Source organism: Aminobacter sp. NyZ550, assembly GCF_025628925.2.
GTDB lineage: Bacteria > Pseudomonadota > Alphaproteobacteria > Rhizobiales > Rhizobiaceae > Aminobacter > Aminobacter ciceronei.
Genome location: NZ_CP114190.1, coordinates 2,838,721 through 2,893,582 on the forward strand (window position 1 = coordinate 2,838,721; position 54,862 = coordinate 2,893,582).

The window sequence follows — 54,862 nt, forward strand, 5'->3', positions numbered from 1 at the left end:
TGGCTGTCGGGTACCGTGCTGTTCAACCCCGAGCTCTATTTCCTCAGCCAGCTGCCGGCCAAGATGGATGTCGGCGAGACCATCTCTGTTGTGCTGATGGCACTGGTGCTGTCGTTCCTGGCGACGTTGGTTCCGGCATGGCGGGCGGCCGCGCTCGATCCGGTCGAAGCCCTGAGGTATGAATGATGGGCATCGAGCATGTCATCGAGCTCAAGGGAGTCGAGCGCCACTGACGCTTGCCGAAGACGCCCGGCGCTTGAGCCGGACGAATCTGTTCTCAACCGCTGTCCCTATCGCCTGATGATGCCGTCGCCTGTTCGTTAACGGGCGAAGGTCTCGGTTCGCCTGGATAAACCCTTCATTTACTGTCGAATCGGTTGCGGCGAGTGGCTGCTGCCGGATGCAATGGCTCGCGTTGACATTTGAACAAAAATAGAACAAATTACGAACATATTAAAAACAGGAGCAACAGATGACCGAGCTGGTACAGGATGTCATTTCGATGGTCTGCATGAGCACCTTCCTTGTCACCATGGCTGTGTGGATCGGCGCACTCTGATTGGAGTGCCTGTTGGGCAGCACTCGCTGGATCCCAACCTGAAACAGGGCACCGGGTTAACTCGATGCCGACACCGTGCGGGCTGAAATCGCCAAGACGGAAAAGACTGAGCCAGCGCCGCCTGGCGCAAAATGAGTTGAATCAAGCGCGGATCTCAGCTGCCGCGCGGGAAGGCGGCCTCAGGCCGTCTTCCGGACAGCGGTCGCGGTGGTTTCGGCCGGCCCGAATATCTCTTCGAAGGCAGTTTTAAGCGCGACATCCAGGTCATCAATGGTCACCGGTAGGCCAAGGTCGACGAGGCTGGTAACGCCGTGGTCGGTGACGCCGCACGGCACGATGCCGGAAAAATGGGCGAGCTCCGGTTCGACGTTGATGGCGATGCCGTGGAAACTGACCCAGCGGCGAAGACGGATGCCGATGGCTGCGATCTTGTCTTCCGCCGGCGAGCCGTCAGGCAGGGCCGGGCGGTCGGGCCGCACCACCCAGACGCCGACGCGGTCCTCGCGCCGTTCGCCCTTCACGTTGAAGGCGGCAAGCGCCGAAATGATCCAGGCTTCGAGTGCCGCAACGAAGGCGCGGACGTCCTCGCGCCTCCGCTTGAGGTCGAGCATGACATAGGCCACGCGTTGGCCGGGCCCATGATAGGTGTATTCGCCACCTCGCCCGGTCTTGAAGACGGGAAACCGGTCGGGCTCGACAAGGTCCTGTTCCTGGGCGCTGGTGCCGGCGGTGTAAACAGGCGGGTGCTCGACAAGCCAGACCATCTCGCCTGATGTGCCCTGGCGAATCGCATCTGCGCGCTGTTCCATGAAGGCGAGCGCCTGATCGTAGGGCGTCAGGCCTGGTTCGATTCGCCATTCGACCGGTGCTGAACCGGGAAGGGCAAGAAACGACGTGGCGATCAGGCTGCGTTCGGTCATTCTGGGGGTCCGTTCGTCGACCTGATATGGCGGCTTGGGGATAAAACGTCCAGTGGTCAGGCTTAGAAAGCCGGCTATCGCAGCCTCCGTCATGCGGCTTCCCTTGGGGTATGCAAGAATGATGGACGAATATCGCACAGGGCGCTTGTTTCCCTGGAAACGATTTGCTACATGCCGCGAGCCGGTTCGGACCGGCCCTTCGTGACAGTGCGGTCGTGGCGGAATTGGTAGACGCGCAGCGTTGAGGTCGCTGTGGGGCAACCCGTGGAAGTTCGAGTCTTCTCGACCGCACCAGTCACTCCTAAGCGGAAATATCCGCTTCACCGGCCAGACGTGCCGGCAGGCTGAAAAGCCGGAGACTCCTCAATCATCAAACACGTGCAGGATGTTGACGGCCGTTTTTAAGGTTCCGTCTGAACTGCTGCAGCCAGCTCGGCCATCCACAAGCCTCCGTCATCATGATGTGGCGGCGCGTAGGCGCGCCCCTGCGGAATCGTTTCGAAGCGGGCGCCTGTTTCGTCGGCAAGATAGTCGTAGCCGATCGGCTGGTCGCGAAGCTGCGGATCGAGGTGATTGTAAAGATCGCGGCGCGCCGTACGCCTGACCGGCGCAATCATCTTGAGATGATAGAGGTTCAGGTCGCAGTGCCGCTCGAGATAGCGGCCGTCGCGCGGATACCAGCATGCATGCATGCCACGGTCGGGCAGTTCGGCTGCATCAAAGGCGGGGAAGAGGCGGTAGCGGACCTTCTGGCCCCAGATGCCGTCGATGCGATAGGCGTCTGGCTCGTAGAGTTCGCGCAGGTTGAAGCCCCAGGCCGTCGGCTTGCGCGGATACAGCAGCCTGCGAATGGCGGTCGCAGCGCCGATCTCGAATCGCTCGTCCGGATCCATGGCAAGAATCCAGTCGGCGCCGGCGGCCCGCGCAGCGCCGATGAGGGTGCGCTGGCGCTCGAACTCGCTGCTGACAATCCCGGTGGAGGCGCGGTCGTCCAGCGCGACCCAGCCGTCGACGATCGGATCGATGTTGGTCAGCAGGTCGGGCACCAGATGGGCGTCGTAGCGGTAGCTGAAAACGGCAAGTACCGTCTGCCGGCGGCGGAAAAAATCGCGCCAACGGCGTCGGCGCTGTGGCTTGGCCGTAACGGTGATCATGGCCGCAGCCCGTGCCGGCTCAGGGGAGCGATGACAGATTTGTCCCTGCTGTCGGCCGCCATCAAAGCGCCGGCGGCCTTGGCGAGCAGGCTGAGCCGCAGGATGGGCATGGCCCGCAGCGTCTGGATCAGTTCGTCGCCGGAGAGCCCCGCCATGGCCAGTTGGCGGGCGGGGCGGTGCTGGCGCAGCACATCGCGGGCGATCTTGCGCAAGGATTTACCGGACAGCCGGTGCATTTCACGGCCGTAGTTGGTACCGCGCTGATACTGGTCGATCAGCAAGCGCAAGATCCTCGTTTCGTTGAGGTGGACCGTTCTTATGTCGCCATCCCAGGCCGGCTTGAGTTCGGCGGGCAGGCGCAACAGGAATTCGCTGTCCTCGCCGGTCGCCATCGTCTCGTCATAGAGGCCATGACGCGCAAACAGGCCGCGCTCGAAGGAGGCGCCATAGCGAATCGCCTGTTCCTCCGGCAATCCGGGCAGGCGGCGCATGAACAGGCTGAGATGGGCGGCGCAGGCGACCAGATTTTGCGGCTTGCTGTTGATCACAGCACTGGCGACGACAGGCGCGCCGGCCTTATGTCGTGCAAGGCGGCGCTCGACCCAGCCGGGTGCGGCGCGGCAATCATCGGCGAGGAAGGCGACGTAGGGCGCCCTGGTTCGTTCGATGCCGCGGTTTCTGGCGGCACCAACATAAAGGCGCTCCTTGAATTCGACGAAAGCGACGTCGAGGCCGTGGCGGCGGAGCAGGGCGCCGATGTCACCGCCGCCGGAATTGACGACGAGAATGTCGGTCGCCACCGACTGTTCGCGCAACGAGCGGACGGCGCCGACGATTTCCGCCGGGGCCCGGTAGCCAATGACGATGGTGGCAAGTTCAGGGGCAGGTGCTGGTTGTGACGACATTCAGTGCGCGCATGTTATCCACGGTACACTGCGATCGTCCCTTCGCAATACAGGGACGATAACACACATTCCGTCGCGCTCAAGTAGTGGTCTCTGTCTTAAGGGCCGACGCCATGCGAACAGGGCGTGGCGTCGGCGGTTACGTGCGCCGCATCGCCGCCGGCCAGGCAGCGATGCCCAGGGATGGTGGAGCCGGGCAAGCTCGCGAGCTGAAGCAGCGTGCCGGGGCGGCTCTGCGCGCTTGAGACCTGGCAGAGCCGGCTTTCGTCAGCGCCCGCGCCAGGCGAGCAGGCGCATTGCGTTTGCGGTGACCAGCACGGTCGCGCCTGTGTCGGCCAGGATCGCCGGCCACAGGCCGGTGATGCCCATGATCGTCGTCACCAGGAAGACCGCCTTGAGGCCGAGCGCGATGGTGATGTTCTGGGCGATGTTGCCCATCACCGTCCTGGACAGTGCGATCATGTCGGGGATGTCGCTGACGCGGCCATGCAGGATCGCGGCGTCGGCCGTTTCGAGCGCGACATCTGTGCCGCCGCCCATGGCGACGCCGAAGTCGGCCGCGGCCAAAGCAGGGGCGTCGTTGATGCCGTCACCGACCTTGGCGACAACCTGGCCCTGCTTCTGCAGTTCGCGCACGATGCGCTGCTTGTCGTCTGGCATCAACTCGGCGCGGACGTTGATGCCGATTCCCTTGCCGATGGCTTTGGCAGTGGCCTCGTTGTCGCCGGTCAGCATAACTGTGGCGATGCCATCGTCCTTGAGCCGGGCGAGAGCGGCGATGGCATCGGCGCGCGGCTCGTCGCGCATGGCGAGAATGCCCGCGACCCTGCCGTCGACGAGCAGCACCGAGACTGTCTTGCCGTCGGCATTGAAGGCGGCGATCCGCGCCTTTTGTTCGGCTGACAGCCCGGCCATTTCTTCGGCAGCACCAGGTGAGGCGAGGAAAACCTCCTCGCCGCCGACCTTGGCTGTCACGCCCTTGCCGGCGATGGCCTTGGCGGCATTGGCCGGTGGTATTGGCACGCCATCGGCGTTGGCGCGCCCGAGGATGGCCAGCGCCAGCGGATGGCTGGAGCCTGTTTCCAATGCGGCGGCGCGCGACAGGACATTGGCCTCGGAGAGGCCGATGCCGATGATGTCGGTGACTTTCGGCTTGCCTTCGGTCAGCGTGCCGGTCTTGTCGAGCGCGACCGTGGTGACGCGGCGCATGCCCTCGAGCACGGCGCCGCCCTTGAGCAGCAGGCCGCGGCGGGCGCCGGCGGACAGGCCGGCGGCGATCGCGGCAGGCGTCGAGATGACCAGCGCGCAGGGACAGCCGATCAGCAGGATGGCGAGGCCCTTGTAGACCCACTCCGACCAGTCGCCGCCGGCAACCAAAGGCGGCAGGATGGCGACCAGCGCGCCGACGACGAGGACCGCAGGGGTGTAATAGCGCGAGAAGCTGTCGATGAAGCGCTCGGTCGGCGCCTTGCTCTCCTGCGCTTCCTCGACCAGCTTGATGACGCGGGCAATGGTGTTGTCGGCGGCAGCTGCGGTAACGCGGACCCGGAGCACTGCATCGGTGTTGATCGTGCCGGCAAAGACGTCGTCGCCTGCACTCTTCGACTTGGGCACGCTCTCGCCGGTGACAGGGGCTTCGTCGAGTGTGCTCGATCCTTCGACGATTGTGCCGTCGGCGGCAACGCGGTCGCCCGGCCGGACCAGCATGATCGCGCCGACCTGAAGCGTGTCGGCGGCAACTTCGTGCGTTGTGCCACCTTCCTCGACCAGGGCGGTCTTGGGGACGAGGTCGGCAAGGCCGCGAATGCTGGCGCGTGCGCGGCGGGCGGCGACGCCTTCGAGCAATTCGCCGATGAGGAACAGCAGGACGACCATCGTTGCTTCTTCGGTCGCGCCGATGAACACCGCGCCGACGGCGGCGATGGTCATCAAGGTCTCGATGGAGAACGGCGTGCCCGATATGGCACCGGCATAAGCGCGGCGGGCGACCGGCACCAGGCCGACCGCAAGTGCTGACAGAAAAGCCCAATGCCCGATCTGCGGCAAGAGCTGGCCGATGGCGTAGGCGGCGACAAGTGCTGCACCGCAGGTGATGGTGAGCTTGGCCTTGCGCGATGTCCACCACGGGCCGTCGTCGAGGTCGAAATGATCGTGGCCGGCCCCGGCAACATTTGCCGCCGCCGCGCCATGGTCGTGTCCGGAATGGTCGCCATGATCGTGGCCGGAATGGTCGTGACCTGCATGGTCATGGCCGGCGTGGTCGTCATGGCTGCGGTTGCGGCCGACGTGGTCGTGGCTGCAGTTCGGGCCGTGCTCATGGACATGAGCCGTCGGTGCCGCGGTCCTGGCTGCGCCCACTTCGGCAACCGAGTAGCCAAGCGCCTTCGCCTGTTTCGAGATGGCGGCGGAGGGGACGGGGCCCTGATGGGTGACGATCATGGTGCCGGCCGACACCGAAATGCCGACCTCGGTGATGCCGGGCAGGCGGCTGACCGCGTTTTCGATCTTGGTTGCGCAAGAGGCGCAATCCATGCCGCCGACGCGGAAGCGTGTCTTGCCCTGGCTGGCGTCGTTCATTTCAGGTCCTTTCAATCCTATATGAAGCGATGCTAGAATCTCTAGCCACTAGAGGATCAAGAGGATTTTTCGATGAATCTGCCGATTGGCGAATTGGCGCGGCGAACTGGCGTGAAAGTGCCGACGATCCGCTTCTACGAACAGATCGGCCTGATCGCCGCACCGCCGCGCACCGAGGGCAATCAGCGCCGCTATGGCAAGACCGAGATCGACCGGCTGAACTTCATCCGCCATGCGCGCGAATTGGGCTTCGAGGTCGACCACATCCGCGAATTGCTTGTAATGTCGCAGGAACCGCAGGCTTCCTGCCACCAGGCCGACAGCATCGCCCAATCGCATCTGCTGGAGGTCGACCGGCGCATCGAGAAGCTCAAGCGGCTGCGCGAGGAGCTTGCCCGCATGATCGACGAGTGCGGCCATGGCCGCATCTGCGACTGCCGCATCATCGAGGTTCTGGCCGATCACGGCCACTGCGCGGCCGATCATGTGGCCTGATTGAGACAGGCGCGAGACGGCTGTTGGAAGTGCTGCGTTCGGGCCGTATTTCATTTGATATTCCGGCCCTCTGCGGGCTAGGGATAGCCCACCTCGAATCCCGAAATCCGCAAGCGGGAAGCGCCGATGGAAGCCCGACACGACCATAGCCACGGCGCCGACGCCGCTGACGCTGTCCGCGCCGAAATCTATGGCGATGACGGGGTGATACTCGCGCCGTTCCTGGCTCATATCGGGGCGGCGATCGCCGACCGCGATACGCTGACGCTGAAGCGCGACGTCGCAGGGCTGCACCAATCCGAACTCGGTGACCTGCTGGAAGCACTGCTGCCGGAACAACGGCTGGCGCTGGTCGAGCTGATGGGCTCGGACTTCGACTTTTCGGCGCTGACCGAGGTCGACGAGGCGATTCGCCTCGACATCGTCGACAATTTGCCCAACGAACAGATCGCCCAGGCCGTCCAGGAGCTCGATTCCGACGATGCGGTCTATATTCTCGAGGATCTCGACACCGAGGATCAGGACGAGATCCTGGCGCAGCTGCCGTTCACCGAACGCATCCGGCTGCGCCGTTCGCTCGACTATCCCGAGGAATCGGCCGGCCGGCGCATGCAGACCGAGTTCGTCGCCGTGCCGCCTTTCTGGAGCATAGGCCAGACGATCGACTATCTGCGCGACGACAAGGACCTGCCTGACCGCTTCAGCCAGGTCTTCGTCATCGACCCGACCTTCAAGCTGCTCGGCGCTGTCGACCTCGACCAGATCCTGCGCACCAAGCGCGCAGTCAAGATCGAAGAGGTGATGCACGAGACGCGCCATGCAATTCCTGCAACGATGGACCAGGAAGAGGCGGCGCGCGAATTCGAGCAATACGATCTGCTTTCCGCTGCCGTCGTCGATGAGAACGAGCGTCTTGTCGGCGTGCTGACCATCGACGATGTCGTCGACGTCATCCAGCAGGAGGCCGAGGAAGATCTGCTGCGCATGGGCGGTGTCGGCGACGAAGAGCTGTCCGACACGGTGGCGGCGACGTCGCGTTCGCGCGTGCCCTGGCTGCTGGTCAATCTCGGCACCGCTTTCATCTCGGCATCCGTCATCAGCCAGTTCGGCGCGACGATCGAGGAAATGGTTGCACTGGCGGCGCTAATGCCAATCGTCGCCTCGCTCGGCGGCAATGCCGGAACGCAGACGATGACGGTGACGGTGCGCGCACTCGCGACCCGCGACCTCGACATCTACAATGCCGGCCGCGTCATTCGCCGCGAGGTGATGGTCGGTCTGCTCAACGGCGCGGTCATCGCGACCATCCTCGGCCTCGTTGCCGGCCTGTGGTTCCACAATCCGGACCTCGGCTTTGTCATTGCTGCGGCGATGATCCTCAACATGCTGGCGGCGGCACTCGGCGGAATCCTCATTCCGCTGCTGCTCGACAAATTCGGCGCCGATCCGGCGATCTCGTCATCGATCTTCACGACGATGATCACTGACGTCATCGGCTTCCTGGCCTTCCTCAGTCTCGCCACCTGGTGGCTGCATCTCGGAGCCGCTCCGGGATAGTTGTGCTCGATTGACTTTTACGTAAATCGCGTGCCAGACTCTGCGAGGGATCGGTGACGGTTCCTCGGCTTGCGCAGATCAGTCGCGCGGCATGATCGCCTCGGCTAGTGCCCGGCATGAATTTGAGGCGGGGCGATAGCGTCCGCCGGGTGGAGAGACGATGCGGGAATATTACTCGATTACCGAACTGACCCGGGAATTCGACATTTCGACGCGCACGCTGCGCTTCTACGAGGACGAGGGCCTGGTCCAGCCCGTCCGCCGTGGCCGCACCCGCCTGTTCAGACCATCCGACCGGCATCTCATTCGCCAGATCATGCGCGGCAAAAGGCTCGGCTTCTCGATCAACGAGATCCGCGAGATCATCCAGATGTACCGCGAGCCGCCCGGCGAAGTCGGTCAACTCAAGCTGATGATCAAGCGCATCGAGGAGAAGCGCGAGGACCTGCGCCAGAAGCGCCGCGACCTCGAGGAGACGCTGGCCGAGCTCGACCAGGCCGAGGAATCCTGCGTCGAGCGGCTGGTCGAACTCGGCGTCAACACCTGACGCCCGATCCGGTCACGCTCTGCGGGCGGCAGCCCGGACTCGCCTACGGCATTGTGGTATGGTCAACTACCCCTCGGGAGTAGCTCCAATGTCCATGCTCGTCAGGACGGTTCGCGACTGGCCGGTCGTGAGCTTCGTAATGCTGGCATTCGCGATCACCTGGATAGGTTTTATTCCGTTCTATCGGGCAGGCGGCGAAGACATCGCCTGGTTCACTTTCGGCCCGTTTGTCGCTGCCATCGTCATTTCGGCTGTCCTGGGCGGCTGGCCAAGGGTACGTGCCCTGCTTGCCTCGGTTGTTAAGTGGCGTGTGCCTCCGGTGTGGTACCTGGTGGCGATCGGCATGCCGCTGGCGGTGCAACTGCTTGCGATCTGGCTCAATCCGATGTTCGGCTCGGCCCCGCCAGACTGGGCGAATGTGCCGGCCGTCACGGAAATCGCCGTCATGGTCGCGTTGCTCATGGTTTTCAGCGGTCCGCTTGGCGAGGAGCCGGGATGGCGGGGCTTTGCACTGCCCTTGCTTCTCGGCGAGCGCGGAGCGCTGAATGCCAGTCTGGTGCTCGGGCTGATCTGGGCGGCCTGGCACCTGCCGCTGGTGCTGCTGAACGACTACAGCATTTCCAGCGCGCTCAATGTCATGGCGGCAGCGGTGGTGTTCACATGGCTGTACCAGAACTCGGCCGGAAGCGTGCTGCCGGCGATCCTGATGCATGCATCTCACCAGAACAGCGTCCGCTATCTCGGCCGCGTGTTTGAAGGCGGCGATGCGGCCCAGCATCAATGGATCGGCTTGATCTTATGGCTGGTGTTCGCGCTGGCGATCGTCGCCGTCTATGGGACGAGCAGTTTTCTCCGAAGGCAAGCGACCGCCGTCGCCGGTTAGATCCAGCGCCGGACCTTCTTCGCGTAATCGATGTATTTCTTGCCGAAACGTGCCTGCAGGTGCTTTTCCTCCGGTACGATGGCGAGCTTTTGCGTGGCAAAGGCGGCAATGAGGGCCAGCGCCAGGAACCAGACATTTGCGGTGATCAGCCCGATGGCGATCATCAGCAGCGTATTGGCGAAATAGATCGGGTTGCGGGTGAAAGAGAAGGCGCCCGACGTGACCAGATGCTCGGACGGCCTGTCGGGGCGGATGGTGGTCTTGGCCCGCTTCAGCGTCTGCATGGCCGAATAATAGATCGCAACAACGCCGGCAACCGCCAGCCAGCCGGCGGCAAAAAGCAAGTCCGACAGCGGTTCGGTGATCCACGGCAAGGGATAGAGCAGTCCGAGCACCGCCGCCACCACGATTGCTGCGAGGTAGAGGATCGGCGGCCATGGCACCTTGCTGGGGGCGGCGTTGGGATTGGTCACTGCGCTCCTCCTGGTATCGTCTGATTTTCGGTGCTGGTCGTGCACATGGCGGCGGTCTGCCCGACATGGGCATTCAACTTCGGGCTCTGGTCGGAGGCATAGAGCCGATCGAACGAATCATCCTTCTGCAACTCGTCGAGCATGCAGACACAGTAGCGAGAGCAGAAATCGGTGTCGCGGCTCTGCTCGCAGGAAAGCTGGCAGGATTTCAGGAAAGTGACCTCGCGGGTTTCGACCGAGGCCGGGAAGAGCTGGGCGAAGAGCCAGACCAGCGAGATCATCACCGGCTGGTGAATGAGGTAGAAGGCAAGGCTGTGGCGACCAAAGAAGGAGAGGGGGCGCGACCAGGCGCCGGGCTGAAGCCGCGCCATCCTTTCGATCAGGCCTGCCCTGAGCGCCAGTCCGGCGACGCCGATGCCAGCCAGCACTGCGCCGAAGAAGGGGAACAGCGGGACGAAATCGTTGGAGCGCGGGTTGGCGGTGGAAAGGCCGATCCAGACCAGGGCCGGGTGATTGAACGCCTCCGAGCGCAGATAGTGGGGTGCTACGATCACCAGAGCAGCGGCGATCAGCGTCAGCACCGGCGGGACGCGCAGGAAGGCGAGGCCAAGCACGCTGGCGAGCGCGATATGATGCAGGATGCCGAAGAAGATGAAGGTGTCGGGCGTGGCGAACCAGGTGGCGACGGTGATCGCTAGTGCCGCCGCTGTCACCATGGCGAGCCGCCTGAAATAGCCGGGCCAGCGGATGCCCTTGGCATGTGCCAGCACCAGGCTGACGCCGACGAGGAACAGGAAGCTCGAGGCGATGCAGCGCGCGAACAGCTTCCAGTTGCCATAGGCGGTCATGCCCGGATCGGCATAACCGAAGAATTCGAGGTCCCAGGCGAAGTGGTAGATCGCCATGGCGATCAGGGCTACGCCGCGGGCGATGTCGATGACCGATACGCGCCGAGAAGGTGCTTTGATCTGGTCGGGGTCCGGTTGCATCGTCATATTGTTCGCTTCTGCGTTTTCGGGTGTTGCAGCGCCCATGCAGCACTATCATGGTTGAAGCGGGGCGGAAGAGAGCAGAACTGTCTGTCGTGCACAGGGTTAAGCAATTGATGGGGCGGGCATGAGCGGACGAAAGATGGCGCTGACCGAGGAGCTGGTGGCGCGTTGCCATCGCGAGGTCGCTGACACGGGCCCCGACCCCGATGCGATGCATCTCGACGATGCCGACTATGAGGTGATGATCGACGAGACGCTTGCCGCGCGTCCCGGCAATGGACCGTTGTGGCTGTTTGCCTATGGATCGCTGATCTGGAAACCCGAGGTGGAGCACACCGACGAAAGGGTGGCGCTGGCGCGCGGCTGGCACCGTTCGTTCTGCATCAACATGACCCGCTGGCGCGCCACAAAGGCTGAGCCTGGACTGATGATGGGCATGGATCGCGGCGGCCAGTGCAAGGGCGTGGCGCTCAGGCTGACGGACGGCGACCGCCGCGAGCAGCTGGACAGGCTGTTTCGCCGCGAGATGACGCTGAAACCCTCCACCTACAAGCCGCGCTGGCTGAAGCTCGCCACCGATGAAGGTCCGTTGACCGCGCTCGCCTTCGTCATCAACCGCAAAGGCCACGCCTATGCCGGCGCGCTGGGCGAGGACGCGGTGGCGGAGCGACTGGCGACGACCTGCGGCCATTGGGGTTCGGCTGCGGACTATCTCTATAATGTGGTCAGCAACCTCGAGCAGCGGGCGATCCACGACCGGCATCTGTGGCGGCTCCAGCATCTGGTGGCCGAGCGAATCGTGGCCCGCGGATGATCGCCGGAACGCCGCTTTCGAGCGCGGCGGCGTCGGAATTTGGTTTGCCGCCCAAGCCATTTGTTTCTATAGTTGCGGCGTCGTCGGTTCCGTTACGGAATCAAGAGGGAATGCGGTAAGGGCCATTTGAAGGTCCAAAGCCGTGGCTGCCCCCGCAACTGTATGCGGTTAGCTCTCCCCAAATGCCACTGAAGCTTGCTTCGGGAAGGCGGGGAAGGGTGCCGATCCGCAAGCCAGGAGACCTGCCGGCGACAGGCACTTATCTCTGTGCCCTCGGGTGGAGGGCGAAAGGACTTGTGATGAACACTGTTTCTGCTCTCGGCACCGACGTCTCTTCGCAGTCGCGTAGCATGCAGCTGGCGCTTGCCGCGCTGCTCGGCCTTTTCGTTGTTGGCTTCCTCGGGTTCTCGCATATGGACGTGGTGCACAACGCTGCCCACGACTATCGCCACTCGATGGCTTTCCCCTGCCACTAACCAAGGCGATCCAACAATGTCCATCTTCAGAAACGTCGTGTTCATCGCGGCGATCAGCGGGCTATTGGCCGGCGTGGTCCTTGCCGCACTCCAGACCTATGCAACCGTCCCGCTGATCCTCAAGGCGGAGACCTATGAGAACGCCGGCGGTGGCCATGAGCACGCCGCGGCACCAGTTGCCGGCACTGAGGCGACCGCCCCTGCGGCCGGCGCCGAAACCACGGCGGCACAGACTGCGGCGCCAGCCGAAGAAGAAGCCTGGGCTCCGGCCGACGGCGCTGAACGTTTTGCCTATTCGGCGCTCGCCAATATCGTCAGCGGCATCGCTTTCGGCCTGATCCTGGTCGCCGTTTCCGAGTTTGCGGGTGGCATCGCCAACTGGCGCCAAGGGGTGTTCTGGGGCTTTGCCGGCTTTGCCGTGTTTACCCTGGCTCCCGGTCTTGGCCTGCCGCCGGAGCTGCCGGCGATGCCGGCCGCCGATCTTGGCGCACGCCAGATCTGGTGGACGCTGACCGTCGTCGCCACCGCGGGGGGTCTCGCGCTGATCGCCTTCAAGCAGTCGCTGCCGCTGGCGATACTCGGCGTCGCGCTGATCGTTGCGCCGCACATCGTCGGTGCACCGCAACCGGAAAGCCACGAGTCGCCGATTCCGGCAGACCTGCACCACAGCTTCGTCGTCGCCGTCACCATCACCAATCTGGTGTTCTGGGTCGTGCTGGGTGCGGTGGCGGGCTACGTGCGCAACCGCTTCATGAGCGAGCCGGCGCCGTCGCTGAACAGCCGCCTTGCCTGAGAAGCTGACCCTCCTGCTCGGCGGCGCGCGCTCCGGCAAGAGCGCGCATGCCGAGCAGCTCATCACCCATTTTTCTGCGCCGTGGACCTATGTTGCCACGGCGCAGGCTTATGACGACGAGATGCGTGAGCGCATTTCGATCCATCTGGGACGCCGTGGCGAGGGCTGGCGGACGCTCGACGCGCCGCTGGATCTGGTCGGCGCGCTCGCCAGCCTGCCCGATGGCGCGCCTGTTCTGGTCGACTGCCTGACGCTTTGGCTTACCAATCATCTGCTGGCCGATCATGACGTCGAGGCCGAATGTGCGGCGCTCGTCGAGGCACTGTCGCGTCCGCGCGGGCCGTGGTTCGTGGTCTCCAACGAGGTCGGGCTCGGCATCGTGCCCGACAATGCACTGGCCCGCCGTTTTCGTGACGATGCCGGCAGGCTCAATCAGAAGGTGGCGACCGTGGCCGAAGAGGTGCTGTTTCTTGTCGCCGGCCTGCCGATGAAGGTGAAATGATGAAGACGATCGACGAGCAGGAAGCCGAACGCCACCGCGCCAAGATGGCCAAGCGCAAGGCGGTTCAGGATGCCGAGGTCGCCGGCAAGACCATCGTCGAGAAGGGGCTGCTGATCGTCAACACGGGTCCCGGCAAGGGCAAGTCGACCGCGGCATTCGGTCTGGCGCTGCGCATGCTGGGTTATGGCCAGCGGGTTGGCGTCGTGCAGTTCATCAAGGGCGCCTGGCATTCGGGCGAGCAGGACGCATTCGCCGCCTTCGGTGACCGCGCCGTCTGGCACACGATGGGCGAGGGCTTTACCTGGGAGACGCAGGACATCAAGCGCGACATCGCCGCCGCCGAAGCAGCCTGGGCAAAGGCGCAGGAACTGCTGGCCGACCCGACAATTTCGCTTGTCGTGCTCGACGAGCTCAATATCGCACTGCGCTATGACTATCTCGATCTGGAGGCGGTGGTCGCGACGCTGCAGAACCGTCGCGAGGGCCTGCATGTCGTGGTCACCGGCCGCAACGCCAAGCCGGCGCTGGTCGAGGCTGCCGACCTTGTCACCGAGATGGGCGCGACCAAGCATCACTTCTCGGCCGGCGTGAAGGCTCAGAAGGGAATCGAGTTCTAGCGCTGCTGTGTCAGAGCCAGATGGCGAAGCCGATCAGGCCGATGGCGCCGACCAGGATGGCGTCGGCGGTCCAGTAGAGGCGGAGCGCTGCGCGGATATCCCGGGCATTGGCGTCCCGGCGGCCGCCCGCGCCCATGAAGGCGTCCTCGACCAAAACGCCGCCATAGGCGCGAGGGCCGGCAAGGGCGAGGCCGAGCGCGCCGGCCATGGCGGCCTCGGGCCAGCCGGCATTGGGTGAACGATGTTTTTGGGCGTCGCGCCAGACGGCCTCCCAGGCCGCCTTCGGGTCGGCGCCGGGCACGAGGGAGGCGGCGAGCACGATGGCAAGCGCGGTCAGGCGCGAGGCCGGCAGGTTGATGAGGTCGTCGAAACGGGCGGCGGCCCAGCCGAAGGCTTCGTGGCGGTTGGTGCGGTGGCCGATCATCGAATCGGCGGTGTTGGCCGCCTTGTAGGCGGCACCTCCAGCGAAACCTGAGATGGCGAGCCAGAAGGCAGGTGCGGTGATGCCGTCGGAGAAGTTTTCGGCCAGGCTCTCGATTGCGGCACGGCTGACGCCTGCTTCGTCGAGACGCTCGGGGTCGCGGCCGACGATTTGCGACACGGCCTTGCGACCGGCAATGATACCGCCGCTGTCGAGCGCGTCGGCGACCGCCTTCACATGGCTGCCGAGGCTGCGCTGGGCGACGAGGCTGGAAGCGGCGATGGCGGTCAAGAGCATGCCGAGGGGCAGCAAACCGAACAGCCGCTCCAGGGCGAAGGCGATTGTGGCGGGCAGTGTGACGATGACGACGAGGGCGGCGACACCCCAGATGCGGCGCTGAGCGTCGGTATCGGTGGCTCGGTTGAGGCTGATGTCGAGAAAGGATATCAGCTTGCCGATCCAGATGACCGGATGACCGATCTTGCGCACAAGCCGGTCCGGATAGCCGAGACCGAGTTCAACCAGAAGCGACAGGAAGGCGAGCGGAAAAGACATGACGCTTCTTGCAGGACGTAGGACAGGGACCGTGGACCACGGCGGCAGCCTGGAACGGGCGAGGGCGCTGTTTCCGGGAGCGCCCGAGCCATTCGTCGACCTGTCGACCGGGATCAATCCAAACTCCTATCCGCTTTTCGAGCTGCCTGCCACAGCCTTGTCGCGCCTGCCCGAGCCGGGCCGGGCGCGCGACCTCGCAGCGGTTGCCGCCACTGCTTACGGTGCGCCCTCGGCCGCCCATGTGGTGCCGGCGCCGGGCACGCAGATTCTATTGCCGCGCATCGCCTCGCTGGTGCGGCCCGGCCGCGCCTTCGTGCTCGGGCCGACCTATCAGGAACACGCCCGCGCCGCTGCGATCGCCGGTCATCAGGTGGCCGAGACCCGCGATTTCGGGCAGCTTTTCGACGCCGACCTCGCCGTCGTGGTCAATCCGAACAACCCTGACGGCCGTGTCGTGCAGCGCAAGGACCTGCTTGAACTGGCCGCCAGCCTGCGCGCCCGCGGTGGGCTTCTGGTCGTCGACGAGGCGTTCATGGACGTCGGCCCGCAGGCGCAGAGCCTTGCCGGCGACGTCGAACAGAGTGGCCTCGTGGTGCTGCGCTCCTTCGGCAAGTTCTACGGGCTGGCCGGCATCCGTCTCGGCTTTGCACTGGCCCACCCCGATATCGCCGGTCGACTGGAGGAAGAGCTCGGGCCCTGGTCGGTGGCCGTACCGTCGCTCGAGTATGGCATCAAGGCACTGTCGGATGCTGACTGGCAGCGTGAGATGCGGACGACGCTGGCGCATGCCGCGCATCGTCTCGACCAGGCCTTTGCCCGCGCTGGCGTGATCGTCACCGGTGGCACGTCGCTGTTCCGCCATGTCGACATTTCCGACGCTGCCGGGCTGTTCAAGGCACTGGGGCGCGAGGGTATCCTGGTGCGCGGTTTCGCCGATCGACCGACCCAGTTGCGCTGCGGCCTGCCGGGCCACGAAGTCGAGTGGCGGCGGCTTGACGTGGCCCTGGGTGACTGGGCGCAGGACCGGGAAGCGGCGAATAAGGAGGCTGCGCGGTGATCTTTGTCTGCCCGCTTTCGAAGGTCGACGAGACAGTTGCGCGCATCGGGGCCGAGCGGCTTGTCTCATTGCTTTCGGCCGGAATGGAAATGACGCGGCCAGTGTCGATCCGCGCCGAGAACCACCTTTTGATGAACATGCACGACATCGCGATCGAGCAGGACGGCATGACGCTGCCCGGCGAGGCGCATGTGCGACAATTGCTCGATTTCGCCCGCGCCTGGGACCGCTTGCGGCCGCTGGCGATCAATTGCTGGGCCGGTGTAAGCCGCTCGACGGCCTCGGCCTACATTATCGCTGCGGCGCTCGACCCGTCGCGCGACGAAGCAGAACTTGCTGCGCTGATACGCAAGCTTTCGCCGACGGCGACGCCCAATCCGCGGCTGATCGCGGTGGCAGACCACGTTCTGGGACGCAACGGGCGCATGGTGACGGCGATTGCCGCCATCGGTCGTGGCGCCGATTGTTTCGAGGGCGTGCCGTTCGGGCTGGAGGTCTAGGGCGGCCAGGGTTCAGCTTGGCTGGTCGTGCGTCCTTCAAGGCCCGCCCGCCGATGGGCTGTGCACAACAGCGCGACCGTACGGGCTCACACCTCAGGATGAGGCCGGTCGTGCGACCGTTCACTCCGTTCAGCCGCTATCCTCGATCGGCGAGCCTTGAAGGACGCATCATCTCTACGCCAGCCATTCCGCCAACTTCGCCTTGCGGATGTCCTGCAGCAGGCGAACGAATCCCTTGGCTTGATGCGTGGCCGTCAGCCGCCCCTTCTCGGCGGTGGCGGCGAGCGCATTGCCGACCACGCCATGTGGGTTGAGATCGCTTGATATCCACGAGAAGCCGTGTGGGCCATGTGAGCGCAGCAGGTCGAACTCGGCCTCAGTGCGCTCGAAGCTGGAGGCAAAGTCCTGGGCCCTTGCCATCTCGACCAGCTCGGGACGGAAATGCAGCATCAGCGAAGTCTCGACATCGCCGCCATGAATGCCGAGCTGGATCTCGCGAGGAAGGTAGAGGCCGTCGGGCGTGCCGAAGCGGCCCCAGCTCGAGCGCACCGACAGGGCGTCGAAGCGCACCCGCAGTTCGCGCGAGGCGATGCCCATCACCTCCTCATTGCCGCCATGCGAAGTGACGAACACGAACTTGCGGATGCCCGCGCGGGCGATCGAGGCGCCGAGTTCGGTCCAGGCGTCGACCAGCATATTGGCGGGCAGGCTGAGCGTGCCGGGTGCCTGCATATGCTCGTCGGACTTGCCGACTGCCTGGATCGGCAGGAAGCGGGCGTCGAGGTCGTCGGGCAGATGGGCGAAGGTCTCGGCCAGCATGCCTTCCATGATCGAAAGGTCGGTCGAGACGGGCAGATGCGGGCCGTGTTGCTCGATGGCCGCGACAGGGATGACGGCGATGGTCATTTCCGGATCGAGACCGGCGAAATCGGCCGCCTTGAAGTCGCCCCACCAGACGCGTCGCTGCTTTTTCGTCACTGCCCGGCCTCGCCGCATGAATTCCCTCCGTCTGAATATGTCAGCGCGGGCGATTTTGTAAGGGGCGGCTACATGCGCACGCGCTCGGCCTTGGGATCGTACATCGGCTTCAGCGAGGCTTCGGCGGTAAAACGTTTGCCGGCGATCTCGATCTCGTAGCGCGAACCGAGCACGTCTGCCTCGGGCTCGTTAGCGCAGGGGACATAACCGAGCCCGATGGCGCCGCCGAGATAATGGCCGTAATTGCCCGAGGTGATCGTGCCGACGATCTTGCCGTTGCGGACGATGGCCTCGTTGTGGAACAGCAGCGGCTCGGGGTCGGTCAGCCGGAACTGGACCAACCGGCGGGCAAGACCCGCCTCGCGCTTGCGCAGCACCGCGTCGCGGCCGATGAAGTCGCCCTTGCCGGTCTTGACCGCAAAGCCGAGTCCGGCCTCCAGAACATGATCCTCGTCGGTGATGTCATGGCCGAAATGCCGAAAAGCCTTCTCGATGCGGCAGGAATCGAGCGCGTGGAGGCCGCACAGCTTCAGCCCAAGATCGGCACCGGCTTCCTCGATGACCTCGAATACATGCGCCGCCTGGTCGGTCGGAATATAGAGCTCCCAACCGAGTTCGCCGACATAGGTGACGCGATGGGCGCGGCCAAGGCCCATGCCGATCTCGATCTCCTGCCAGGTTCCGAACGGATTATTGTCGTTGGAGAAATCATTGGGGCTGACTTTTTCGATCAGCTCCCGCGAATTCGGTCCCATCAGGCAGAGCACCGATCCTGCCGGAGTTACGTCGGTGATGACGACGAATTCGTCGCGAAGATGCCTCCGCAGCCAGGCGAGGTCGCGGCGAAGCGTGGCGCCGGGCACGACGGCCAGGAAGACCGTCGGTGAAAGCCGTGTGACCGTCAAGTCGCTTTCGATGCCGCCGCGCTGGTTGAGCATCTGGGTGTAGACGATCCGCCCGGGCTCGACATCCATGTCGTTGGCGCAGAGGCGCTGCAGATAGGCCAGCGCATCACGGCCCTCGATCTTGATTTTGCCGAAGGAAGTCATGTCGAACAGGCCGACGCCGTTGCGGACTGCCAGGTGTTCGTCGCGCTGGTTGTCGAACCAGTTCTGCCGCTTCCAGGAATATCTGTATTCGCGCACCTGGCCTTCGCGCGCAAACCAGTTGGCGCGCTCCCAGCCGGCGACTTCGCCGAACACCGCTCCGCGCGCCTTCAGGTGCTCATGCAGGGGCGAGCGCCTGATGTCCCGCGATGTCGCCATCTGGCGATAGGGGAAATGGTCGGCATAAAGCAGGCCCAGCGTCTCCGAGACGCGCTCCTTGAGATAACGCCGGTTCTTCTGGAATGGCTGGGCGCGGCGGATGTCGACCTCCCAGAGGTCGAACGGCGCTTCGCCGTCATGGATCCACTGCGCCAGCGCCATGCCGGCACCGCCAGATGAGACGATGCCGATGGAATTGTAGCCGGCGGCGACCCAGTAGCCGCCCAGCTCCGGCGCCTCGCCGAGATAATAGCGGTCGTCGGGGGTGAAGCTCTCGGGCCCATTGAAGAAGGTGTGGATGCCGGCGGTTTCCAGCATCGGCATGCGGTTGACGCCCATTTCGAGGATCGGGGCGAAATGATCCATGTCCTCGGGCAACTGGTCGAAGCAGAAATCCTCGCGGATGCCGTCCATGCCCCAGGGCTTGGCCACCGGCTCGAACGCGCCGAGCATCATCTTGCCGGCGTCTTCCTTGTAGTAGGCGCATTCGTCGGGCACGCGCAGCACCGGCAGGCGGCCGAGGCCGGGAATGGCTTCGGTGACGAGGTAGAAATGCTCGCAGGCATGCAGCGGGATGCTGACACCGTTCTTGGCGCCCAGCTCGCGCGCCCACATGCCGGCGCAGTTGACGACGATGTCGGTCTCGATGGTTCCCTGTTCGTCGCCTTGCGCCCATGACACGCCGGAAACACGGCCATTCTTCGTAAGGACCTTCGTGACCTTGACGTTCTCGATGATCCTTGCACCACGCTGCCGTGCGCCCTTGGCCAAGGCCATCGCGATGTTGGCCGGGTCGCACTGGCCGTCGAGCGGCAGATGCACGGCACCGACAACGTCGGAGACATTGAGATGCGGATACATCTCCTTGACTTCTCCAGGCGAAATCTCGCGCACGTCGACATTGAAGGCGCGGGCGAGCGAAGCCTGGCGGTAGATCTCGTGCTTGCGCTCCTCGGTCAGCGCGACGGTGATCGAGCCGACCTGGCGCATGCCGGTGGCGACGCCGGTCTCTTCCTCGAGCCTGACGTAGAGGTCGGCCGAATACTTCGCCAGCCGGGTCATGTTCTGCGACGCGCGCAACTGTCCGATCAACCCCGCCGCGTGCCATGTCGTCCCTGAGGTGAGCTGCTTGCGCTCCAGAAGCACGATATCGGTCCAGCCGAGCTTCGCCAGATGATAGGCGACGGAGCAGCCGGACACACCGCCGCCAATGATGACGGCGCGGGCACGGGTGGGGATTTCGGTCATGCGGCAGACCTCTCGTAGCTGTTGGCGAAGCGCCTCAGGCGGCCGGCGGCCTCCCTCAGCACGTCGTCGGGCTGGCACAGACTGATGCGGATGTGACCTGCGGCGGCGTCGCCGAAGCTCTTGCCAGGCATGACGGCGACCTTCTCGGCTTCGAGCAGATCCCAGGCGAATTTCTCGCAGTCGGGTTCGATGGCGCTGACGTCGAGCATGACATACATGCCGCCTTCGGAGCCGCGTACGGTGACGTTGTTCAGTCCACGCATCTGGTCGACGAACAGGCTGCGGCGGCCGGCATAGGTGGTCGCGATCCATTCAACGCCGAAATCGTTTTCCAGCGCTTCGATCGCTGCGCGGCTGACGAAGTCGGTCAGGCCGTAGGTGGTGACGAGGTTGAGGTTGATGACCAGCGAGACGAGGTCGGCTGGGGCGGTGAGCCAGCCGATGCGCCAGCCGGTCATGCCGTGGCTTTTGGACATCGAGTTGATGATGAGCGTGCGCTCGGCCATGCCGGGAAGGGCCCGGGGCGACACATGCTCGCCGCCGCCGAGCGTCCAATAGACCTCGTCGGAGAGCAGCCAGAGGTCGCGTCGGATGCAAAGCTCGGCGATGTCCTCCAGGCATTTCCTGCTATAGACGGCACCGGTCGGGTTGTTCGGCGTGTTGATGAGGATCGAGCGCGTGTTGGGCTTCAGCGCCGTCTCGATCTCTTGGGCACGCGGCTGGAAGCCATCCGATGCGTGCGCCTCGACGACGGTGTAGCCGGCGCCGGCGGCGCGGAAGGTGCCGGGGTAGGTGGCGTAATAGGGCGCCACGACCACGGCGTGGTCGCCCGGATCATGCGTTGCCTGGACCGCGGCGTAGAGAGCGGCCTGGCCGCCCGGCGTGGCGATGATTTCGGAGAGTGCGGTGTCGACGCCGCTGCAGCGCGTGGAGATCCTGGCCATGGCAGCACGCAGGCGCGGCAGGCCGGGCAGTTGTGTGTAGTGGTGGTAGCCGGCGCGTACTGCGTCGACACAGGCCTCGACCGTCTCCGACGGCGTATCGAAATCGTGGTCGCCGACCGACAGCATGATGATGTCTTCGCCGGCCTGCTTGCGTGTCATGGCGGCGAAATGCACTTCCCAGCCGTCCTTGCCTGATGGGACGATTCCGGAGATGCGGGCGGATGGTTTCGGCATCTCAGGCTCCTGCATCCTGCAAGGCCGCCAGACGGGCGAGTGTCAGCCTGCTCGTGCCGTCGAGCCGGGGCGTCAGCGCGCCATAGCCAGTAACCGAAGGATGCGGGGTGCCGCCGGCATGGTTGTGGGTGGCGGTGATGACCAGCACCTGCGCGCCAGCGGCTTCCGCCGCGCGAATGCCTGCCGGCGCATCCTCGAACACCAGGCAATCTTCCGGCCTGTGGCCGAGCCGCTCAGCACCGAGCAGGAAGCAGTCGGGCGCAGGCTTGCCGTTGGCGACATCCTCGCCGGTGACCATGATCGGCGGGACAGGCAGGCCCGCGGCCTCCAGCCGGCGCAGTGCCAGCCGGCGCGGTGCCGACGTCACGATCGCCCAGCGCTCGACAGGCAGTGCATTGAGGAAGTTCGCTGCACCATGGATCGATGCGATGCCGTCGACGTCGTCGAACTCGGCCTGGGTCAGAGCCTCGACTTCCGCCATGACGTCGACGCCGGGCAGGTTCAGCCTGCGGATGGTCTCATAGGCCCGAACGCCATGGATGGTCGGCAGGAAGCTCTCGACGTCGAGGCCGTGCTTGATTGCCCATGCGCTCCAGACGCGTTCAGTCGAGGCGATCGAGCTCAGGATGGTGCCGTCCATGTCGAACATGAAGGCGCCGAAGGCGCGACCGGAATGGGGAAGGGACATTATGAGCGTAGCCTTTCGTTTTCGGGATCCCACAAGGGCTTGTCCTCTTGGACCGTGGCGCTGAAGCGCTCCCCGAAAATCTCGACTTCGATGGTAACGCCCGGCACGGCCAGATCGGTTCGCAGCATGCCCAGCGCGATCGATTTGTCTACCCTGTGGCCCCATCCTCCTGACGTGGTCTCACCGACAATTGTTCCATTGTGCCAGAGCGTCGACATGTAGGGCGCGTCGCATTCGCCCGGCGTGTCGATGACAAGCGTGACGAAACGTTTCTTTGTGCCCTGCTGCTTCTCGTTGAGCAGCGCCGTCTTGCCGCGAAAGTCGGCCTTGTCCCATTTGACGAAACGCCCGAGCCCGCCCTGCAGGATGGTGTAGTCGGTCGAAAGATCGCCTTTCCAGGCGCGGTAACCCTTTTCCAACCGCAGCGCGTCGAGCGCGAACATTCCGAAGGGTTTTAGCCCGTGCTTCTGGCCGGCGGCCCAGAGAGCGTCGAACACGGTCGCCGTGTCGGCGACCTTTGTGTGGATCTCCCAGCCGAGCTCACCGGCAAATGAAACGCGCACCAGCTTGGCCCAGCGCCCGGCGATGGTCGTCTCCTGATGCGTCAGCCAAGGGGCCGCGAGGTCCGCCTCGCAGACCTCGACCAGGATTTTCCTGGAGTTGGGGCCAGCGAGGATCTGGGTCGAATACTCCTCGGTGCGGTCTATCAGCTCGAAGGTGGCGCCGGCAGGCATGTGCGCTTTCAGCCACTCGAAATCGTGCCACTGGGCAACCGCTGCGGTTATCAGCGTCATCAGGTCGTCGGAATGGCGGACAACCGACATCTCGGTGACGATGCGGCCGTGATCGTCGGCGAAATAGCACAACCCGATGCGGCCGACCTTGGGCACGGTACCGGTGACCTGCGTCTCGAGCCACGCGGCGGCACCCGGCCCGTCGAGATTGAAGCGGCTGAATCCGGGCAGGTCGAGGATGCCGGCGGCATCGCGGACGGCGAGGCATTCCTCGCGGATGCGTTGTTCCCAGGGGCCGGAGCGGGCGAAGGTCTGGGTCGAGCCTTCCGAGGTGTCGTCGCCGGGCTTGGCATACCAGGTGGCGCGTTCCCAGCCATTGTAGGCGTTGAACTGCGCGCCCAGCGCCGCGACCCGGTCGTGGATCGGCGAGAGCTTGCGGTTCCGCGCCGCGGGCCAGGCGTGCCTGGGGAAATGGATGGCGTATTCATGGCCGTAGACTTCAACACCCTTGGCGACCGCATAGTCGGGTGCGGCGGCGAACGAGGTGAAGCGGCGCGGATCGCAGGACCACATGTCCCACTCTGTTTCGCCCTGGGTGACCCATTCGGCCAGCACCTTGCCGGCGCCGCCCGCCTGGGCGATGCCGAAGGTGAAGACGCAGGCCTCGAAGGCGTTGGGCACGCCGGGCATCGGGCCGATCAGCGGGTTGCCGTCGGGGGCGTAGGGGATCGGGCCGTTGATGATCTTGGACAAGCCGGCCGTGCCCAGGATGGGCACGCGGCGGACGGCGTCGTCGAGATACCATTCCAGTCGCTCGAGATCGTCAGGGTAGAGCTGGAAGGAGAAATCCGCCGGCATCTGGTCGTCCGGCGTTGCCCAATGGGCGCGGCAGTTGCGCTCATAGGGGCCGAGGTTCATGCCGTTCTTCTCCTGGCGGAGATAGTAGGAGCTATCGACGTCGCGCAGCAGCGGAAGCTTGTGGCCGGTTTCGCGCGACCATGCCGCGAGCTCGGGGATTTCGTCGAACAGGATGTATTGGTGGCTCATCACCATCATCGGCACCTCGCGGCCGAACATTCTTCCGACCTCGGCGGCGCGATAGCCCGCAGCGTTGACCACCTTCTCGCAGCGGATGTCGCCCTTTTCGGTCGAAACGACCCATTCGTCTCCTTCGCGGCGGACCGAAATGACAGGGCAGAAGCGGACGATCTTTGCGCCCATGTCGCGCGCACCCTTGGCCAGCGCCTGGGTCAACTGCGCCGGGTCGATGTCGCCGTCACTGGGATCATAGAGCGCGCCCTTGAGCTCATGCGTCTCGATGAAGGGATAGCGGCGTCTGATCTCGTCTGTGCCAATGACGTCGATATCCATGCCCTGGTAGCGGCCCATGCCCTTGGCGCGCTGGAACTCCTGCATGCGCTGCCTGGTGTGGGCGAGACGGATCGAGCCGGTGACGTGATAGTTCATCGGGTAGTCGACTTCTGCCGCCAGCCCGCGATAGAGCTCGGTCGAATAGCGCTGCATGTTCATCAGCGACCAGGACGACGAGAAGGTCGGCACATTGCCGGCGGCATGCCAGGTCGAGCCGGAGGTCAGCTCGTTCTTTTCGAGCAGCACACAATCGGTCCAGCCTGATTTGACGAGGTGATAGAGCGACGAGACGCCGACCGCGCCTCCGCCGATGATCACCACGCGGGCCGTGCTCGGCAACTCAGCCATCTTTTCCTCCCAGAAACGCAATCAGTAAACCGGCGGCGATACGACCCAGATGACGACCGCCGGAACCGAACCGGGGTTGCGCCAACGGAACGGCTTGTGGTCGAAACGGAAGCTGTCGCCTTCGCTGAGGCTGTGCCAGGTGCCGTCGATCTCTATGTCGAAGCCGCCGGAGACGACATAGCCGGCCTCTTCGGTCGGGCGGGTCACGGGCTTGGCCATGCCGGCGCCTGGCGCGAAGATCGAACGCAGCATCTCGAAGCTGCCGCCAAGGTCAGGCGACAGCAGCTCTTCGACCAGGCCGGATTCGTTGCTGCCCAGCGAACGCCGCCTGCCGGAGCGGACAACGACGCCGCGCTCGATCTCGCTGGTGGCCTCATGGCCGAAGAACAGGCTGATCGGCACGCCGAACAGTTCGGCGAAAGCGCGGAGGTCGCCGATCGACGGTGTCGACAGCCCGCGCTCCACCTGACTCACCCAGCCGACCGAGCGGCCCAGCTTGAGCGCGATCTCGGCCAGCGTCAGCCCGCGCGACTTGCGCAGCGCGCGCAGGTCGTTGGCCAGCACATCGCCGGCGACGTTGCCTTCCTTGAGCAGCGACGCGGTGGAACTCAAAATGCGGCCCTCGTGAAATTTCAAAGCAGAATTTCATGAGATGGCATTGCGGTGAAAAATTCAAGCGTATTTTCATAGTCCAGCAAGTTTCTCTTGCGAGACTCCGGGAGAGAGTGCAAAGGCTCGGTTTCGGACGGGCGGTGAGGGGCGATCCGACAATAGCCATGCCATAGGGACAGCTGATGCTGGCACCGGACCAACAGCCGCAGCAATACGACGAGACTGATATCGTTGACGAGGCCATCGTGTCGCGCCGCTCGGTGCGCGCTTTCCTGCCGACGCCGGTCGAAGACAGCGTCATCAGAGACATCCTCGACGTTGCCGCACGTGCGCCCTCGGGCACCAACATGCAGCCATGGAAGGTCTATGTGACCTCGGGCAAGACGTTGCGCGGCATCAGCGAAGCCATCCTGAATTCCGGCGTGCGTGCCGAAAAGGCCGTCTGGGACGAATACAAATATTACCCGGACCAGTTTTTCGAGCCCTATCTCGGCCGCCGCCGTGCCAACGGCTTCGGGCTCTACAGCACGCTCGGCATCGGCCGCCGCGATGTCGACCGCATGCGCGCCCAGCATGACCGCAACTTCGTCTTCTTCGACGCGCCTGTCGGCATGATCTTCACCATCGACCGCAGGCTCAACCAGGGTTCGTGGATCGATTACGGCATGTTCCTGCAGAACATCATGATCGCGGCGCGGGCGAGGGGACTGCACACCTGTCCGCAGGCGGCGTTCGCGCCCTATCACCGCCAGATCCGGCCGGTCCTCGGCATCCCCGAGGAAGAGGTCGTGGTCTGCGGTATGGCGCTGGGTCACGAAGACACGTCGAAGCCGGAAAGCACCTTCCGCACCGACCGCGCGCCCCTCGACGAGTGGGTGCAGTTCCTGAAATAGCTCAGGCCGGGGAATGCCGGCGCCGCGCGCAGCGCCGGCCAAGACCCGTCAGATGGACGGTCCCGTCGTCCTCAGGTCGAGATTGGTCGGGCGCGGGAGATGTTTTCGGCCCCTTGTCGTCGGGCTCACCTTTGTGTCGACGGCCTCGACGCGGAACGACTGCGCCGAAATGCGACCATATCCCTGCAGCAGCAAGCCATAGTGGATGCTCGAGGCTTCAGCCGGCACGTCGAGCACGACACTGCGCTCGAGCCAGCCGGTGGAGCCCCTCAGTGCGCCGTCGACTTCCCGCGTCATCATGTTGTCGAACTGGAGGACCTTGCCCTCCGATTTGTCGACGCGCATCCAAATGGATCCGGCGTCGGCGTCGTCAGCCTTCAACGTCGCCGACAGCCTGATGCGACCACCGCGATAGTCGTCGGCCTGGATGCTCTGCATCAGCACGCCATAGTGGTCTTCGCGCAGCACGATGCCACCCTGGCGATGAAAGCGGCATTCGATGATGGCCGTTGCGGGCTGGGTGGGGTCGAGGCCGATGCGGTAGTTGGTCCGCTCTGTGTTGCCGGTGACAAACCAGCCCTCGGGAAGTGGGAGCGCGTCGTCACCCGTGGCAGCGGCGATGCGGGCAGCAAGCGTGTTCCAGTCGGCAAGGCCGAACTGCCGCGCAACGACTTCGAGACAATCGGCGTGGGACAATTCGACATGACGTTCGGCCATGGTCTTGCGCAGTGCCTTGGCCATCAGTTTGGCGTCGAGAAAAGAATGCATGGTTCGATCCTTGGCTCGGGCGAACTTTTGGAAAGTGCCAGTGCTCGCATTCTGGCGGATCGCCCGTGCAAAAGGTCAAACCGCGTTTATCGTCGTGCATTCACCTTCCCGGAAGGGGCGAGCGGCAGGCTGCACGGGCCATCGACGACATGACGCGATTCCGGCTCGAACTGTCAATCTTGCGGACAGGCCGATCAGGCTCGGCCGGCCTTTTGCCCGGCGAGATAGCGGCGCAGGCCGGCTTCGCCGCGCGGCGTGGTCCAGCGATGGTTCCAGGCGAAGGCGGGGCGCAGCAGCGGCGACAGCAGCCGCAGGATCGGGCGCTCGACGATGACCTGCCATGTGAGCGCGACATGGGTGCCCTTGCCGGATGGCGTCAGAACCGCCCGCCAATGGCCATCGAAGTCGCCCGATGTTTTCACCGCGACGATCTTGCCAGGCTCCAGTTCGACGGCTTCGAGGATGAAGTTCAGTTCGTAGGGCAGGAAACCTCGGGCGCGTGCGCGAAGTCTGGCACCCACAGAGGGTTTGTCGTGCGCGGTCAGTTTTTCAACGTCCTTGTAGACGTCGCCCCACCACAGTGGCAGCAGCGTCGCGTCGGCGAGCACGGCCCACACCTCTTCAGGCGGAGCTTCAGGGATTTCCCAGGCCTCATCGAAGCGGAACGCGTTGCTGGCCATGCCACTTCCCGACAGCGAGAGCGCCCGACTTTCGGGCGGTGTGATCCTAGTTGATCAGCCCCGGCTCCGCCATGGCGGGCCGTCAGCTTTCGAACAGGCCCGAGATCGTCTCGCGCAGCCACTGATGCGCGGCGTCGCCGTCGCGGCGTTTGTGCCAGACCTGCTCGAATGCGAAGGACGGTATGGCAAATGGCGGTTCGAACGCGGTGAGGCCGCTTGCTGCCGGCACTGCCGGGTGCAGGCGCCGTGCGATGGTGAGCACCAGATCGGTTCCCGCGATCAGCCCGGGGGCGACGCCCCAATGCGGCAGCACCAGTGCGATGCGCCGTTTGTGCCCGGCGGCGGCCAATGCCAGGTCGATCTCGCTTTCGACGTCGGCGCGAAGTGCTACGAGCGCGTGTGGCCGCTGGAGATAGGCGGGAAGATCCATTCCAGCTGCGCTCCCCAACGAAGTGGCGTCGGCCAGGCAGGCATAGTCCTCCTCGAACAGCCGCTGCCGCCGGACGGCCTTGTCTAGCGCATGGAAAACGCCGATCGCGATGTCGACCTCGCCGTCCATGACCTGTGCCGCCATGGCTTCGCGGCCGGCCTGACTGACCTGGAGATCGATGCCTGGCGCGCGCTGGCGCAAAAGCGGCAGCAGGCGCGGCAAAACGACGGTAGCGCCATAGTCGGACATTGCCAGGCGGAAGCTGCGGCGTGCCGTTGCCGGGTCGAAGCCGCTCGGCTCGAGCAGGTCCTGCATGCGCTCCAGCGCTTCGGCCAGCCGGGGGGCGATCTCCAGGGCGCGCATGGTCGGCTGAAGCGCGCCGCCATGCCGGACCAGCAGCGGATCGTCGAGCAGATGGCGGAGGCGGCCGAGCGCGTGGCTGACGGCAGGCTGGCTCCTGTTCAGTCGGATGGCGGCGCGCGAGACATGGCGCTCGGCGAGGAGTGCGTCGAGCACGACGAGGAGGTTGAGGTCGATGCCAGTAAGATTATTCATGCTGTGCATATTGCGGCTATGAAATGCGAATTTCCATCAGAATTTCGGATGCCTTAAGCCTTGGAAAACAAGGAGACATGTCATGCCGAACCTAGGTTCATCCCTGCTCGCGGCAGCACTGGCCGCCGGCGCCGCCATCCCGTTCCAGGCCGGCGCCAACGCAATGCTCGGGCGCCTTCTAGGCCATCCGCTCTGGGCGACCATGGTCTCGCTGGCCGTCAGTGTTGCCCTGGCCGTGCCTGTGATGGTGGCGTTCAAGGTCCCGGTGCCCAGCTTTGCGACCGCCGCAACCACTGGGCCCTGGTGGATCTGGATTGGCGGCGCCGCGGGCGTGGTTTATGTCACGGCGGCGCTGCTGCTGGCACCGAAGATGGGAGCAGCGAGCTTCATCGTAGCCGTCATCGGCGGGCAGATGATGGCCTCGCTCGTCATCGACCATTTCGGGTTGATGGGCTTTGTTCAGCGTCCGGCCAGCTTCGCCCGGATTGCCGGTCTCGTGTTGATCGTCGTCGGGCTGACCGTCACCCAGTGGGCAAGTGCGGCGAAGGCAGGCTAGGTTCGGCTCAGGGAGAAAATCCATGAAACAGAACGTCATACTGCGTGTGGCGCGGCCAACCAACGATCTCGAGGCAACGCTTCGCTTTTATCGCGATGGGCTCGGACTGGACGAACTCGCCCGCTTCGAAGACCATGATGGGTTCGACGGTGTGATGCTCGGCAAGGCTGGCGAAGCGCATCATTTCGAGTTCACCCATGCCCATGGCCATGACGCCGGCAGGGCGCCGACGCAGGACAATCTCGTCGTGTTCTATCTGCCCGACACAGACGACTGGCATGCGGCGATCGCACGCATGAAGGCGCATGGCCATCAGCCGGTGCCGTCGTTTAATCCTTACTGGGATCGGCGGGGCGTGACCTTCGAGGACGGTGACGGTTACCGTGTCGTGCTGCAGAATGCGGGCTGGGGGCTATGACTGCCGCCCGATTTATCTGACCTCGTAGCCGACTTCATCCGACGCATGGCACAGCATCTTCCAGAACGAGCGGGCGAAAGAGCGGAAGACGTAAAGGTCGAAGCTGTCGGGGCCGCTGCGCTGGATCTGGGTGAAGACGTCATGGTGGGTGGTCGAGATGCCGGACCCCTGGGGAAAGGCCGTCAGCGAGAAGTCGACGGCGAAGAGCTTCGCCAGCACCCATTCGGATTTCGCGCCGCCGATGCGGATTGCGGTGCGCCCATGCGACAGGTCGGTGACCGAGCCGATGGCTGTCGTGACCTTGGCAGCCAAAGTGACGGCAAGTCCTTCCGACGTGTCTGATACCAGGAATTTTCCCGGAGCGAAGCCGAAGGCCGAGTAGCGGTTGGATGAGCCACCTGCGCCGGCACCGTCGGCCAGCTTGAGGCTGGTGACGGAAGCGATTGCTGCCATCAGCTTCTTTTCCTCGCCTGGCCAGGCGGCAAGCTGGACGATCGAGCCGGGCGCGATCTCGGACAAGCTGACGCCGACGCCATCGACGAAATTGCCGTGCGAGCCGGGCAGAAAGACTGCTGCAAGCGGTGAAAGCTGCTCAACCATGCATGCGCTTCCCTTCGGGATCGAAGAAGTGGTGGCTGACGATCTCGACCGGGCCGAAGCGGTTGCGCAACGGGTCGGAGATGTGGGCGCGCTTGCCGTGGCGCGCCTTGCCGCCGGAGACCAGCGCAAGTGCTATGTACTTGCCCAGCGCCGGTGAGAAACAGGCAGCTGTAACATGGCCGAGCGATCCGTGCGGATTGGCGGCATCGACTTCGTCGACGATATGCGCGCCGCCGCTGAGCGGGCGGTTGTCGAGCGAAATCAGGCCGACGAGTTCGAGCCTGCCCGAGGCGGAAAGTCCTTCGCGGTCCATCATGGCCGAGCCGATGAAGGGTTTTTTCTTGGACAGCATCCAGCCGAGATGCAGGTCGCGCGCCGAAGTGCGGCCGTCGATCTCTGCGCCGGTGACATGGCCCTTTTCGATGCGCATGGTGCCGAGCGCTTCGAGGCCGTAAGGAACCATGTCGAACGGCTTGCCGGCCTCGATCAGCGTTTCCCAGACATGGGTGCCGTGGCCGGCGCCGGAATAGACCTCGAAGGCCATCTCGCCGGAGAAGGAGAGCCGGCATATCATGACCGGTGCGCCCGCAATCTCGCCATGGACGATGCCCATGAAAGGCAGGGCCTCGTTGTCGACCCTGGTGCCGGTGACGCATGAGGCCAGGATTTCCCGCGCCTTCGGGCCGCCGATCGCAGCACCCGCCCATTGGTCGGTGACCGAGGTCAGGTGAACCCTGAGATCCGGCCAGACGACATCGAGGAAATATTCGAGATGCTGCATGACCTTGCCGGCATTGGCCGTTGTCGTGGTCATCAGGAAATCGTGTTCGCCAAGCCGCCAGGTGGTGCCGTCGTCGAAGACGAGGCCGTCCTCGCGCAGCATCAGGCCGTAACGCGCCTTGCCGACGGGCAAGGTCGAAAAGACGTTGGAATAGACGCGGTCGAGGAACTCGGCGGCATCCGGTCCCTGGACGGCGATCTTGCCGAGCGTCGAGACGTCGACGATGCCCGCCGTTTCGCGGGTCACTCCCGCTTCCCTGACATAGGCCTGCTCGATCGTCTCGCCGGGACCGCCATAGATCATCGGGCGGAACCACAGGCCGGCCGAATACATCGTCGCGCCGTTTTCCAGATGCCAGTCATGCATCGGGGTCAGCCGGTCAGGCTTGAGGTCGCCAAAACGCTCCGCGGCCAGCGCGCCGACTGAGACCGGGGCATAAGGCGGGCGGAAGCGCGTCGTGCCGACCTCGGGGATCGGCTTGCCCAGGGCTTCGGCCATGATGGCGAGCCCGGGCACGTTGGAGCCCTTGCCCTGGTCGGTGGCCATGCCGAGCGTGGTGTAGCGCTTGAGATGCTCGACCGAGACGAAGCCTTCGAGGTGGGCGAGGCGGACATCGTCAGCCGTCACGTCGTGCTGGAGGTCGACGAAGGCTTTGCCTTTGGCCTTGATCTCGAAGACCGGCGCCGGGTTGGGGTCGAGCGGCGCGGGTTCGACGTCGGGCAGGGGCGTGGTTTCGAGTGTTGGCTGGCCTGCAGCCTTGCGGCCGGCGGAAAAGCCTTCGGAGATCGCTTCGGCTGTCGCGAAGGTGCCATTGAAGGCGCCGGCGCCGATCCAGCCCTTGCCGGCCTCAGGCGGCAGGAAGGCCTGCAGGTCGTCGCTCCAGATCGGCCGTGCGCCGGCCTGGCTGGCAAGATGGATGGTCGGCGACCAGCCGCCGGAGACAACAAGGCAATCGGCGCCGATGTCGCGCGCGCCATTTGGCGACACGCCTGATGCCGAGGAGAACGGGGCGATCTTGACGCCTGAAAGCTTCTTGCCGCCTTCGGTGCCGATCACCGCATGGCCGGTCAGAAGTTCCGCGCCAGCGTCTGCGGCGAGCTTGCGGCAGGCAGCGGAGACATCAGGGCGCAGGTCGGCGATGGCGACGACACTGGCTCCCGCCTTGGCGAGTGCCGCCGCCGCGCGATAGGCGCTGTCATTGTTGGTGACAACAGCAATCTTCTCACCTGGCAGCACGCCATACTGGTTGGCATAACGCATCGCCGCACTGGCCATCATCACGCCCGGCCGATCGTTGCCAGGGAACACCAGCGGCCGTTCGAAGGCGCCGGTGGCGAGCACGACGCTCTTTGCCCGGATGGTCCAGTGGCGGTGGCGCGGCGCGCCTTTGGCAGGGGCATCCCTGTGGTCGCTGACGCGCTCGACGGCGGCCAGCGTGTTGCCGTCGTAATGGCCCCAGACGGTGGTGCGTTTGAGCAGGCGCACATTGTGATGGGCCCTGAGTTCGCCGACGACATCGGAGGCCCAGGTTGCGGCGGGCTCGCCGTCGATCGTCTCGCCCGACCAGTTGGCCGAGCCGCCGAAGCATGGATCGAGCTCAGTCAGGATGACCTGAGCGCCCGACTGGGCAGCCTCGTGCGCGGCGGCAAGGCCGGCGGGCCCGGAGCCGACGACAAGCACGTCGCAGAAGGCGTTCATGCGCTCATAACGTGACGGATCGGCCGCGTGGCCGGCGCGGCCGAGGCCGGCGGCGCGGCGGATGATCTTTTCGCATAGCATCCAGAAGCGGGTGCCCTTGAGCGGCCCAATCACCGGACCCATGAAGGTCTTGTAGTAGAAGCCGGCGGAGATGAACTTGCCGCCGAGCTGGTTGATGGCACTGACGTCGTAGGCGAGCGAGGGAAAGCGGTTCTGGCTGACGGCGGTGAGGCCGTCATGGATCTCGACCATCGTGGCGGGAATGTTCGGTTCGCGGACCTCGCCGCGCAGCACCGTCACGAGAGCGTTCGGCTCATCGACGCCTGATGTCAGCACGCCGCGCGGACGGTGGTACTTGAACGAGCGGCCGAACAGCGAAACCCCATTGGCAAGCAGCGCCGAGGCCAGCGTATCGCCCTGGTGGCCGGTATAGGCGGTGCCGTCGAAGGTGAAGCGGATGGTCCGCAACCGGTCGATGCGGCCACCCGACGGTGTGCGGCGCGGGCTCATGCCTTGGCTCCGGATGTGCGGCGGCCGTGGGGCGGCGCGCCATGTTCGCGGGCAAAACGCACGCTCTTGATTTCATGGGTGAGCGTGTCGCGGACGACGGCGAGATGCGCGCGGCAGCCGCCGGCATGCTGCCAGATCTCGTTGTGGATGCCGGCCGGGTTCAGGCGGTCATAGACATAGGCGCTCCACGCCTCGGCGTCGGTCGAAGCGGGATCGGGACGGGTGCGGTTGCCGTCGCCCTGATAGGCGAATTCGGAGACGTCGCGCGGGCCGCAATAGGGACAGGTGATCAACATGTTCGAACCCCTAGTGCATTCGCGGCGTCGGACCCTGGCCCTTGTCGTCGATGACGGTGCCACGGCTGAAACGGTCGAGCGTGAAGGGCGCGTTGAACTCGTGCGGCGCGTCCTTGGCGATGGTGTGGGCAAAGCAGAAGCCGGAAGCCGGCGTTGCCTTGAAGCCGCCGTAACACCAGCCGCAATTGAGATACATGCCGGGCAACGGGCCGGTGGTGATGATCGGCGAGCCATCCATCGACATGTCGCAGACCCCACCCCATGAGCGCAGCACGCGCACGGGTGCCAGCGAAGGGAACAGCGCCAGCATCTCACTCATTACTTCCTCGACGATGGGTAGGCTGCCGCGCTGGGCATAGGAGTTGTAGCCGTCGAGGTCACCGCCATAGACGAGGCCGCCTTTGTCGGACTGGCCGACATAGAAGTGGCCCATGCCGAAGGTCAGCACGGTGTCGAGGAACGGCTTCAGCGATTCCGACACGAAGGCCTGGAGGACGTGGCTCTCGATCGGCATGCGGTCGATGCCGGCAAGCTGCATCACCCGTCCGGTGCTGCCGGCCACGGCAACGGCGACCTTTTTGGCGCGGATTTCGCCGCGGCTGGTCGAAACGCCGGTGACCCGGTCGCCGTCGCGCAGGAAGCCTGTGACTTCGCAATTCTCGATGATCTCGACACCGCGGCGATCGGCGCCACGGGCATAACCCCAGGCCACGGCGTCGTGGCGGGCGGTGCCGGCGCGTTCCTGCATCAGGCCGCCATAGATCGGGAAACGTGCGGATTGCGACATGTCGAGCCCGGGAACACGCCGGCCGATCTCGGCCGGCGTCATCAGCTCGGCGTCGACGCCGAGATGGCGCATGGCGTTGCCCTTGCGGGCGAGGTCGTCGAGCTGGCCGGGCGTGTGCGCCAGGTTGAGCACGCCGCGCTGCGAGAACATCACGTTGTAATTGAGGTCGTGGGAAAGATTCTCCCACATCTTCATCGAATGTTCGTAGAAGCGCGTGTTCTGCGGCAACAGATAGTTGGAACGGACGGCGGTGGTGTTGCGGCCGACATTGCCGGAGCCGAGATAGCCCTTTTCCAGCACGGCGACATTGGTGATGCCGAATTCCTTGGCGAGGTAATAGGCCGTCGACAATCCGTGGCCACCGCCGCCGATGACGATGACGTCATACGAGGCCTTGGGACTCGGCTTGCGCCACGCCGGTTTCCAGTCGCGGTTGCCGCTGAGCGCGTTCTTGAGAAGCGAAAAGGCCGAATATTCCGCCATACTTCATGTCATCCTTCAGGCTGCGCCGGGACACTACAGGCCGCACTGCGGCGATCAAGCCAATATTCCGCCATTGTTTTTCGTCAGGCCGACTTTCCCATGGGCCAGCGCGCATCGGCTTGCCCGCCGAGATGCGCGTCATTATCAATGGCCACGCCTTTTCCTTGGCAAACTGACCACGAGTCGCTGACAAATCATGTTGTTTTCCGCAGTCCGGCGCATAGCTGCCACTCTGTTCATCTTCACAGCCGTGCTTGTGGCAAACGCTGCAGCGCAGGATGCCGATCTCGGCAAGGCGCCGGCCGGCGTGGTGTCCGACCAGCAGGAGGTCATCGCCAGCATCACGGCCAGGACCGATGCGCTGCAGAAGAAGATGGAGCAGAGCGCCGAAGACGATGCCGGTCTCGTCGACATCCGCCTGCAGCTCGAACAGCTGTCGCGCGACCTGTTGCAAAGCGGCGTCGCGTTCCGTCCGCGCCTGGCCGAGATCAACGCCCGGCTGGAGCAGCTCGGCAAGCCGCCGGCAGAGGGCCAGCCGCCCGAACCTGCCGTGGTGACCAGTGAGCGCGAGAAACTGAACGCCGAGAAAACCGAAATCAATGCCGTGCTCGGCGTTGCCGAGAACCTGTCGATCCGCATCGACAGGCTGATCAGCCAGATCACCGAGATCCGTCGCAGCCTGTTCCAGAACCTTTTGACCAAACGCTACCAGATCAATTTCGCTCTGGGGTCGGAGGTGGCCGACGCCTTCAAGACAGAGATGAACGACCTCTACCGAACGGTATCGTCCTGGGTTCGTTTCGTTGTCAGCTTCAAGCTCAAGTCGATGCTGGCGGCAACGTTCTTCGCCCTGGGTGCGGCGGCGGTCATCATCATCGGTGGCCGGCGCATGTTCGGACGGATGTTCGAGCCCGACGGCCGGGTCGAGGAGCCTTCCTATCTCAGCAGGCTTTCGGTCGCCTTCTGGTCGACCTTCATGCAGTCGACCGCACTCGTCGTCTTTCTTGGCGTCACCTACTATCTGTTTGCCTATTTCGAGGTGCTGCGCGGCGACATCGGCGCCATGCTGTGGTCGCTGTTCTACGTCATCGCCATCGTCTTCTTTGTTTCACGCCTCGGCATGGCCGTGCTGTCGCCCAAGCTGCCCAAGTGGCGGCTGATCCCGGTCGAGAGCGGTGCGGCGCGCTGGCTGATGCTGCTGATCACCGCGACTGCGTTCTTCACCGGCCTCGATTACTTCCTGAGCTCGGTCTACCAGGTGCTCGGATCGCCGGTGGCATTGACCGTCGGCGAGGCGCTGACCTCGACCGTGGTGATCGGCGTGCTGGTCATCCTGATCGGACTGGTCAAGCCGTTCGTCGACGAAGAGGGCCATCCGAAGCCGTGGCCGCGCCTCTTCCGCTACATCGTTCTCACACTTGGCGGCGTCACCATTGTCGCAGCACTGGGGGGCTATATCGGGCTGGCGCGCTTCGTGTCGCAGCAGATCGTCATCACCGGCACGATCCTGGCGACCATGTATATCGGCTTCCTGTCGTCACAGGCGGTCAACGAGGAAGACGCCTTCGTCAAGACGACGGTCGGCCGGCGTATAAAGCGCATGTTCACGCTCGACGACACCACGCTCGACCAGCTCGGTCTGGTCAGCAGCATGGTCATCAACCTGCTGGTGCTGATCGTCGGTGTGCCGCTGATCCTGTTTACCTGGGGGTTCCAGCCCGGCGACATGATCACCTGGCTCTACCGCATCGGCTCGGGCTTCCAGATCGGCAGCTTCAACTTCTCGCCCGCCGGCCTGCTTTCGGGCGTCATGGTATTTGCCATCGGCTATTTCGTGACGCGCTGGTTCCAGGGCTGGCTCGACGGCTCGGTCATGGCGCGCAGCAAGGTCGACGCCGGCGTGCGCAATTCGATACGCCTCGCCGTCGGTTATGCCGGCGTGGCGCTTGCAGGACTGATCGCTGTTTCGGCGGCCGGCATCGACCTTTCCAACCTCGCGCTGGTTGCCGGTGCTCTCTCCCTCGGTATCGGTTTCGGCCTGCAGAACGTGGTGTCGAATTTCGTCTCGGGCCTGATCCTGTTGGCCGAACGCCCGTTCAAGGTTGGCGACTGGATCGTGGCCGGTGCGGTGTCGGGCACCGTCAAGAAGATCAGCGTCCGCGCTACCGAGATCGAGACCTTCCAGCGTCAGTCGGTGATCCTGCCCAATTCGGACCTGATCAACAGCGCGGTCGGCAACTGGACTCACCGCAACAAGCTCGGCCGCGTCGAAGTGCCGATCGGAGTTGCCTACGGTTCGGACGCCAAGCGAGTGCACCAGATTTTGTTGGATATTGCGCGTGGCCACCCGCTGGTGCTCAAGAATCCGGAGCCGTTCGTGCTGTTTTCGGCGTTCGCGGATTCGTCGATGAACTTCGAAATCAGGGTATTTCTCGCCGATATCGGCAATAGCGCATTCGTGCAAAACGACCTGCGCTTCGCCATCCTTGAGGCATTCGAGCGCGAGCACATCGACATTCCATTCCCACAGCGCAGCATCCGTGTGGTTGGCGACAAGCAGGCAACCCCGTGGCCTGCCGATGACGAGCAGGCGGAAGCGGAGTATGCCGCCATGGAGCAGGAGCGGCTCAAGAAGAGCGGGGAGGAAACCGCCAAGCCAAAGTCCCGTCGCCGCAAGCCGGATCCGAGCTGATGGTGGGCCGATGCCAATTATGGCATGAACAAGGCATTCAGTTGCCGTTCAGCTTCGAACTCATATAAGCTCTCATGCAAACGGCGAAAATGCCTTGCTGAGATGAACAGGGGCGGTGGAAACACCGAGTGCTAAATGAAAAGGTTTCTTGTCGCTGGAGGCGCGCTGGTCCTGGCAATGTCGGGCGCTGCGCATGCTGCAAGCGCGGTAAACCTCGATGCCGAACCGCGGACCCTGATCGTCACGGAAGGTGGTTCCAAGACGGAGCTTTCCCTTGCCGCCGGCGAAACGGTCGAGTTCTGCTCGAGCGGCTGCTTCGTGACCTTGCCGAATGGCGACCGCGAAGCGCTGACCGGTGATGAAACAGTAGAGATTTCGGGCGGCGCTGCCCGCATCAAGTAAAGCCTGTCAACACGCATGCTAATGATCGAAAAGGTCGGGCGTCAGCCCGGCCTTTTCTGCATTCTGCTAACGTCTGCTTAAGCATGACTGGCGAAATGACTGGTGCTCGTTTAGCATTCGGCCTCGACCTTAACCATCCGGAACCTGGTCACCCGCTATAGCGGCAAGGGGTCCGGAAGGTTCACGCCGTCCGGCAAGGGGCAGGGCAGGCAGTTTGATGGATGCGCGATCAGACAACAAGATAGTACCACTGGCGGTCGATCTCGACGGCACGCTGATTGCCAGCGATCTGTTGTGGGAAGGACTGTTCGCCCTTCTCAAGAAGAATCCGCTCGCCATCTTCATGGTGCCGTACTGGCTGCTCAAGGGCGGCCCAGCGCGTCTCAAGCAGGCGATTGCCGAGGTGGTCGACATCGACCCGGCGACCTTGCCCTATCGGCCTGAAGTGCTGAAACGCCTGCGCGAAGAGCAGGCCAACGGGCGCCAGATCGTTCTCGCCACCGGCACGCCACGCAAGTTCGCCGAAGTCATCGCACGCCATCTTGGCCTGTTCGACGCGGTGCTTGCCAGCGATGGCGGTGAAAACCTGACCGCTGAACGCAAGCGCAGGGCTCTGGTGGCAGCCTATGGCGATGGCGGCTTCGACTATGCCGGTAACAGCCGTCACGACGTCAAAGTGTTCGATGCCGCGCGCGAGGCAATCGTGGTTGCACCCGACCGGGCCGCCGCACGCTGGCAGGCCAGCCATCAGTCTGAACTGATCGAGACGCCGAAGCCCGACCTGCGCACCATCCGCAAGATGCTGCGTGTCCATCAATGGCTCAAGAACGTGCTGATCGCCGTACCGCTGGTGCTGGCGCACAAATATTTCAATCCCGAGATGCTGGTGCCGGCGATCCTGGCGTTCATCTCGTTCAGCGCTGCCGCCTCGGCTATCTACATCGTCAACGACTTCTTCGACCTGGCGCTCGATCGGGCGCACCCGACCAAGCGTGAGCGGCCTTTCGCCAGCGGCAAGCTGTCGATCCCGTTCGGGCTGGCGTCCGTGGGCGTCCTTCTGGTCATCAGCCTGGCGACGGCTGCCTTCACGACGATCGAGTTTGCCGGCGTTCTGCTGGTCTATCTCGTGGCCACCACCGCCTATTCGCTGTCGGTCAAGCGGATGCTGCTGCTCGACGTGCTGACCCTTGCCGGGCTCTACACCTTGCGCATCCTGGCGGGTGCCGCTGCGACCGGGGTGGACGTGTCGTTCTGGCTGCTCGCCTTCTCGATCTTCTTCTTCCTCTCGCTGGCGCTGGTGAAGCGATATGTCGAGCTGCGTTCATCCAGCCTCAGCGTCGGCGAGCGTATCGCCGGGCGCGGCTACCGCATCGAGGACCAGGAGATCGTCGCCCAGGCCGGCATGGCGTCGGCGTTTTCCTCGGCGCTGGTTCTGGCGCTCTACATCGACAGCAGTGCGGTGCGCGAGCTCTATGAGCATCCCTGGCTGGTCTGGCCGCTGGCGCCGATCGTGCTCTATCTCACGATGCGCATCTGGATCCTGGCGCGGCGCGATGAACTGCATGACGATCCGGTCGTCTTCATCATCCGCGACTGGCGCAGCCAGATCGTCGTTTTCGCCGGCGCGGTGCTGCTTGTGGTGGCGGGCCTGTGAGCGTGGGACTGGCCCGTTACCAGAGCTTTGGCCGCGCCAATCCGGGCGCAAGTCAGGCGATCGACATCGCCGAGGCAACGCGGCTTCTGGCCGGTGGGACGGCACGCGCCGGATCGCTGCTCGCCTATGGCAATGGCCGCAGCTATGGCGACAGCTGCCAGAACAGCGCCGGCGCCGTCGTCGACATGCGGCCGCGTCAGCGCGTCGTTTCCTTCAACGCCGAGACCGGCCTGATCGAAGCCGAGGCCGGCGCGCTGCTGGCCGACATCATCGCCTATGCTGCTCCGCACGGGTTTTTCCCGGCGGTCGTGCCGGGGACACAGTTCGTCACGCTCGGCGGCGCCATTGCCAATGACGTGCATGGCAAGAACCACCACCGTCGCGGCAGTTTTGGCTGCCATGTCGAACGCCTGACATTGCTGCGCTCGGACGGACGCAGCTATGCCTGCTCGGCCGGCGAGAACGCCCGGCTGTTCTGGGCGACAATCGGCGGCATGGGGTTGACCGGCATCATCGTGTCCGCCGCGATCCGCCTGATGCGGGTACCCTCGCTCGATATCGCCGAGACGGTGAAGCCGTTCGGCAGCCTGGGCGAATATTTTGATCTCGCCGAAGCCGCCGACCGCGACAACGAATATGCCGTTGCCTGGATTGACCAGCTGGCCGGCGGCAAGCATGCCGGCCGAGGATTGCTGCTTGCCGGCAACCACGCCGCCTATGGCGCGCGGACGGCCGAATGCGGCACGGCAAGACTGTCGGTGCCGTTCCAGCCGCCCTTGACCTTGCTCAACCGGCCCTTCCTGAAGCTGTTCAATGCCGCCTATGGCTGGCGGCGCGGCCGCCTCAGGGAAAGCCAGGCAAGTTACCAGAAGTTCTTCTTTCCGCTCGACGGCGTTGCCGACTGGAACCGGCTCTACGGTCCGAGCGGGCTTTACCAGCACCAGAGCGTCGTGCCTGAAGCTATGGCGCGCGAAACAATTCCGGCATTGCTGGCGGCGGCGCGACGCGCCGGGCAGGGCTCGTTCCTGACCGTGCTCAAACGTTTTGGCAGCCAGCGTTCGCCGGCTTTGCTGTCCTTCGCGCGTCCGGGCTACACGCTGACGCTCGATTTTCCGAACCATGGCCGGCGCACGCTGGAGCTGCTCGCCGAACTCGACCGGATCACCGTCGGCGCGGGTGGCGCGGTCAATCCCTACAAGGACGCGCGCATGTCGGCTGAGACATTCGCGGCTTCGTTCCCGGACTGGCAGCGGCTCGAGGCAATGCGCGATCCGGCATTCATGTCCGACTTCTGGGCCCGGACCGCCGGCCGGCTGGGCGGGCGCAATGGCGAGACCGCGCAGGCGGCCGAGTAGGCGCTTGTTAGAGAAGTGCGGAAAAAGTTCAAATTGCCAGGAAAGCTTCACAGAATATCAGGGGCTTTCCGATAGGTTGTGCGAAGGACGGACAAAGCAATGAAGTATATCCTCTTCATCCTTTTCACAGTGATGACCAATGCTGCGGCCCAGCTGATGCTGAAACAGGGCATGATGTCTCTTGGTCCGCTTTCTTTCGAAGGCAGCAATCCGCTGATCAAGATACTGCAGATCGTCTTCAGCCCATGGGTTTTCGCCGGACTGCTGACTTTCGTCATCTCGATGGCATCGCACCTCTATGTGCTGTCCAAGGTCGAGCTCAGCTTCGCCTATCCCTTCCTCAGCCTGGCCTATGTGGCGGTGGCGGTGTTTGCCTACTTCGTCTTCCATGAAGACCTGAATGCCTGGCGCATCGCCGGCATCGCCTTCATCTGCGTCGGCACCGTGCTGATCGCCCAAAGCGGCCGCGACCATGGCGAAGTTGTCGCCGCGGCCTCTACCGAACCCACCAAGACAAGCGAGCTTTTGCGATGAGACACATCATTTTCGGAGGCGACGGCTTCGTCGGTCGTCATCTTGCGCCCAAACTGATCGCCGACGGCGAAGAGGTTGTCGTTGCCGACATCGTCAAGAGCGACCTTGCGCATTACCGCAACGCGCGTTTTGTCCATTGCGACGTGACCGATCCCGCCGCGATCGCAGCCGTCGGCATCAAGGCCGACGACATGGTCTACAACCTGTCGGCCAAGATGCTGTCGCCGCTGCAGGTGCGGGCCAAGCGCCACGACTTCTTCTTCCCGGTCAACTATTTCGGTACCGAGAACATCATCAAGGCGATGGACCATGCGGCAGCGCCGAGGCTGGTCCACTACACCACCGACATGATCTACGGTCATACCGTGACCCATCCGATGACCGAAGAGCATCCGGTGGCGCCGCTCGGCGAATATGGCTGGTCGAAGCAGAAGACCGAGGAACTGGCCGCCGAGTGGCGGACGCGCGGCATGAACATCTCGCTGTTCCGCCCGCGCCTGATCATCGGGCCCGGCCGTCTCGGCATTCTGGAGAAGCTGTTCAAGCTGATCGACTGGAACCTGCCGGTGCCGATGATCGGTTCGGGCAGGAACCCATACCAGTTCATCTCGGTGTTCGACTGCGCCGAGGCAGCGCGGCTTGCCTGGAAGGCCGGCGTGCCGAACGAGGCCTACAATCTCGGATCGCTCAATCCGCCGCCGGTGCGCAAGCTGCTCGGCGACCTGGTCAAGCATGCCGGTTCGAAGTCGATCCTGCTGCCGACGCCGGGCTGGGCGGTCAAGCGGACGCTCGACCTGCTCGACCTGATGAACATGCCGATCATGGATCCCGAGCAGTATCTGATCGCCGACGAGGAGTGCGTTCTCGACGTCTCCAAGGGCGAGCGCCAGCTCGGCTGGGTGCCGCAGTACCGCGACGAGGACATGCTCATCGCAGCCTACAAGGAATATCGCGCCAAAAAGGACGGCCTCGCTGCGTCCACGCAGCACGCCCCGGCTGAATAGAGGATATGAACATGACGCTTGTCACCAAGCCGGATACGGCCCATTCGCATGCCGTCGCGGTTGCTCCGGCAATGACTTCGGCAAAGCTCGCCAAGCCGAACCTGATGTCGGTCGAGCAGGCCAAGGCGCTCGACGTCGCCAGGATGACCGACCTGTTCAAGGCGCATCTCAACCCCGGCCAGCTGCATTTCATGAAGCTGCTCGGCTTCCACAAGATCAAGATCGAGCGTGCCGAGGGCATGCACTACATCGATCAGAATGGCCGCAAGATCCTCGATTTCTTCGGCGGCTTCGGTTCGCTGGCGCTCGGCCACAACCATCCGCGCGTGCTCGAGGCGCGCAAGAAGTTCCAGGACGAGAAGCGCCACGAAATCGGCATCGCCTTCATGTCGCAATACGCCTCGGCGCTGGCCTACAATCTGGCGCAGATCTCGCCCGGCGATCTCGACATGGTGTTTTTCGGCTCGTCCGGTTCGGAAGCCATGGAAGCAGCTGTCAAGCTCGCCGAGCGTGCTGCGGGGCCGGCACGTCCCAGGATCGTCTATGCCGAGAACTCGTTCCACGGAAAGACCAAGGGCGTGCTCTCGGTCACCGACGGCGCGCTCTATCGCGGCGAGTTCAAGCTCACCGAAAACACCGTGCGGGTGCCGTTCGGCGACATCGATGCCATCGAGAAGGCGTTCCGTTCCGATCCGGCCATCGGCGCCATCGTGCTCGAGACGATCCAGGGTGGTGGCGGCATCAACAAGGCACCGGCCGCGTTCTGGCACAAGCTGCGCGCGCTGTGCGACCAGTATGGGGTGATCTGGGTCGCCGACGAGGTGCAGTGCGGCGTCGGCCGTTCCGGCCGCTTCTATGCCTTCGAGCACTATGACGTGGTGCCCGACATCACCGCGGTTGCCAAGTCGCTGGGTGGCGGCAAGGCAGCGATGGCTGCGATGATCGCCCGCCGCGACGTCTACATGAAGGCCTATGGCACGCCGAAGACGGCGATGATCCATGCCATGGCGACCTTCGGCGGTATCGGCGAGGGCTGCATCACGGCCATCGAGACGCTCAACGTGCTCTATGACGAAGGCCTGATCGAGAATTCGGCCGACACCGGCGCCTATCTCCTGGCGCGGCTGGAGGAGCTCCAGGCGAAGTACCCCAAGATCATCAAGGAGGTTCGCGGCCAGGGCCTGATGGTCGGGCTCGAGTTCCACGACTTCTCGCAGACGCTGCCGATGGTGCTGCGCCCGGTGGTCAGCGTGCTCGACGACAAGCTCAAGGGGTCGCTGTCAGGCTTCGTCGGGGCGCTGCTGCTGCGGGACTATGACGTGCTGGTGGCCTTCACCGAGTACAACCGTAATGTCGTGCGCCTGCTGCCGCCGCTGACCTGCAGCCGCGCCGATGTCGACGTGCTGATCGCAGCCCTCGACAGCCTGCTCGGCCGCGGCATCGTTTCGATCGTCAAGGACTTCGTCAAAAGCCAGGTCAAGTAGGGGACATCATCCCCGTCGCCTCCAAAGCCGGGTCTCGACCCGGCTTTTTTTGTTAGCTGGTTGCCGGAGGGCGTTGGCGCTGTCGGCGGGAGGCGGTTGTCCGGCTTCCGCAAGCGCGGCATGTTCGGATGGCGCGGCGGAGCAACAATCGGGAGGAGCGAATGGTCAAGCCGATCATGAATCTGGACGAGGTCGAGTTCGACGACATCGAGGAGAATGGCATCTACACGTCGAAGAGGGCGTCGATAAGCCGTCACATCGGCGCGCAAAACCTCGGCTACAACCTCACCGTCCTGCCGCCGGGCAAGGTTCAATGCCCGTTCCACAACCATCGCGGCGAAGAGGAGATGTTCTTCATCATGGAAGGTGAGGGCGAGCTACGCTTCGGCGACAAGCGCTATCCGATCCGTCAGCACGACGTCATCGCCTGTCCGACCGGGGGAGCTGAAGTGGCCCACCAGATCATCAACACCGGCACGACGACGATGCGGTATCTGGCATTGTCGACGCTGGTCGAGGTCGATGCCTGCGAGTACCCGGACTCGGGCAAGGTGATGGTCGTCTCCGGCAAGCGGGGAGTTCCCGGGCTCCGCAAGATGTTCCGGGCCGAGAATACGACCGACTACTACGACCGCGAGAGCAGGTAAGCCGTTCCGTTTGCGGCTCGACGCTACTTGTCCAGCGCTGCGAAAAACCTGGGATGGACGAAGGCGTCGTAGCAGGAATCGAGCTGGATACGGCGGTGCTGGGTTAGTGCGCTCTTGTACATGTCGTAGAGCGCGGCATTGGCCGTGGTCGGCGGGCAGGTGGGCAGGAGGACGAGGTCGGTGTCCGCCACCGTCGCCTCCTCGGTCGAGCCGGGGTCGGGCACGGCGCGCATCGGGTCGGCGCCGATGGCGATGTGCAGCGGTGCCGAGCGGTCGAGCAGCCAAGGGAAGGGGTTGACGAAGTTCAGCGACATCAGCGTGTTGAAGTGGACGCCCTTGTCGGCTTCCAGCTTGCGGATGGAATCGACCGCCGTATCGACATTGCTGAGATAGGTGACCTGGAAGTCGAAATCGGAATAGAGCAGCGGCGTCGGCAACTCGCCGGCGTTGGTGAGGTCGGCATAGAGCTGCCGATGCTCCGGGTAGAATTTCAGCATATGGTCGACACGGACGGCGACCTCGCTGCGCATGTTGACCGCCCCGAGCGTACCAAGATTGCGCTGCGCGATGGGCCGGTTCTTGAGCGAGCCGATATAGGCGCGGGCCGCGCGCTCGACGACGAACAACGCTGGCGGCAATATGACGGCCGCAGCCAGTCCCAGGACCGAGAGCAGCACCATAGGCTTGGCAAGCAGCCTGGACGCCTTGAGCAGGATGGCGACGATGAGCGGCGCCAGGAAGATGAACGCTTGGCTGCCGGTGTTCTGCGTCTCGAACAGCACGCCGGCGAACAGGACAGCGAGCAGCCAAAGCCCGTTATGGTCGAGAAGCCCCGAAACCGCTGTCGCAAGCGACGTCTTGCGGTCGGCGGAAAAGCGCTCGGACAGCTTGTGCCGGTCGGACCAGAGCAGGACCAGGGCGAGCGCAGACGTCGCCAGCACGACTCCGAAATTGATCGAGGTGGACTGCAGGAAGCGCGGCAAGAGCGTGCCGCCGTTCATCATCACCAGCTTGAGGATGTCGGTGATGTAGTGGCTGACCAGGCCGCTGGATAGTTCGATGGCGGCAAGGACGGCGGCGAAGATGACCAGCGCCTCCAGCGCGTAGCGAAACTTCACGCGGCCGGCGAAGAACGCATAGGCGGCGATGACGCCGCCGGCGACGAAACCGGTGATCTTGAGGAAGAACAGCGCCGTCATTGTGAGCGAAATCAGCGCAACCAGCAGGTAGCGATTGCGCACGAACATCAGCGCGGCCACCAGCACATACAGCATCTGGCAGACCTGGCGGTTATAGATGCCGAAGGCGTCGGAGCCGGGGAACGGATAGAATTCGCGCGTGTTGAAGGGCAGCAGGGCGAACAGCAGGAACGGCACCAGCAGCGCAAATGCGATGCCGCGCGAACGCTGGCCGACATCCCACAGCACCAGCGCAATCAGCGGTGCGGTGACGGCAAGCAGCGACCAGTGCGCCACGAGCGCCGGCTGGGCGTTGGGAAACAGCGTCACCCAGCCTGTAAACAGGTAGTAGCCGAGCGGGCCGACGGGGGTGAAGAAGTCGTTGATCGGCACCTGGCCGTCGAAAATGCGGTTCGCCGCATCGTAATAGATCAGCACGTCCCAATACATCGGGCCGATCGGCACGGCGACCGGCAATGCCAGCAAGGTGCAAACCAGCAGAAACGCGACAGCCAAAAGAAAAAGCGGGCTTGTCGTCTTGGCCTTGAGGCGTGAACCCAGGGATGCAGCAGGCGGCGTGAAAGTGGTGTTCATCTTCGGCACCTGCGGCAATCTCGATCGACATGGAGTTGTTGTATTCAACTACAGGTAAATGGCGACAAAAGCGTTAAGCGGGCCGATTTCGTCATGCTTGCGTCCGTGGCCGCGGACTGTGGGCCGGGGTGACGAAGGCGCGTCTGCGGCAGGAGCAGAACCGGGCGGCGCGGCGGATCATGCCGGCAATTTTGCCGAGGTCGCGCGGCCTTGTGGCAATGTCGCAAACAGGCTGCAATCGCGCTGCGGCGCTCTATAGTCTGCGCGCAATATCATCTCGGAGTCGTGGGTAATGGCTGAGTTTCCGAAAACGGCAAAGGTCGTCATCGTCGGGTTGGGCGGTATCGTGGGCGCATCGATTGCCCATCACCTGATCGAGCGCGGCTGGACCGACATCGTCGGCATCGACAAGTCGGGCGTGCCGACCGACATCGGCTCGACGGCGCATGCCTCCGACTTCTGCTACACCACCAGCCACGACTATCTCTCGGTCTGGACCACGCAATATTCGATCGATTTCTACGAGAAGATGGGCCACTACGCCCGCATTGGCGGCCTCGAGGTGGCGCGCGCCGGCGACGACAGCTGGATGGAGGAGATCAAGCGCAAGCTTTCCTCGGCCAAGGCGTTCGGCACCCGCGCACACTACGTTTCGCCCTCCGAAATCAAGGCGATGTTCCCGCTGATCGAGGAAGATCAGGTGATGGGCGGCATGTTCGATCCCGATGCCGGCCTCGTCATCCCGCGCTCGCAGACGGTCGCAGGCAAGCTTGTCGATGCCGCCGAGAAGTCCGGCAAGCTCCAGGTCTTCGGCAACACGCCGGCGACGTCGCTGATCGTCGAGGGTGGCCGTATCAAGGGCGTCGTCACCCATCGCGGCACAATCATGGCCGACCATGTCGTCGTCTGCGCCGGCATCTGGGGCCGCCTGATCGCCGAAATGGTCGGCGAGGACCTGCCTGTCATGCCGGTCGACCACCCGCTGACCTTCTTCGGCCCCTACAACGAGTTCGAGGGCACCGGCAAGGAAATCGGCTTCCCGCTGCTGCGCGACCAGGGCAACTCGGCCTATATGCGCGACACCGGCGACCCCAAGACCACCGAAGGCGGCCAGATCGAGTGGGGCTACTACGAGCAGACCAATCCGCGCCTCTGTCATCCGCGCGAGCTCCTGGAAAAACATGAGGCTCGCCTGTCGCCGTCGCAGCGCGACCTCGACATGGAGCAGATCATGGAGCCGCTCGAGCGCGCCATGGAGCTGACGCCGATCCTTGGCGAGATCGGCTACAACGAGAGCCACTCCTTCAACGGCCTGCTGCAGGTTTCCGCTGCCGGCGGCGCCTCCTGCGGTGAAAGCCAGAAGGTGCGCGGCCTCTGGTACTGCGTCGCCATCTGGGTCAAGGACGGACCCGGCTACGGCAAGCTGATCGCCGACTGGATGACCGACGGCCGCACCGAGATCGACCACAACTCGATCGACTATGCCCGCTTCTACCCGCACCAGCTGGAAGAGAAGTTCATCGAAGGCCGTACCTTCGAGGCGGCGCAGAAGATCTATTTCCCGGCCGTTCATACTCGCGAGCCCTATGCCACCGGCCGCAACGTCAAGCGCTCGCCCTTCTACGAACGCGAAGTCGAGCTCGGCGGCTACTTCATGGAACTTGGCGGCTGGGAGCGTGCGCATGGCTACAAGGCCAATGAGCACCTGCTGGAGAAGTATGGCGACCGCGTGCCGGTGCGCGAGAACGAGTGGGACTCCAGGCACTTCTGGCGCGTTTCGAATGCCGAGCATCTGGCGATGAGCGAGGATTGCGGCATCGTCAACCTCAGCCATTTCCACATGGTCGATATCGAAGGCCCCGACCATGTCGAGCTCTTGGAATGGCTCTGCGCTGCCAAGATCGGCGGCGACGGCAACATCGGCAAGGGCGTCTACACTCACTTCCTCGACGACGAGGGCATGGTGCGCGCCGACTTCACCGTGTTCCGCATGGCCGACCGCTGCCGGTTGGTGAACGGTGCCGATGCCGGTCCGCGCGACTTCCACTACATGAAGCGCGTCGCCGAGGATCGTGGCCTCGACGTCACCATCACCGACACGTCGGAAAAGTTCATCACCATCGGCATCTGGGGGCCGAATGCCCGCGAGAACCTGAAGAAGGTGGTGGCGAACCCTGCTGGCCTCGACCAGGAAAATTTTGCCTTCGCCGCGATCAAGCAGATCGAGATCGCCAGCAAGAGTGTCACAGCGTTCCGCATCTCCTATGTCGGCGAGCAGGGCTGGGAACTGCACATGAAATACGAGGATGGCCTGGCCGTCTGGGATGCGCTGCGCTCGACCGGCGTCATGGCCTTCGGCGTCGAGACCTATGCCAATTCGCGCCGCATGGAAAAGAGCCTGCGGTTGCAGAACGCCGACCTGCTCACCCAATACAATTTGATCGAGGCCGATCTTGCCCGCCCGAAGGTCAAGGACGTCGATTTCCGCGGCAAGGCCAAGCATCTTGAATACAAGGCGCGCGATCACCAGCCAGCGATGCTGTGCACGCTGGTCATGACCGAAAACACCGACAGGAACGGCGTCAAGCGTTACCCGGTCGGCACGCTGCCGGTCATCGACCCGCAGACGGGCGAAGTGCTGGTCGACGAGCTCGGGCGCCGTTCCTACACGACCTCGATCGCCTTCGGCCCGACCATCGGCAAGAATATCGCGCTGGCCTATCTGCCTCACGCCTATTGCCAGGAAGGCCGCAAGCTCGTTGTCGAGTATTTCGCCGAAACCTATCCGGTCGAGGTTGTCGGCATCGGCTACAAGCCGCTCTATGATCCGGAGAACCTGAAGCCGCGCAGCTGACATGGCAGTTTTGAGCGGTCGGAAACTCCTGTCGACCGCTCGACACGGCTACCCCTGCCTGGCCCAGGTCTGATACGCTCGGCCAAACCAGCCGACCGGGGAGGGGTTTCTGGCGACCGTTCGATCAAAAAGGCGCGTTGATGCGCTGACATTCCGCGTGGCCGGCGTTCCCGTTCATGTCCACGCGACCTTTGCCATTCCTGTGATGCTGCCGTTCCTGCATGAATGGTTCGTGCGGCCGCGGCATGCCCTAGTGCTCACCGTCATTGTCGCGGTGCTGCTGTTCTCGGCGGTGCTGCTTCACGAACTCGGCCATCTCTGGGCCGCGCGCGGTAGCAAGATCGCCGCCGAGCGCATCGAGCTCTATGTGTTCGGTGGGCGTATCTTGTTCAGACCATTCGGCCAGATTCGCGCGCCATGGGCATGGATCTATGCTGCCGGGCCGATGGTGAACCTGACCGTAGGGCTGTTGTTTCTGGCCGGCTATTATCTATTCGCTGCCTCCGCAGGGCCAGGTCTCAGCCTTGTCCCGCCAGCGCTCGAACCTTTGCGCCTGCTGGCGTGGACCTTTGCGCTGGGCGCGGTCCTCAATCTTGCGCTCGCATGTCTCAACCTGCTGCCGGCCCTGCCTCTCGACGGGGGGTCATAGCCAGGGAGCTGTTGCAGGCAAGGCTGAGCCCGCAAGCCGCGACACGGATCGTCGGGATTTGCGGCCTTACCCTGTCGACGCTGCGCATGGTTGCCATGCTGTGGGTGGCATCGAAAGGCTTCCTGATCTGGCTGCCCCCGCCCTTCGGCCCAAACTGGCGGGCGGCGCGAGGCATCCGGAAGACCAAGGCGGTGCGCCGCAAGCCAGCGCCGGAAGAAGCCGAGACGTTGGAGTGGCGCGGCAAAGGCGGGCAGCCAATCCGACGGTAACGCCGCCCATGCAATCTCACGCGCGCCGCTTGGTCTACTGCAAGGCCAGTTCGACCAGCGCGAGATAGGTGCTGTCGTCGGCGAGCTCCGGATTGTAGCCGCGCGCCGCGTAAAGCCCGAGCAGGGCGAGATAAAGCATCTTCGCCCTGGCCCGAGCTTTGTCTGGTTCGAGGCCGGCGGTTGCGAGTTCCCTTTCGAGATAAGCGAGGCGGGCGGTGTCGACGGCGCGCAGACGCTCGGCGACCTGGGTATCGGTTGCAGCCCATGACTGGATCGCGGCTTCGGCGCGCGCAGAATCGATGCCGTAAACGGTTCTTTCCAAGGCATCCTGCGCGAGATGGCGCAGGCGCTCCTTTGGAGTTGCCAGAGCGGCCGCGTCGTTGATCAACTGCTGCGTGAAATCTGCGTCCCAAAAGTCGAGAATCGCCGCAAGTAGTTGTGGCCGGTCCTTGAAGTGCCAGTAAAACGAGCCCTTGCTTACACCCAGCGATTTGGCAAGGCGCTCCACCTTGACGGCCTCGACCCCACCTTCAGCCAGAGCGGCAACTGCGGCTCTCAACCAGTCGTCACGCGTCAGGTCCTTTATCCCGCCTTTTGGCGACAGGTCATTTCCAGCCATCACGTCTTCTCCTTGCGGCATCGCGCCACACCATACGGATGCGTATGGTCAGGTGAGTGCGCCCGCGGTACATACGGTACCGTATGGTCATGCCGTGTGGCGTGGCCGAGGTCAACAGCAGGAGGTGGACGTCATGGTCAAATGGAGCGCCATTGCGCTGATTTCGCTCGGCATCATTCATATGCTCGTGCTCGGGGCCGAAATCCCCGCGGAACTGCCGAACTGGTTGTCGCTCAATCTCTGGACCTGGGATCACTGGGCGCCGCTCAGGGCCCAGCCGCTCGACCTGGCACTTTCCGGCGGTGTGTTCTGGCAATCCATCGGGTCGCTGGCCATCCCGCTGGTCATTCTCGGCGCGCTCATCCTCTGGCTCGATCGCAGGAGCCTGCCCATCCCTGTCTTTGTCGGCTGGGGGCTGCTCGTCTGGACGGCCATCATGACGGCGATCATGCCGCCGAGTGGCCTGACCGTCGTCTTCGTCGTTTCGGTGTTCCTCACAGTCGGCCTGCAAGTCCGGTCGAGAAAGCGTGGCAATTCCCCGGCAGCGTAACCATTTGCGGTGCGCTTCCCGACAATGTGATTGAAAAGCCCGGCTTTCTGGCCGGGCGTTTCTTTTGAAGAAGCCGAATCTCGCTTACCCTTTGCTTATGTCTGCCGTGGCCAAAGCTCTTCTCGCAGGCGGTGCTGCTTTGGCGCTGATGCTGGGTCTCGGCCTTCACGCCAATGCAGCCGAACAGGTCGACGTCGAGCTGGTTCTGGCCGTCGACGTTTCGCTCTCCATGTCTCCTGACGAACTCGAGATCCAGCGCCACGGCTATGCCGCGGCGCTGACCCATGAACGTGTCCTGCAGGCAATCGCCGAGGGCGCCTATGGCAAGATCGCGGTGACCTATGTCGAATGGGCCGGCTCGACGTCGCAGATCATCGTCGTGCCCTGGACGATCATTGCCAATCGCGCCGATGCCGAGCGGGTGGTGCGGCGACTCTCGGCCAAACCACCCAACAGCGCGCGCAGGACCTCGATTTCCAGCGCGCTGGAGTTTGGCGCCGATCTCTTTGCCGAAAGCGGCTATCGCGGCATGAAGCGGGTGATCGACATTTCGGGCGACGGACCGAACAACCAGGGGCCGCCGGTGGACTTGGTGCGCGACGCGGCTGTGGCACAAGGCATCACCATCAACGGCCTGCCGCTGATGACCAATGGCGGCTTCGGCAATGCCTATGACGTCGAGGATCTCGACCGCTATTACGCTGACTGCGTCATCGGCGGGCCGGGCGCGTTCATGATCCCGGTCAACGAGTGGTCGCAATTTCCGGAGGCGATCCGGCGCAAACTGGTGCTGGAACTGGCTGGACCCGCGTCACGTCAGTGGGCCGTCGAGGAAGCCGCCCATCCGCCCGTCATGCTTGCCCAGGCGCAGCCGAAATATGACTGCCTGATCGGCGAGAAGCTGTGGCGCGACCGCTCCTGGCTCTGGGACAGCCGTTAGGCATGACTCGTAAACTGCGGTCCCGTTGCGGGAAATGCCAAAGTTTGGCCACGCGGCTGTTTTCTCTGCGTCTTCTGGCCCACGAGGACAATGAGAATCATGAAACGCCTAGCACTCCTTGCCACCGTCGGATCGGTCCTGATGGCCGGCAGCGCCAACGCACAGTATGATGACGACGTCGCCTGCGAGATGTACGAGCACAATGGCTATGGCGGCCGTGTCCTGCCGATGCGGGCTGACCAGTCGATCAGCTTTCGCGCCGGCCGGTTCTGGAACGACCGCGTATCGTCGGTGCGCGTCGCACCCGGCTGCACGCTGGTCGTCTACCAGCACACCGGCATGCAGGGCGCGTCGGAAGAGTTCGACCGCAATGCCCGCTCCATTGGCGGCTGGAACGACCAGATTTCGTCGGCAGAGTGCATCTGCGACGGCTATCAGGACGATGGCGACGACGGTTACGACCCTTATCGGCGACAGTAGGCCGTCAGGCCGCAATCAACTGTTTGCGGTCGATACGCTCCTGCTGCGGCGATCGGGCATAAAGCTCACGGTAGCATTTCGAGAAATGCGAGGCTGAGACAAAACCGCAGGCGACAGCGACCTCGACGACAGGCATCGAAGACTGGATCAAAAGATGCCGGGCGCGGTCGAGCCTGATTTCGAGATAATAGCGGGCAGGGGACCGGCCCATCTCGGTGCGGAACAGGCGCTCGATCTGGCGCCTGGACAGCCCGACATGGTCGGCGATCTCGATCAGCGACAGCGGCTCCGACAGGTTGGCTTCCATCAGCTCGATGATTGTCAGGACCTTCGAGTTCTGCACGCCGAGCCGTGCCCGCAGCGGCAGGCGCTGGCGGTCGGTCGGGCTGCGGACGCGATCGGTGAGCACCTGCTCGCAGATGCGGTTGACGAGGTTGTCATCGAAATCGTCGCCAATCAGCTTCAGCATCATGTCGAGGGCCGCGGTGCCGCCGGCGCAGGTGTAGATGTTCTGGTCGACCTCGAACAGGTCGGCATAGACATTGGCCTTGGGGAAGGCCTCGGCGAAGCCCGGAAGGTTTTCCCAATGGATGGCGCAGCGCTTGTTGGACAGCAGGCCGGCATTGGCCAGCACATAGGCGCCGGTGCAGAGGCCGCCGACGGCGACACCGCGATTGTACTCCTCGCGCAGCCAGGCAAAGACCGACTTGTTGGTGTAGGTCTCGACATTGATGCCAGTGCAGACGATGACCATCGATGGCCGTTCAGGCCCGGCCATCTTCTTGCGCTCCTCATCGAGCGACGTGTTGACGGCGCATTCGACGCCGTTCGAGGCGGGCACTGCCTTGCCGTCGATGCTGGCCAGGCGCCATTTGTAGGCCTCGTAGCCGAGCATGCGATTGGCGATGCGCAAGGGGTCGAGGGCGGTCGCAAAGGCGACCATGGTGAAGTCGGGGACAAGGAAGAACACAAGCGATCGTTTGATCGGATGTCTGATGGCGTTCAAGGAACCCTCGCGCTGGCCGGGAACAACGCGACTTCGATGTCGCGAATAGCATAGCGTCAACAGCAAATTCCCTTGCTGTCAATGGGGTTGAAGCTGTCGCTAAAATTAAAGTTTGCGACATGGGCAAAACGCCGCTGGCTCGTTTTGACGAACAAATGACGCGTTTGAAACGGCGGGGCAGCCCGGGCCGGCCGAATGCTGGTGATGTCGCAACTGGCGTCGCCGAATGACGGCGTCAAAAAGAAAAGAGCGGCTTGCGCCGCTCCAATGGTTCGATCCGGGAGGAAAGGGATCGAAAGAAAACTCAGCCGACGAGCATGCCGAGGCGGTTTGCGGCTATCGCTCCGGTCTGGCCGGGCATCGTCCTGGAAAGGCGCTGGCGCTCGATCGCGGTCGACAGCGAGGTGTCGCGGCGGATACCGAACAAGCGGGCAAAAATCTTCATGACACGTCTCCATGCACAGTGGTTACACGGGGTGCCTTCGCGTTGTGGAGTGGGGCAGCTCGTTTGACGATGCGCATATAGGCCTTGGCCGATGCGGATCATGCTGCAAATGCGAAGTGACACACCTCAAAAGCGACACACACGACATTTCTGCGGATGCGACGTCGGTTGCGACGAAAAATCAAGCTATTTCAGTCTCTTGAGAGGATGCTGCGGCGCCATGCAAGCCGTTCATCCCAGGCGTGCGGCGCTCGCATGGCTGAGGCGAGGTCGCATGACCTGTCGACGCCATGCGACAGGTCGCGACTTCGCCTCGACACCTGCTCAGACCACTTCACCGCTGTGGCCGCGACGGTAGCCGGTGTTCGAATCGAAGGCTTCCGGCCAGCCGATGTCCTTCTGCAATTCGATCGGCAGCGAGCGGATCGAGCGGGCGGTGTTAAAGCGGGTACGGGCGGCGTTGAGTTCGCTGGCGATACGCCCGATCGATGAGAAAATGGACATTGCGGTCTCTCCTTCCTGCTGGGCCGGTTCAAGGCCGGCTTGAGGTGCTCGCCCGGTGGGCACCGCTTGCTTCAACCGTCTCGCGCACCATGGCGCTTCCGTTCCGGGCTCTGTCGACGCGTGGCCATGGCCGCTGCTTCGATGGTGTTGACTATCGCTCAGGGATGAGGTTCAATCAAACGAAATGAAATGATGTTTTCGATCAGAAATATTGAAGGTCATTGGCCATGAACGCACCTCTCAATCATCCGCTGCCGCTGCTCGACCTCGATGTGCTGCGCACTTTCGTTGCGATTGCCGAAACCGGCAGCTTCACCACGGCCGCCAA

At 63.8% G+C, this 54,862-nt stretch carries 56 protein-coding genes, 1 tRNA gene and 1 riboswitch (2 of these 58 running past the window's edge); of the genes, 32 read left to right on the top strand and 25 right to left on the bottom strand.

Annotation, left to right across the window (positions count from 1 at the left end; translation table 11 throughout):
• Positions 1–186 carry the 3' portion of a lipoprotein-releasing ABC transporter permease subunit gene (locus N7E70_RS13920; RefSeq protein WP_263006691.1) on the top strand. Its footprint begins 1,101 nt before the window's first position, so only the last 186 of its 1,287 coding nucleotides appear in the window; its start codon lies off the left edge, out of view; the stop codon is at positions 184–186.
• Positions 187–738: 552 nt separating this feature from the next.
• Here N7E70_RS13920 and lipB read toward each other — a convergent pair.
• Entirely contained in the window at positions 739–1,479 is a 741-nt protein-coding gene (gene lipB / locus N7E70_RS13925) for a lipoyl(octanoyl) transferase LipB (RefSeq protein ID WP_263006692.1), read from the bottom strand.
• A gap of 209 nt (positions 1,480–1,688) precedes the next feature.
• Between lipB and N7E70_RS13930 the strand changes: the two genes are divergently transcribed.
• Positions 1,689–1,773: transfer RNA gene (locus tag N7E70_RS13930), tRNA-Leu, on the top strand.
• Between the two features lie 107 nt (positions 1,774–1,880).
• Here the strand turns inward: N7E70_RS13930 and N7E70_RS13935 are convergent.
• Both N7E70_RS13935 and N7E70_RS13940 read right to left on the bottom strand, forming a co-directional pair.
• On the bottom strand, positions 1,881–2,633 hold the full coding sequence (locus N7E70_RS13935) for a hypothetical protein (protein ID WP_263006693.1): 753 nt from the start codon (positions 2,631–2,633) through the stop codon (positions 1,881–1,883).
• Positions 2,630–3,538 (bottom strand): glycosyltransferase family 2 protein, encoded by a 909-nt coding sequence (locus N7E70_RS13940; protein ID WP_263006694.1) that lies wholly within the window; start codon positions 3,536–3,538, stop codon positions 2,630–2,632. Before N7E70_RS13940 ends, N7E70_RS13935 begins: the two co-directional genes overlap by 4 nt.
• Positions 3,539–3,651: 113 nt before the next feature.
• On the opposite strand from N7E70_RS13940, the gene N7E70_RS13945 reads away from it, so the two are divergent.
• Positions 3,652–3,783 carry a hypothetical protein gene (locus N7E70_RS13945; protein ID WP_263006695.1) on the top strand — a complete coding sequence of 44 codons (132 nt, stop codon included), beginning with the start codon at positions 3,652–3,654 and terminating at the stop codon, positions 3,781–3,783.
• Positions 3,784–3,805: 22 nt separating this feature from the next.
• On the opposite strand, the gene N7E70_RS13950 is transcribed toward N7E70_RS13945, so the two are convergent.
• Positions 3,806–6,115, bottom strand: coding sequence for a heavy metal translocating P-type ATPase (locus N7E70_RS13950; protein ID WP_263006696.1), 2,310 nt, complete (start codon positions 6,113–6,115; stop codon positions 3,806–3,808).
• A gap of 72 nt (positions 6,116–6,187) precedes the next feature.
• Here N7E70_RS13950 and N7E70_RS13955 point away from each other — a divergent pair, with 72 nt between their 5' ends.
• From N7E70_RS13955 to N7E70_RS13970, 4 genes are all read left to right on the top strand, one after another.
• Positions 6,188–6,610: a MerR family transcriptional regulator gene (locus N7E70_RS13955; protein WP_263006697.1), complete on the top strand. Its 423-nt coding sequence runs from the start codon at positions 6,188–6,190 to the stop codon at positions 6,608–6,610.
• 126 nt (positions 6,611–6,736) lie between these two features.
• Positions 6,737–8,167, top strand: a complete 1,431-nt coding sequence (mgtE, locus tag N7E70_RS13960; RefSeq protein ID WP_263006698.1) for a magnesium transporter — start codon at positions 6,737–6,739, stop codon at positions 8,165–8,167.
• Positions 8,168–8,327: 160 nt separating this feature from the next.
• Positions 8,328–8,714 (top strand): MerR family transcriptional regulator, encoded by a 387-nt coding sequence (locus N7E70_RS13965; protein WP_055969316.1) that lies wholly within the window; start codon positions 8,328–8,330, stop codon positions 8,712–8,714.
• Positions 8,715–8,802: 88 nt separating this feature from the next.
• On the top strand, positions 8,803–9,597 hold the full coding sequence (locus tag N7E70_RS13970) for a CPBP family intramembrane glutamic endopeptidase (protein WP_263006699.1): 795 nt from the start codon (positions 8,803–8,805) through the stop codon (positions 9,595–9,597).
• On the opposite strand, the gene N7E70_RS13975 is transcribed toward N7E70_RS13970, so the two are convergent.
• Positions 9,594–10,070 (bottom strand): methyltransferase family protein, encoded by a 477-nt coding sequence (locus tag N7E70_RS13975; RefSeq protein ID WP_067960808.1) that lies wholly within the window; start codon positions 10,068–10,070, stop codon positions 9,594–9,596. The two genes, N7E70_RS13970 and N7E70_RS13975, sit on opposite strands and share 4 nt — an antisense overlap.
• Positions 10,067–11,065 carry a DUF1624 domain-containing protein gene (locus N7E70_RS13980; RefSeq protein ID WP_263006700.1) on the bottom strand — a complete coding sequence of 333 codons (999 nt, stop codon included), beginning with the start codon at positions 11,063–11,065 and terminating at the stop codon, positions 10,067–10,069. The genes N7E70_RS13975 and N7E70_RS13980 overlap by 4 nt, the downstream gene beginning before the upstream one ends.
• A gap of 121 nt (positions 11,066–11,186) precedes the next feature.
• Here N7E70_RS13980 and N7E70_RS13985 point away from each other — a divergent pair, with 121 nt between their 5' ends.
• From N7E70_RS13985 to cobO, 5 genes are all read left to right on the top strand, one after another.
• Positions 11,187–11,876, top strand: coding sequence for a gamma-glutamylcyclotransferase (locus N7E70_RS13985; protein ID WP_263006701.1), 690 nt, complete (start codon positions 11,187–11,189; stop codon positions 11,874–11,876).
• 67 nt (positions 11,877–11,943) lie between these two features.
• Positions 11,944–12,140: riboswitch (cobalamin riboswitch) on the top strand.
• Between the two features lie 35 nt (positions 12,141–12,175).
• A complete protein-coding gene (locus N7E70_RS13990; protein ID WP_067960811.1) occupies positions 12,176–12,352 on the top strand; it encodes a CbtB domain-containing protein in 177 nt (58 codons plus the stop codon).
• A 16-nt stretch (positions 12,353–12,368) separates the two neighbouring features.
• The gene (locus tag N7E70_RS13995) at positions 12,369–13,145 is read left to right on the top strand and encodes a CbtA family protein (protein ID WP_263006702.1); all 777 of its coding nucleotides are present in this window, start codon (positions 12,369–12,371) and stop codon (positions 13,143–13,145) included.
• The gene (gene cobU, locus N7E70_RS14000) at positions 13,138–13,647 is read left to right on the top strand and encodes a bifunctional adenosylcobinamide kinase/adenosylcobinamide-phosphate guanylyltransferase (protein WP_263006703.1); all 510 of its coding nucleotides are present in this window, start codon (positions 13,138–13,140) and stop codon (positions 13,645–13,647) included. Before N7E70_RS13995 ends, cobU begins: the two co-directional genes overlap by 8 nt.
• A complete protein-coding gene (gene cobO / locus N7E70_RS14005) occupies positions 13,647–14,264 on the top strand; it encodes a cob(I)yrinic acid a,c-diamide adenosyltransferase (protein WP_067960818.1) in 618 nt (205 codons plus the stop codon). Before cobU ends, cobO begins: the two co-directional genes overlap by 1 nt.
• A 10-nt stretch (positions 14,265–14,274) precedes the next feature.
• On the opposite strand, the gene cbiB is transcribed toward cobO, so the two are convergent.
• Entirely contained in the window at positions 14,275–15,240 is a 966-nt protein-coding gene (cbiB, locus tag N7E70_RS14010; RefSeq protein ID WP_182573469.1) for an adenosylcobinamide-phosphate synthase CbiB, read from the bottom strand.
• On the opposite strand from cbiB, the gene cobD reads away from it, so the two are divergent.
• Together cobD and N7E70_RS14020 are read left to right on the top strand one after the other, a co-directional pair.
• A complete protein-coding gene (gene cobD, locus N7E70_RS14015) occupies positions 15,239–16,297 on the top strand; it encodes a threonine-phosphate decarboxylase CobD (RefSeq protein WP_263006704.1) in 1,059 nt (352 codons plus the stop codon). The genes cbiB and cobD overlap by 2 nt on opposite strands.
• Entirely contained in the window at positions 16,294–16,797 is a 504-nt protein-coding gene (locus N7E70_RS14020; RefSeq protein WP_263006705.1) for a tyrosine phosphatase family protein, read from the top strand. The genes cobD and N7E70_RS14020 overlap by 4 nt, the downstream gene beginning before the upstream one ends.
• Positions 16,798–16,971: 174 nt before the next feature.
• Here N7E70_RS14020 and N7E70_RS14025 read toward each other — a convergent pair whose 3' ends face one another.
• The 6 genes from N7E70_RS14025 to N7E70_RS14050 form a co-directional block, all read right to left on the bottom strand.
• A complete protein-coding gene (locus N7E70_RS14025; RefSeq protein WP_263006706.1) occupies positions 16,972–17,775 on the bottom strand; it encodes a creatininase family protein in 804 nt (267 codons plus the stop codon).
• Between the two features lie 68 nt (positions 17,776–17,843).
• Entirely contained in the window at positions 17,844–20,288 is a 2,445-nt protein-coding gene (locus tag N7E70_RS14030; RefSeq protein WP_263006707.1) for a GcvT family protein, read from the bottom strand.
• Positions 20,285–21,466 (bottom strand): pyridoxal phosphate-dependent aminotransferase, encoded by a 1,182-nt coding sequence (locus N7E70_RS14035; RefSeq protein WP_067966362.1) that lies wholly within the window; start codon positions 21,464–21,466, stop codon positions 20,285–20,287. The genes N7E70_RS14030 and N7E70_RS14035 overlap by 4 nt, the downstream gene beginning before the upstream one ends.
• 1 nt (position 21,467) lies before the next feature.
• Entirely contained in the window at positions 21,468–22,157 is a 690-nt protein-coding gene (locus N7E70_RS14040) for an HAD-IA family hydrolase (RefSeq protein ID WP_371746563.1), read from the bottom strand.
• A complete protein-coding gene (locus N7E70_RS14045) occupies positions 22,154–24,607 on the bottom strand; it encodes a GcvT family protein (protein ID WP_263006708.1) in 2,454 nt (817 codons plus the stop codon). Before N7E70_RS14045 ends, N7E70_RS14040 begins: the two co-directional genes overlap by 4 nt.
• A gap of 21 nt (positions 24,608–24,628) precedes the next feature.
• Positions 24,629–25,219 (bottom strand): helix-turn-helix domain-containing protein, encoded by a 591-nt coding sequence (locus tag N7E70_RS14050; protein WP_263006709.1) that lies wholly within the window; start codon positions 25,217–25,219, stop codon positions 24,629–24,631.
• 182 nt (positions 25,220–25,401) lie between these two features.
• On the opposite strand from N7E70_RS14050, the gene N7E70_RS14055 reads away from it, so the two are divergent.
• Positions 25,402–26,112 (top strand): nitroreductase, encoded by a 711-nt coding sequence (locus tag N7E70_RS14055; protein WP_263006710.1) that lies wholly within the window; start codon positions 25,402–25,404, stop codon positions 26,110–26,112.
• A gap of 48 nt (positions 26,113–26,160) precedes the next feature.
• Here N7E70_RS14055 and N7E70_RS14060 read toward each other — a convergent pair whose 3' ends face one another.
• From N7E70_RS14060 to N7E70_RS14070, 3 genes are all read right to left on the bottom strand, one after another.
• The gene (locus N7E70_RS14060) at positions 26,161–26,880 is read right to left on the bottom strand and encodes a glyoxalase superfamily protein (protein ID WP_263006711.1); all 720 of its coding nucleotides are present in this window, start codon (positions 26,878–26,880) and stop codon (positions 26,161–26,163) included.
• A 194-nt stretch (positions 26,881–27,074) separates the two neighbouring features.
• A complete protein-coding gene (locus tag N7E70_RS14065; RefSeq protein WP_263006712.1) occupies positions 27,075–27,560 on the bottom strand; it encodes an SRPBCC family protein in 486 nt (161 codons plus the stop codon).
• Positions 27,561–27,642: 82 nt separating this feature from the next.
• The gene (locus N7E70_RS14070; RefSeq protein WP_263006713.1) at positions 27,643–28,545 is read right to left on the bottom strand and encodes a LysR substrate-binding domain-containing protein; all 903 of its coding nucleotides are present in this window, start codon (positions 28,543–28,545) and stop codon (positions 27,643–27,645) included.
• Between the two features lie 82 nt (positions 28,546–28,627).
• Here N7E70_RS14070 and N7E70_RS14075 point away from each other — a divergent pair, with 82 nt between their 5' ends.
• Both N7E70_RS14075 and N7E70_RS14080 read left to right on the top strand, forming a co-directional pair.
• On the top strand, positions 28,628–29,101 hold the full coding sequence (locus tag N7E70_RS14075) for a DMT family transporter (protein ID WP_263006714.1): 474 nt from the start codon (positions 28,628–28,630) through the stop codon (positions 29,099–29,101).
• A gap of 22 nt (positions 29,102–29,123) precedes the next feature.
• Entirely contained in the window at positions 29,124–29,519 is a 396-nt protein-coding gene (locus N7E70_RS14080; RefSeq protein WP_263006715.1) for a VOC family protein, read from the top strand.
• Between the two features lie 12 nt (positions 29,520–29,531).
• On the opposite strand, the gene soxG is transcribed toward N7E70_RS14080, so the two are convergent.
• Genes soxG through N7E70_RS14100 form a run of 4 tightly spaced genes read right to left on the bottom strand, consistent with a single transcriptional unit; the run spans position 29,532 to position 34,674 of the window.
• Positions 29,532–30,119 (bottom strand): sarcosine oxidase subunit gamma family protein, encoded by a 588-nt coding sequence (gene soxG, locus N7E70_RS14085; protein WP_263006716.1) that lies wholly within the window; start codon positions 30,117–30,119, stop codon positions 29,532–29,534.
• Positions 30,112–33,108 carry a sarcosine oxidase subunit alpha family protein gene (locus N7E70_RS14090; protein ID WP_269441395.1) on the bottom strand — a complete coding sequence of 999 codons (2,997 nt, stop codon included), beginning with the start codon at positions 33,106–33,108 and terminating at the stop codon, positions 30,112–30,114. The genes soxG and N7E70_RS14090 overlap by 8 nt, the downstream gene beginning before the upstream one ends.
• Positions 33,105–33,404: a sarcosine oxidase subunit delta gene (locus N7E70_RS14095; protein WP_182573463.1), complete on the bottom strand. Its 300-nt coding sequence runs from the start codon at positions 33,402–33,404 to the stop codon at positions 33,105–33,107. The genes N7E70_RS14090 and N7E70_RS14095 overlap by 4 nt, the downstream gene beginning before the upstream one ends.
• 10 nt (positions 33,405–33,414) lie before the next feature.
• The gene (locus N7E70_RS14100; RefSeq protein WP_263006721.1) at positions 33,415–34,674 is read right to left on the bottom strand and encodes a sarcosine oxidase subunit beta family protein; all 1,260 of its coding nucleotides are present in this window, start codon (positions 34,672–34,674) and stop codon (positions 33,415–33,417) included.
• A 196-nt stretch (positions 34,675–34,870) separates the two neighbouring features.
• On the opposite strand from N7E70_RS14100, the gene N7E70_RS14105 reads away from it, so the two are divergent.
• From N7E70_RS14105 to N7E70_RS14140, 8 genes are all read left to right on the top strand, one after another.
• Positions 34,871–37,366 (top strand): mechanosensitive ion channel family protein, encoded by a 2,496-nt coding sequence (locus tag N7E70_RS14105; protein ID WP_263006722.1) that lies wholly within the window; start codon positions 34,871–34,873, stop codon positions 37,364–37,366.
• A 135-nt stretch (positions 37,367–37,501) separates the two neighbouring features.
• On the top strand, positions 37,502–37,768 hold the full coding sequence (locus N7E70_RS14110) for a hypothetical protein (RefSeq protein ID WP_263006723.1): 267 nt from the start codon (positions 37,502–37,504) through the stop codon (positions 37,766–37,768).
• A gap of 217 nt (positions 37,769–37,985) precedes the next feature.
• On the top strand, positions 37,986–39,422 hold the full coding sequence (locus tag N7E70_RS14115; protein WP_263006724.1) for a UbiA family prenyltransferase: 1,437 nt from the start codon (positions 37,986–37,988) through the stop codon (positions 39,420–39,422).
• A gap of 2 nt (positions 39,423–39,424) precedes the next feature.
• The gene (locus N7E70_RS14120; protein WP_185910404.1) at positions 39,425–40,777 is read left to right on the top strand and encodes an FAD-binding oxidoreductase; all 1,353 of its coding nucleotides are present in this window, start codon (positions 39,425–39,427) and stop codon (positions 40,775–40,777) included.
• Positions 40,778–40,876: 99 nt separating this feature from the next.
• A complete protein-coding gene (locus N7E70_RS14125) occupies positions 40,877–41,311 on the top strand; it encodes an EamA family transporter (protein WP_067960874.1) in 435 nt (144 codons plus the stop codon).
• The gene (locus N7E70_RS14130) at positions 41,308–42,315 is read left to right on the top strand and encodes an NAD-dependent epimerase/dehydratase family protein (protein WP_067960875.1); all 1,008 of its coding nucleotides are present in this window, start codon (positions 41,308–41,310) and stop codon (positions 42,313–42,315) included. Before N7E70_RS14125 ends, N7E70_RS14130 begins: the two co-directional genes overlap by 4 nt.
• 71 nt (positions 42,316–42,386) lie before the next feature.
• A complete protein-coding gene (locus N7E70_RS14135; protein WP_263006865.1) occupies positions 42,387–43,799 on the top strand; it encodes an aspartate aminotransferase family protein in 1,413 nt (470 codons plus the stop codon).
• A 161-nt stretch (positions 43,800–43,960) separates the two neighbouring features.
• Positions 43,961–44,446, top strand: a complete 486-nt coding sequence (locus N7E70_RS14140) for a cupin domain-containing protein (protein WP_263006725.1) — start codon at positions 43,961–43,963, stop codon at positions 44,444–44,446.
• Between the two features lie 23 nt (positions 44,447–44,469).
• Here the strand turns inward: N7E70_RS14140 and N7E70_RS14145 are convergent, their stop codons facing one another.
• Entirely contained in the window at positions 44,470–46,218 is a 1,749-nt protein-coding gene (locus tag N7E70_RS14145) for a hypothetical protein (protein WP_263006726.1), read from the bottom strand.
• Positions 46,219–46,510: 292 nt separating this feature from the next.
• Between N7E70_RS14145 and N7E70_RS14150 the strand changes: the two genes are divergently transcribed.
• The 3 genes from N7E70_RS14150 to N7E70_RS14160 all read left to right on the top strand — a co-directional run bounded on the left by N7E70_RS14150 (position 46,511) and on the right by N7E70_RS14160 (position 49,990).
• Positions 46,511–49,072 carry a GcvT family protein gene (locus N7E70_RS14150; protein WP_263006727.1) on the top strand — a complete coding sequence of 854 codons (2,562 nt, stop codon included), beginning with the start codon at positions 46,511–46,513 and terminating at the stop codon, positions 49,070–49,072.
• Positions 49,073–49,229: 157 nt separating this feature from the next.
• Complete coding sequence (locus N7E70_RS14155) at positions 49,230–49,721, top strand: site-2 protease family protein (RefSeq protein ID WP_263006728.1); 492 nt, start codon at positions 49,230–49,232, stop codon at positions 49,719–49,721.
• An 86-nt stretch (positions 49,722–49,807) separates the two neighbouring features.
• The gene (locus N7E70_RS14160) at positions 49,808–49,990 is read left to right on the top strand and encodes a hypothetical protein (protein WP_269441396.1); all 183 of its coding nucleotides are present in this window, start codon (positions 49,808–49,810) and stop codon (positions 49,988–49,990) included.
• Between the two features lie 34 nt (positions 49,991–50,024).
• Here N7E70_RS14160 and N7E70_RS14165 read toward each other — a convergent pair whose 3' ends face one another.
• Positions 50,025–50,609, bottom strand: coding sequence for a TetR/AcrR family transcriptional regulator (locus tag N7E70_RS14165; RefSeq protein ID WP_263006730.1), 585 nt, complete (start codon positions 50,607–50,609; stop codon positions 50,025–50,027).
• A gap of 133 nt (positions 50,610–50,742) precedes the next feature.
• Between N7E70_RS14165 and N7E70_RS14170 the strand changes: the two genes are divergently transcribed.
• The 3 genes from N7E70_RS14170 (at position 50,743) to N7E70_RS14180 (ending at position 52,579) form a co-directional block, all read left to right on the top strand.
• The gene (locus N7E70_RS14170; RefSeq protein WP_154383915.1) at positions 50,743–51,159 is read left to right on the top strand and encodes a DUF6463 family protein; all 417 of its coding nucleotides are present in this window, start codon (positions 50,743–50,745) and stop codon (positions 51,157–51,159) included.
• Positions 51,160–51,256: 97 nt separating this feature from the next.
• Positions 51,257–52,099, top strand: a complete 843-nt coding sequence (locus tag N7E70_RS14175; RefSeq protein WP_263006866.1) for a DUF1194 domain-containing protein — start codon at positions 51,257–51,259, stop codon at positions 52,097–52,099.
• Positions 52,100–52,198: 99 nt separating this feature from the next.
• The gene (locus N7E70_RS14180) at positions 52,199–52,579 is read left to right on the top strand and encodes a peptidase inhibitor family I36 protein (RefSeq protein ID WP_263006731.1); all 381 of its coding nucleotides are present in this window, start codon (positions 52,199–52,201) and stop codon (positions 52,577–52,579) included.
• 4 nt (positions 52,580–52,583) lie between these two features.
• On the opposite strand, the gene N7E70_RS14185 is transcribed toward N7E70_RS14180, so the two are convergent.
• From N7E70_RS14185 to N7E70_RS14195, 3 genes are all read right to left on the bottom strand, one after another.
• Positions 52,584–53,522 (bottom strand): GlxA family transcriptional regulator, encoded by a 939-nt coding sequence (locus N7E70_RS14185; protein WP_353622437.1) that lies wholly within the window; start codon positions 53,520–53,522, stop codon positions 52,584–52,586.
• A gap of 367 nt (positions 53,523–53,889) precedes the next feature.
• Entirely contained in the window at positions 53,890–54,030 is a 141-nt protein-coding gene (locus N7E70_RS14190; protein WP_182573457.1) for a hypothetical protein, read from the bottom strand.
• 324 nt (positions 54,031–54,354) lie between these two features.
• Positions 54,355–54,534 (bottom strand): hypothetical protein, encoded by a 180-nt coding sequence (locus tag N7E70_RS14195; RefSeq protein ID WP_263006732.1) that lies wholly within the window; start codon positions 54,532–54,534, stop codon positions 54,355–54,357.
• Between the two features lie 227 nt (positions 54,535–54,761).
• Between N7E70_RS14195 and N7E70_RS14200 the strand changes: the two genes are divergently transcribed.
• Positions 54,762–54,862, top strand: partial view of a LysR substrate-binding domain-containing protein gene (locus tag N7E70_RS14200; RefSeq protein ID WP_067960915.1) — the beginning only. 799 nt of this gene lie beyond the right edge of the window; the window shows 101 of its 900 coding nt (coding positions 1–101); it begins with the start codon at positions 54,762–54,764; its stop codon lies off the right edge, out of view.

Excerpts from the sequence above, each read along its gene's own strand:
- N7E70_RS14055 (WP_263006710.1), top strand. The coding sequence starts at position 25,402 with ATGCTGGCACCGGACCAACAGCCGCAGCAATACGACGAGACTGATATC.
- N7E70_RS14190 (WP_182573457.1), bottom strand. The coding sequence starts at position 54,030 with ATGAAGATTTTTGCCCGCTTGTTCGGTATCCGCCGCGACACCTCGCTG.
- N7E70_RS13980 (WP_263006700.1), bottom strand. The coding sequence starts at position 11,065 with ATGACGATGCAACCGGACCCCGACCAGATCAAAGCACCTTCTCGGCGC.
- N7E70_RS13935 (WP_263006693.1), bottom strand. The coding sequence starts at position 2,633 with ATGATCACCGTTACGGCCAAGCCACAGCGCCGACGCCGTTGGCGCGAT.
- N7E70_RS14095 (WP_182573463.1), bottom strand. The coding sequence starts at position 33,404 with ATGTTGATCACCTGTCCCTATTGCGGCCCGCGCGACGTCTCCGAATTC.
- N7E70_RS14195 (WP_263006732.1), bottom strand. The coding sequence starts at position 54,534 with ATGTCCATTTTCTCATCGATCGGGCGTATCGCCAGCGAACTCAACGCC.
- N7E70_RS14075 (WP_263006714.1), top strand. The coding sequence starts at position 28,628 with ATGCCGAACCTAGGTTCATCCCTGCTCGCGGCAGCACTGGCCGCCGGC.
- N7E70_RS13995 (WP_263006702.1), top strand. The coding sequence starts at position 12,369 with ATGTCCATCTTCAGAAACGTCGTGTTCATCGCGGCGATCAGCGGGCTA.
- N7E70_RS14105 (WP_263006722.1), top strand. The coding sequence starts at position 34,871 with ATGTTGTTTTCCGCAGTCCGGCGCATAGCTGCCACTCTGTTCATCTTC.
- cobO (WP_067960818.1), top strand. The coding sequence starts at position 13,647 with ATGAAGACGATCGACGAGCAGGAAGCCGAACGCCACCGCGCCAAGATG.
- N7E70_RS13955 (WP_263006697.1), top strand. The coding sequence starts at position 6,188 with ATGAATCTGCCGATTGGCGAATTGGCGCGGCGAACTGGCGTGAAAGTG.
- N7E70_RS14130 (WP_067960875.1), top strand. The coding sequence starts at position 41,308 with ATGAGACACATCATTTTCGGAGGCGACGGCTTCGTCGGTCGTCATCTT.
- N7E70_RS14135 (WP_263006865.1), top strand. The coding sequence starts at position 42,387 with ATGACTTCGGCAAAGCTCGCCAAGCCGAACCTGATGTCGGTCGAGCAG.
- N7E70_RS14115 (WP_263006724.1), top strand. The coding sequence starts at position 37,986 with ATGGATGCGCGATCAGACAACAAGATAGTACCACTGGCGGTCGATCTC.
- N7E70_RS14170 (WP_154383915.1), top strand. The coding sequence starts at position 50,743 with ATGGTCAAATGGAGCGCCATTGCGCTGATTTCGCTCGGCATCATTCAT.
- cbiB (WP_182573469.1), bottom strand. The coding sequence starts at position 15,240 with ATGTCTTTTCCGCTCGCCTTCCTGTCGCTTCTGGTTGAACTCGGTCTC.
- N7E70_RS13985 (WP_263006701.1), top strand. The coding sequence starts at position 11,187 with ATGAGCGGACGAAAGATGGCGCTGACCGAGGAGCTGGTGGCGCGTTGC.
- N7E70_RS14100 (WP_263006721.1), bottom strand. The coding sequence starts at position 34,674 with ATGGCGGAATATTCGGCCTTTTCGCTTCTCAAGAACGCGCTCAGCGGC.
- soxG (WP_263006716.1), bottom strand. The coding sequence starts at position 30,119 with ATGGTTGAGCAGCTTTCACCGCTTGCAGCAGTCTTTCTGCCCGGCTCG.
- N7E70_RS13965 (WP_055969316.1), top strand. The coding sequence starts at position 8,328 with ATGCGGGAATATTACTCGATTACCGAACTGACCCGGGAATTCGACATT.
- N7E70_RS14030 (WP_263006707.1), bottom strand. The coding sequence starts at position 20,288 with ATGACCGAAATCCCCACCCGTGCCCGCGCCGTCATCATTGGCGGCGGT.
- N7E70_RS13945 (WP_263006695.1), top strand. The coding sequence starts at position 3,652 with ATGCGAACAGGGCGTGGCGTCGGCGGTTACGTGCGCCGCATCGCCGCC.
- N7E70_RS13990 (WP_067960811.1), top strand. The coding sequence starts at position 12,176 with ATGAACACTGTTTCTGCTCTCGGCACCGACGTCTCTTCGCAGTCGCGT.
- N7E70_RS14035 (WP_067966362.1), bottom strand. The coding sequence starts at position 21,466 with ATGCCGAAACCATCCGCCCGCATCTCCGGAATCGTCCCATCAGGCAAG.
- N7E70_RS14060 (WP_263006711.1), bottom strand. The coding sequence starts at position 26,880 with ATGCATTCTTTTCTCGACGCCAAACTGATGGCCAAGGCACTGCGCAAG.
- N7E70_RS14160 (WP_269441396.1), top strand. The coding sequence starts at position 49,808 with ATGGTTGCCATGCTGTGGGTGGCATCGAAAGGCTTCCTGATCTGGCTG.
- N7E70_RS14070 (WP_263006713.1), bottom strand. The coding sequence starts at position 28,545 with ATGAATAATCTTACTGGCATCGACCTCAACCTCCTCGTCGTGCTCGAC.
- lipB (WP_263006692.1), bottom strand. The coding sequence starts at position 1,479 with ATGACCGAACGCAGCCTGATCGCCACGTCGTTTCTTGCCCTTCCCGGT.
- N7E70_RS13940 (WP_263006694.1), bottom strand. The coding sequence starts at position 3,538 with ATGTCGTCACAACCAGCACCTGCCCCTGAACTTGCCACCATCGTCATT.
- N7E70_RS13950 (WP_263006696.1), bottom strand. The coding sequence starts at position 6,115 with ATGAACGACGCCAGCCAGGGCAAGACACGCTTCCGCGTCGGCGGCATG.
- N7E70_RS14140 (WP_263006725.1), top strand. The coding sequence starts at position 43,961 with ATGGTCAAGCCGATCATGAATCTGGACGAGGTCGAGTTCGACGACATC.
- N7E70_RS13970 (WP_263006699.1), top strand. The coding sequence starts at position 8,803 with ATGTCCATGCTCGTCAGGACGGTTCGCGACTGGCCGGTCGTGAGCTTC.
- N7E70_RS14150 (WP_263006727.1), top strand. The coding sequence starts at position 46,511 with ATGGCTGAGTTTCCGAAAACGGCAAAGGTCGTCATCGTCGGGTTGGGC.
- N7E70_RS14125 (WP_067960874.1), top strand. The coding sequence starts at position 40,877 with ATGAAGTATATCCTCTTCATCCTTTTCACAGTGATGACCAATGCTGCG.
- N7E70_RS14145 (WP_263006726.1), bottom strand. The coding sequence starts at position 46,218 with ATGAACACCACTTTCACGCCGCCTGCTGCATCCCTGGGTTCACGCCTC.
- N7E70_RS14180 (WP_263006731.1), top strand. The coding sequence starts at position 52,199 with ATGAAACGCCTAGCACTCCTTGCCACCGTCGGATCGGTCCTGATGGCC.
- mgtE (WP_263006698.1), top strand. The coding sequence starts at position 6,737 with ATGGAAGCCCGACACGACCATAGCCACGGCGCCGACGCCGCTGACGCT.
- N7E70_RS14065 (WP_263006712.1), bottom strand. The coding sequence starts at position 27,560 with ATGGCCAGCAACGCGTTCCGCTTCGATGAGGCCTGGGAAATCCCTGAA.
- N7E70_RS14045 (WP_263006708.1), bottom strand. The coding sequence starts at position 24,607 with ATGGCTGAGTTGCCGAGCACGGCCCGCGTGGTGATCATCGGCGGAGGC.
- N7E70_RS14175 (WP_263006866.1), top strand. The coding sequence starts at position 51,257 with ATGTCTGCCGTGGCCAAAGCTCTTCTCGCAGGCGGTGCTGCTTTGGCG.
- N7E70_RS14165 (WP_263006730.1), bottom strand. The coding sequence starts at position 50,609 with ATGGCTGGAAATGACCTGTCGCCAAAAGGCGGGATAAAGGACCTGACG.
- N7E70_RS14110 (WP_263006723.1), top strand. The coding sequence starts at position 37,502 with ATGAAAAGGTTTCTTGTCGCTGGAGGCGCGCTGGTCCTGGCAATGTCG.
- N7E70_RS14080 (WP_263006715.1), top strand. The coding sequence starts at position 29,124 with ATGAAACAGAACGTCATACTGCGTGTGGCGCGGCCAACCAACGATCTC.
- N7E70_RS14090 (WP_269441395.1), bottom strand. The coding sequence starts at position 33,108 with ATGAGCCCGCGCCGCACACCGTCGGGTGGCCGCATCGACCGGTTGCGG.
- cobD (WP_263006704.1), top strand. The coding sequence starts at position 15,239 with ATGACGCTTCTTGCAGGACGTAGGACAGGGACCGTGGACCACGGCGGC.
- N7E70_RS14185 (WP_353622437.1), bottom strand. The coding sequence starts at position 53,522 with ATGGTCGCCTTTGCGACCGCCCTCGACCCCTTGCGCATCGCCAATCGC.